A 57,671-nucleotide genomic window follows, 5' to 3' on the forward strand; every position below is an offset into this window, starting at 1 on the left:
GACCCGCACCGTGGGCAACCCGGTGGCGAAGGCTGCGATCGACATGGCCGTCTGGGACGCGCTCGGCCGCACCCTCGACCTGTCCGTCACCGAGATGCTCGGCGGATACACCGACCGGATGCGGGTGAGCCATATGCTCGGATTCGACACTCCGGCAGCGATGGTCGACGAGGCGACTCGAATGCGCGAGACCTACGGAATCGAGGTGTTCAAGATCAAGGTCGGTCGCCGGCCCGTAGCCCTCGACACCGCCGTCGTGCGCGCGCTCAGGGAAGGTCTCGGCGAGGGCGTCGAACTGTACGTCGACGGCAATCGCGGCTGGACTGCTGCAGAATCGGCACGCGCCATGAAGGACATGGCCGATCTCGGGCTCACCCTCGCCGAGGAACTGTGCCCGGCCGACGATGTTCTCGGTCGCCGCTGGCTGGTGCAGCAACTCGATGTCCCCTTCGTCGCGGACGAATCGGCCACCACGCCTGCCGAAGTGACTCGCGAGATCCTCGGAGGATCGGCGACGGCGGTGAGCATCAAGACCGCCCGCACGGGGTTCACCGACTCGACGCGAATCCATCACCTGTGCGAGGGCCTCGGCCTGGATGTGGTGATGGGCAACCAGATCGACGGTCAACTCGGCTCGGCCTGCACCGTTGCCTTCGGTGCCGCCTTCGACCTGACGTCGCGTCGAGCCGGGGAACTCTCGAACTTCCTCGACATGAGCGACGACCTGGTGACCGAGCCGCTCGAGATCCGCGACGGAGAACTCACCGTCCCCACCGGTTCCGGTCACGGCATCGACATCGACCCCCACAAACTCTCCACCTACCGCATCGACACCTAGCCCCGAGAACGAGGAGTTTCACCATGAGTATCGACCACGCAGCATCGACAGATCTGTCCGCGGAGGTGGCCACCGCCGCCGCGTCCGGCGCGAACGCCACCCAGCGCTTCACCTCCGACAAGCAGGCCGCTGCCGACACCCCACCCGAGCGCGTGAGTCTGCTTGCTCGCCAGGTCATTTCGGCGATCCACGACACCGTCCGCGAACACAAGGTCACGTACGACGAGTACAACGCCCTCAAGGCATGGCTGATCAACGTCGGGCAGACCGGAGAGTGGCCGCTCTTCCTCGACGTATGGGTGGAACACGTCGTCGAGGAGGTGGCCGGAGAGTCCCGCGAGGGCAGCAAGGGCACCATCGAGGGCCCCTACTACGTTCCCGATGCACCCGAACTCGGTTCCGCAGCGATCCTGCCCACCCGCGACGGCGAGAAAGGCACCCCGCTGCTGTTCAAGGGGCAGGTCCGCGGCGTCGACGGTGCCGCGCTGCCCCATGCAGTCATCGAGATCTGGCATGCCGACGCCGACGGCTTCTACTCGCAGTTCGCACCCGGCATCCCGGAGTGGAACCTGCGCGGCACGGTCACTGCAGATGATCAGGGACAGTTCTGGATTCACACGATGAAGCCTGCGCCGTACCAGATTCCGACCGACGGAGCGTGTGGAAACCTGATCTCCGCTGCCGGTTGGCATCCGTGGCGTCCGGCGCACCTGCACCTCAAGGTCGCCGCAGCAGGCCACCAACAGATCACCACCCAGCTCTATTTCCCCGGTGACGCCCACAACGACGACGACGTCGCGAGTGCGGTCAAGCCCGAGCTCATTCTCGACCCGCACGACGTCGACGGCGGACAGGAAGTCACCTACGACTTCGTTCTCGACAAGGCCTGAGCGGCATGCTGTTTGCAGTGAAGATGGACGTCGCGCTCCCGCAGGATCTCGATGGGGACGTGCGAACCGACACTCTCGCCCGAGAGAAGGCGTACTCGCAGCAGTTGCAGCGCGACGGTGAATGGGTCAACATCTGGCGGCTCGTGGGCCAGTACTCGAATCTGAGCATCTTCGATGTGCGGGACAACGAGCGACTCCACGAGATTCTGTGGAATCTGCCGCTGTTTCCGTACATGAGCATCGACGTGACTCCGCTCGCCGGGCACCCCTCGGACATCGCCGCGGGGTGAATCGTGACGTGGCAGGGTGAGCAGTGGCGGGACGAGCTCGGCGACGTGTTCGCCGGGCTCGTACCCGAGCACATCGACGATCGTCCGTTGACCGGGTCTATCGAGGGCGTCACGCTCGGTGAGCTGGGTGCGTTCGAGGTCAACGGCTCACCCCAGACGGTCCGGCGCACCCGTGCGGCGGTCAAGAGGTTACCCACCGACGCCGTAAAAGTCTGTGTGCAGCTGCAGGGTCGAGCGGTGGTGCGTCAGGGCGAGCACGAATTGGTCATTCGGCCGGGGCAGCTGGGAATCTACGACACTCGGCGTGCCTACGATCTGCGGCTGGAAGGTCAGTGGCGCTGTGCGGTGATGGTGTTCCCGCCCAACGCTCTTCGCCTGCCGCAGAGGTGGATCGACGGCGCGATGCAGCGTGCGCACGACATCGGTTCCGGTCCCGGTGCCGTGCTCGATTCCTTCGTCCGGGCTGCGCTGACGCAGGCTGCCGTCGACTCGATCCATCCCGGCTCGGCTCTGCGCTTCGCCGATGCCGGGCTCAGCCTCATCAGCAGTGCCCTCACTGCGGACGCACAGATCGTTCTCGACGAACCGGGGGAGCAGGCGAGGAAACTGGCGGTCCTCACCTACATAGATCGACACCTCCTGGACCCCGCGCTGTGCCATCAGTCCGTAGCCACTGCTTTCGGTATGTCCGTGCGCAGTCTGGACAGGCTGTTCGGCGACGAGAGTTCAACTGTGACAGCAACTATTCGCGAGATGAGACTCGACGGTGCCAGGCGGGACCTGCTTGCGGATCGAACGCTGAGGTCCACTGTCGGTGCCGTTGCCGGGCGCTGGTGCTTCTCCGATGCGGCGCATTTCAGCCGGCTCTACAAGAGCAGGTTCGGTCGCAGCCCGTCTGCAGAACGTGTGGCGCTTCGCTGACCCTCTGGCCGCGAACGAGGTTGTTCGGCAACGGGTCCGCCGATATTCGACGTGAATCGGCAAGAACCAGGGCGGAAATCGTCAACTGCGACGCCTCCCCGCTCCGCACACTGGTGCTCTACCGGTGTGGTGCCGGTCACTTGCGAGAGGATCGAACGAGATGGACCAAGTATTCGACTACGTGATTGTCGGTGGCGGATCCGCCGGCTGTGTACTCGCGTCACGGCTCAGTGAAAACCCCGATGTGACAGTGCTACTGCTCGAGAGCGGTGGCCGCGACGATCATCCGGACCTCGCCGTCCCGCCGGCCTGGCCATCGCTCTGGGGCAGCAACGTGGACTACTCCTACGACACGGTTCCGCAGCACGCAGCAGGCGGCGGTGCCCACAACTGGCCGAGGGGCCACACTCTGGGCGGCAGCAGTTCCATCAACGCGATGGTTCACCTCCGCGGTCATCGCAACGATTTCGACACCTGGGCGCAGGTCGCAGGAGAATCGTGGTCGTACGACGCGGTGCTGCCGTACTTCATGAAGTCCGAGACCGTGATCGGCGGAGACGCCAAGGTTCGCGGCGACAAGGGCCCGCTGCGCCCGGCTCCGTCGTCCTCGCCGAATCCGGTGTCGCAGACATTTCTCGATGCGGCCGCCGAGGCCGGCCACCCGATCACCGACGATTTCAACGGCACCGAGCAGGAAGGTGCGGGGTGGCACGATCTGGCGATCTCGGACGGTGCCCGTCTCAGCGTGGCATCGGCGTACCTGGCACCGGTCGAAGCGCATCGCCCCAACCTGACCGTGTCGACCGGATCGAGGGCGCAGTCCCTCGTCGTCGAGGACGGCCGCTGCGTCGCGGTAAGGTACCGACGTGACGGCGAGCCGATGACCGCGTCGGCTCGGCACGAGATCGTTCTGAGCGCCGGAGCCGTGGACTCTCCACGATTGCTGCTGCTGTCCGGAATCGGACCGGCCGAGGAGCTCCGGGAGCTGGGCATTGCCGTCGTGCACGATCTTCCCGGTGTGGGACGGAACTTGCACGACCATCCTCTGTGCAGCGTCGTGTACGAAGCAGCGCAACCGGTTCCGCCTGCGACCACGAACCACGCCGAGGTGTCGATGCTGTGGCGCAGCACCGACGAGCTCGACGGTCCGGACATGCAACTGATGTTCATTCATGTGCCGTTCCATCAACCGTCGCTCCGTGCGCCGGAGAACAGCATCACGTTCGGTGTCACCACCGTGCCCGACAGTCGCGGCAGTGTTCGACTGGCATCGGCGGATCCGGACGATCTGCCTCTGATCGACCCGGCCTATCTGACTGCGGCGTCGGACGTGGATCGTCTGGTCGACGCCATTGCGGTGGCCCGCACCATCGCGGCGACCGATGCGTTCGCGGCGTGGGATCTGACCGAGGTACTTCCCGGTGCCGAGGTCGATTCCGATGCGGCACTGCGTGATTACGTCGCTCGGGGCACGGGGACCTACTACCACCCGGTGGGTACCTGTGCCATGGGAACAGGGCCGGATTCCGTCGTCGGGCCGGACCTTCGGGTGCACGGCATCGACGGCCTACGCGTGGTCGATGCATCCGTGATCCCACGGGTCGTGTGTGTCAACACCAATGCTGCGACGGTCATGGTCGCCGAGAAGGCCGCCGATCTCATCGGTTGAGCTGCAGGGCATTTCGAGACAACGAATACGAGAGAGAAGAGATTCGACGTGAGCAACACTCTGTTGGGTACCGAATGGCACGGCCAGATCTACAGTGGCGGTTGGCGTACGGGTGGTGGTGGGACCACGACCACTGTCGAGCCGGCGACCGGTGCGAGTTTGGGTGAGATCGGTCTGGCGAACGCCACCGACGTCGACGACGCCGTGGCCAGGGCGCGCGCCGCGCAACCGGCGTGGGCGGCCTTGCCCGGTCATGAGCGCGCGGCAGTGATCCGGGAGATCGCGAAGACGCTGGAGACGCGCCGGGGCGAGTTCGAGGAATGGCTCATCCGGGAAGGTGGGTCGGTTCCGGGGAAGGCCGCCTTCGAGGTCGGTCTCGTGCTCGGCGAACTGTGGGAAGCGGCGGCTCTGCCCACCCAGCCCTACGGGCATCTGTTGCCCACCAGCGAAGCCGGTCGTTCGAGCATCGGCCGTCGTGTGCCGATCGGCGTTGTCGGTGTCATCAGTCCGTGGAACTTTCCGCAGATCCTGTCGATTCGCGCCGTCGCTCCCGCATTGGCTCTCGGTAATGCCGTGGTGCTCAAGCCGGACGTGCAGACCGCGGTGTCCGGTGGGGTGCTGTTTGCCCGCCTGTTCGAGGAAGCCGGTGTGCCCGACGGTCTGTTCCACGTGTTGCCGGGTGACGCCGAGCCCGGAGCCGCGGTTGCCGAGCACCCGGGCATCGGCATGGTCTCGTTCACCGGATCCACCGCTGTCGGCCGGAAAGTCGGCGAGGCAGCAGGACGCACGCTCAAACGTGTGTCTCTCGAACTCGGAGGCAACAACGCTCTGATCGTGCTCGACGACGCCGATCTGGAGGCGGCCAGTTCTGCGGGCGCGTGGGGATCGTTCCTGCACCAGGGTCAGGTGTGCATGACGGCCGGTCGGCACATCGTGCTCGAGTCCGTGGCCGACGAGTATCTCGATCGGCTGGCCGCTCGGGCGAAGAACCTGCCGGTGGGGGACCCGTTCACCGAACAGGTTGCACTCGGACCGTTGATCAACGAGACGCAACTGAAGAACGTGGACCGGATCGTCTCCGAGACCGTGGCGGCCGGAGCGGAGGTTCGCGCCGGGGGCACACATCGTGAATTGTTCTATGCGCCGACAGTTCTCGCGGGGGTCACCTCGTCGATGGCGGCATTCCGCGAAGAGATCTTCGGCCCGGTGGCTCCTGTCGTCGTCGTGCGCGACGAGGACGAGGCCGTTGCCGTCGCCAACGACACCGAATACGGTCTGGTGGCAGCCATCCAGACCGGATCGGCCGATCGAGGCAGGCACCTGGCAGATCGACTCACCACCGGCATCGTGCACGTCAACGACCAGACGCTCAACAACGACGCGTACGCACCCTTCGGTGGCACCGGGGCGTCGGGCAACGGTGCGCGATTCGGTACCCAGAGCAGCTGGGACGAGTTCACACAGTGGCAATGGCTCACCGTGCGAGACCACGCGCATACGTTCCCGTTCTGACCCCCGCCTCGTCGAACTCGCAGTTGTGCACGATATCGGGCCGAAATCCCTGCACAACTGCGAGTTCGGCACTCCGGCGAGGGTGTCGGGACCTAGGCTGACGCCATGCGTATCGACGAGTATCGCGAGTACGACGGCCTCGGCCTGGCAAAACTGGTAGCGAACGGTGAGGTGACGCCGCGCGAGTTGCTCGATTGTGCTCTTGCGCAGACCACATCGATCGACCCGTCGCTCAATTCGATCGTGCGCCTCATGTCGGAGCAGGCGGACGAGCAATTGACAGGAACGCTCGACGGGCCGTTCGCCGGTGTGCCGTTTCTGATCAAGGATCTCTCGCAGGACTACGCCGGGTTGCCCACCGCGAGCGGATCCCGCTCGTTGACGAATCTGCCGATGCCCGAGCACGCAACGGTGGTGCAACGCTGGCTCGACGCAGGCCTGGTCATCTTCGGCAAGACCAACACCCCGGAGTTCGGTGCCAAGGGAATCACCGAGCCGACCGTGTTCGGCCCGGCTCGAAACCCGTGGGACCCCAGCAGAAGTCCCGGTGGCTCGTCGGGCGGATCTGCCGCTGCGGTCGCGGCCGGGATCGTCCCGGTGGCAGGGGCCAGCGACGGTGGCGGTTCGATTCGCATTCCGTCGTCGTGCTGCGGGCTCGTCGGCCTCAAGCCCGGCCGCGGGCTGGTGCCGTCGGGACCGACGTTCGGTGAGGCGATGCACGGAGCGGCAGTGCAGGGCGTCGTGTCGAGATCGGTACGCGACACCGCCGCGATGCTCGACGTGTTGGCCGGTGGCGAGGCGACGTCCGGTTACTCGCCCGCCCGGCCGGACGGGAGCTTCTTGTCACGGACGGAGCAGGACCCCAAGGCCTTAAAAATCGGCATGTACGCGACGACGTCGGTGAATCCGAGTCCGGATCCGCAGGCCGTCGCTGCGATGGAGTCTGCCGCCAAGACACTGACCGAACTCGGCCACACCGTCGAACTTCTCGACGCCCCGCCGTACGACGATGCCAGCCTCAATCGCGAGTTCCTGCTGGCCTGGTTCACCTACCTGGCCTACGAGATGGACGAGGTCAAGCGTCGAACCGGTTGCGGTGACGACTCTTTCGAGCGGGACACCCGGATCATGGCGGCGCTGGGAAGATCCGCCAGTGGCGTCGACTACCTCCAGGCGGTGGAAGGTCGCCACGTGCACGTGCGCGCTCTGGCCACGTACTTCGAGACCTACGATCTGCTGCTGACCCCGACGATTGCCGAGCTACCGCCCAAGATCGGTGCATTCGATCTCGCGAAGCCACTGGAAATGGCGTCGGACTTGTTGTTGCGCAGTAGAACCGCCGGTCTGCTTCGGCACACCGGCATCGTCGACCAGATGATCGACGACAACATCTCGTGGATTCCGTACACCCAACTGGCCAACGTCACCGGCCGCCCGGCGCTGTCGCTTCCGCTGCACTGGACGCCGAGCGGACTCCCGATGGGTGCGCACTTCACCGCTCCGCTGGGCGGCGAAGCATTGCTCGTCCAACTGGCTGGACAGTTGGAACGAGCCGTGCCGTGGGCTCACCACTACGCCGATATCGGTCAGCGGGTAGCCCCCAGCTGAGCCTTTCCGAGGATGCCCGACGGCCGTTGCCGCACCTGGCCGTCGACGATGTCGACGACCCCTCCTGCCCACTCGGGATCGGTGTCGGCGGCAGCCTGAGGATCGGCGTGGGCATCGGTGCCCTCCTCGGCGGTCACGGTGATCGAACGCTCCAGTGCTTCCGCGACGCTCATCAGCGAGGTACCGGGCTCGGCGAACACCTCCGTTGCCGCGTTCCCGCGGCGCACCACCATGTCGTGGGTGAGGCTGTCGACCAGCGAGATCACCGTGCCGGGAGGCATGCCGGTGATGATGGCGACGGCGCGCCCCACCAATCCCGTCGGCAACAGCGGCACCGGAATCTGTGCGCGACGCAGACCGGCAACGCTGCCGTACGCCTGCAGCAGCTCCGGGTAGCTCATCGTTTCGGTTCCGCCGATGTCGAACGTTCCTGGGCGTGCGGTGTCGCCGAGGGCGCGGGCGATGATGGCGACCACGTCGACGACGGCGATGGGCTGCACCTGCCTGCGCATCCACGTCGGAATCGGTGTCAGCGGTAGACGCTCGGTCATCCGACGCACCAACTCGAACGAGGTCGATCCCGAGCCCAGGATGATCGCCGCGCGCAGCACGGTGGCATCGACCGAACTGTCGAGGAACACCTCCTCGACCTGCAGGCGAGAGCGCAGATGATCCGAGAGCGGGGTGCCGTCGTCGGGGATGAGGCCGGAGAGGTAGACGATCCGGCGCAGGCCGTTGCGCTCGGCGGCGGCGGCCATGGACTGCGCGGCGTGGCGATCCTTCTCGACGAAGTCGCCCTCGTCCATCGAGTGCACCAGGTAGACGACGGCGTCGACATTCTCGGTTGCGGTGTCGAAGGTCTCGTGATCGTCGAGGTCGAAGTGCACCGCGGTGACGTGCGCGCCCCAGGCGAAGCGAGATTTCTTGCTCGGATCGCGCATGGCCGCATGCACCTCGTGGCCCTGCTCGAGAAGGACCGGGATCAGCCGGGATCCGATGTATCCGGTTGCACCGGTGACCAGTACTCGCATGAGATTTCTCGTTTCTGTAGGTACAGGCCATACCCGGTCGGGGCAGTCTCACTCCCCGCTGTCGTAGCCAGGTGACAGACTGTGCGGGTGAGTGCGCGCATCAGGAACAACGTCAAGGTCGTGGGGGCTGCCGACGGTCCCGTGGTGATGTTGGCTCACGGCTTCGGATGCGACCAGACGCTGTGGCGCTCGGTGACCGACATCCTGGCCCCGAATTTTTCGGTCGTGCTCTTCGATCACGTCGGGTCAGGAGCGTCGGACCCGGCGGCCTGGGATGCCGACAAGTACGCGCCGTTGGACGCCTACGCCGACGACATCATCGACATCGCCCGGGAACTCGACCTCCGTGACGTCACGTTCGTCGGGCATTCGGTGGCGTCGATGATGGGCGTTCTCGCGGTCCAGGCGGCTCCCGAGCGATTCTCCAAGCTCTTTCTCCTGACGCCGTCTCCGCGATACATCGACGACGGTGACTATCGCGGGGGTTTCAGCCGCGAGGACATCGACGAGCTGCTCGAGTCGTTGGACAGCAATTATCTGGGCTGGTCCGCATCGATGGCACCGATCGTGGTCAATGCGCCGGATCGGCCGGATCTCGAGAACATGTGGTCCGCGAGCTTCTGCCGAACCGACCCCGAGTGCGCACGGGTGTTCGCGCGCACCACCTTTCTGTCCGACAATCGCGCCGATCTGGCCGGGGTCACCCTGCCCACGATGATCGTCGACTGCGCACGGGATTCGTTGGCTCCGCCTCAGGTCGGCAGATATGTGCACGAACACATCGCCGGCAGCACTCTGAGGACGCTCGACGCCAGCGGGCACTGCCCGCACGTCACCCAACCCGAACAGACCGCCGAGGCGATTGCGGCCTTCGTGAGACCGGCGTAATGCACGAGCTGGACATCGAGGATCTGTACGAGAACGCGCCGTGCGGTTACCTGTCGGTCTATCCCGACATGCGGATCGCGAGGCTGAACGCGACGCTGGCGGGCTGGCTCGGCTTCGAGGTCGACGCCCTGATCGGGACCGACTTCACCCAACTTCTCACCGCCGGTGGCCGCATCCACTACGAGACCCATTTCGGTCCGATTCTGCGGATGTACGGTCAGCTCGACGGCATCGCGCTCGATTTCGTGACGTCCGATCGACGTCGGCTGCCGGTGTTCATGACCGCGAACGTCAAGACCGACGAGTCGGATACGCCGGTGCTCATTCGCATCACCGCGCTCGACGCCAGGGACCGTCGCACCTACGAACGCGAGTTGCTCGAGTCCCGGACGCGAGCAGAGCTGCTGGCCAAGACACTGCAGCGATCGCTGCTGCCGCCCGCCCTGCTGCCGCCGTCGGGAATGACCGCTGCCGCGCACTATCACGCGGCATCGAGCGACGAGGTGGGTGGAGATTTCTACGATCTGTTCCCGCTGTCGGACGATCGCTGGGGATTCTTTCTCGGCGACGTGTGCGGCAAGGGTGCGTCGGCTGCAGCCGTGACGTCGTTGACGCGGTACACCCTGCGCGCCGCCGCGGTGTACGACCACGACCCGGTCGCTGTTCTGCACAATCTGGATTCGGTTCTGCGACAGGAATTCCGCGAGAACAACGCGCAGTTCTGCACGGCGGTGTTCGGGGTGCTCAGTCGTTCGGCCGATGGGTTCGAGGTGTGCATGGCCAGTGGCGGTCATCCGCCTCCACTGGTGATGCGCGCCGACGGCAGCGCGCACTACGTCCACATGACGGGCGGGCAACTCGTCGGAATTCTGCGTCATGCGCGCTTCGTGCCTGCCACCGTGACGTTGAGCGCGGGCGACACCTTGATGCTCTACACCGACGGCCTCACCGAGGCCAAGGTGGGAACGGGTCGATACGACGACGAGGGCGCGCTGTTGGAATTCGCGACGGCCCACGCCCCGGCGTCGCCTGCAGTCATCGTCGAGGACCTACGGGTACTGCTGAACAGCTTCGGCGACGGCTTGGCCGACGACGCAGCAGTAATGGCGCTTGGAGTGGCGTCAGTCGAGGGCGGCGAGAGCTGACGCGAGATCGGCGTGCAGCGCGAATTCCTGATCGAGACCCATCAGCTTGATCGGACGGCTGGTGGTCGGCCCATCGGCGACGACCGAGAAGGCAACGGTGTCTCCGTGGTCCTTCTGCGTCGACGCCAGCACGGTCATGGCAGCCGAGGCCAGAAACGAGACCTTGCTCAGATCGACGATCAGGGCAGCCGGTGTGGTGGAAATCTGTGCTTCGATCGCGGACGACAGCGCGGGGGCCGTGGTGACGTCGAGTTCACCGGCGACCGCGATGACGGCTGCGCGCCCGTCGTTGCTGGACTGGATGGAAAATCCGGCGGTGTTCGTATCGGCTGGCATGTGTGTACTCCTGAATCGTTACCCGCCGCGCTCGTCGACGGGGTCTGCGGTCCATTCAATCAGTAGGTCCTACCTGAACGTGACCTGCGTTCCTCTGAGCGCGGGAGCGCCGACCGTCGTGGTCCAGGACGGCACTGCGTCGGGCTCGATTCCAGTGGCCCCGCCGTAGACGACGGCCAAGGTCTGTTGCTCGGTGACCGAGTTCGCGTACGACGCTGGCACGGGGGAGAGCTGAGGAACCGGAAGTGACGGAATGTCCTGTTCGCCGGGGTTTCTCGTCGGCACCTGGTACGAGCCGTCGTTGGGGGAGCCGCCCGGGTACTGCGGGAAGTATTCGCCCGCCGAGCGGTCGAGCGAGGAGTAGCAGGTGGGCCCGCGGTCCTGCTCGAACAGTCGAGGCTCGTCCTGGTTCGGTAGGTACCGACCCTTCGGGTTGACGAACGGCATCGAGACGTTGATGCCGGGATACTCGTCACCTTCGCCCAGCAGGATCTTGCCGCGCCTGGCGCCCTCGGCGAACTGACCGACGGTGCACCCGAGAGCGGGGGAGAACTCGGCGAACACCTCGAGCGCCTCGCGTGAGTTCGCGGCCAGTCCGATGATGTCGGCGGCATTGGCGTCGAGGAAGTCAGCAGTCGTGCCCGAGGCCGACGTGACCGAGGAGTACAACGTTTCGAGTGCCGGGCGCTTCTCGACGACGGTGTTGCCGGTGGTCCGCAGGTTGTCGAGCGCGTTGATCAGTGCGGGTGCCGCGTCGGCGTAGGTCTGCGAGAAGTCGGCCAGTCCGCGCAGGTCCTCCTGAATGGCCGGAAGCTCGGTGTTGAGCCCGGCAAATATGTTCTCGAGTCGGTCGATCGTCAGGCCGAGTTCCTCACCGCGACCGCTCAGACCCTGCGCCAGCGCACCGAGAGTGTTCGAGAGGTCCTCCGGCGGCACGGCCTGGAGCAGCGGCAACAGGCCGTCGAGCACCTGTCCGACCTCGATGGCGTTGCCGCTACGATCCTGCTTCAACACCGTGCCCTCGGTGATCGGCGTCCCGGGCCTACCGTCCGGCAACTCCAACGCGACGTATCGCTCGCCGAACAGCGTCTTCGGCAGCAGTCGCGCGGTGGCGTTCGACGGAATCATCTCGGCCATGTCCGGTTCGATGGCCAACTCCGAGGTCACGACGCCACCGGACGTCGTCGCCGATCGCACTTCGCCGACGATCATGCCGCGAACCTTGACGTCTGCGTTGCGGGGAAGTGCGTTACCGACGGAATCGGTCTCGAGGGAGACCGTCACGACGTCCTTGAACGTCTTGTTGTACGAGGTGACGCTCCACCCGACGAACATGACGATGAGTACGACGAGACCGATTCCGAGGAGTCGGTTCTGGACCGGTGAGGGGGAGCCGGTCATGGATGAGTCGCAACGACGACAGCAGTCATGTCGCGAACCTTAGTGGTACACAACGTCACACTTACTACCGAAAATTGCTTTGTGAGATGGACCTAGCACTTCGGCAACAATGTGATGCGAGCCACTGGTTCTCAGTCGGCGATCAACTGAGGCGCATGGAACCAGCCGCCCTGTCCGCCTTCACGCTGACGGCCGATGACATATCGACCCGGAGCGATCCCGGTGGCTCCGTGTTCGGGGTGAATGAGGTACGCCGTCTGCGAGTTGGCCAGAATTCCCAGGGCGAGACCTCGGACGTCGTGGACGGGACTGAGCCACGTGCAGATGCCGCCGTCGGCGACCAGGCTGTGCGGGTTGCCGCCCGCAGCGCTGCGCAGCAGTTCGATTCCCGTCAAGGGCACGTCCTCGCGACGGGTCTGCTCGGTCGGGACGACTATGCCGTCGAGCAGTACGTACGGTACGACGATCAGATCGCCCTGGGCTTGCAGGCCGTCGATGACGGGCACGGAGATCTCCTTGTCGAGATAGTCGAATACGTCGAGGCCGGTGAGGTCGGTCAGTGCGGACAGCGTGATGTTCGAGTTCATGTTTGTCACCTTGGGTGTGTTGTAAGGGTGTGTGGTCGGGGTGTGCGGTCAGGTTCTGCGGAGTAGTCGGCCGTAATCGGCTCCGGCCAGACCGTAGGTCCAGCCCGCGGCATCGACCGCGGACGAGAACGCCCCGGGGACGCGAAGCCCGTAGCGTCGGCGCTCCCCGTCTCGTTCGCGAGAGCCGTTGACGGCAAGCAGTATTCGACCCTCGTCTCCCCAGCCTGCGGGGGTGGCGAACAGTTGCAGGGTGCAGCCGGGGTTACCCGGGTCGTCGTCGGTGTCGACCAGTCGTAAACCGGCCTGGTCCAGATAGGAATCCCAGCCGATCCGTTCGATGGCGCTTCGCCGAATCTCGACGTTGCGTTCGACGGTGATGCGTTCGACCGTCGGATCATGGATCACCCAAGCGGGAATCACCGTCCCGTTCAGGACATGGACACCGCTGCCGTCGCCGAACTCGACCGCGGGGGAGGTCGAATGATGCAGTCGCACTTCGCCGTGCACCGGATCGGGAATCGGTTCGGTGTGCAGAGCCGTCGGCCGTTCGGACATCACTGCGATGTCGTCGAACGCCCACCACCATCCCGTCGACTCGATGAGGGCGGATTGAATGTCGAGAATCTCGTTGTCCTCGCGGCCGAACGTCATGAGGCCGAAAGAGCGATAGATGTCGTAGTAGGCGACGCGATGGGCTTCTTGTTGTCCGTACCAGCTGACGGTGCCGAAGGGGCGCGGAGCAAGGGTTCGGACAGCCGTGGCCACTCCGTCGAAGAGGCTGGTGTGCAGGGACTTTCGTACGGTTCGGCGAATGATCGGATCGGGACTGATGCCGGCGCGGGCCGCGTCTGTCGGTGAGCGGCGTGCGACATCGATACGCGCCTGCAGATCGCGCTGTGCATTGTTGTCGGAGTAATGGTACTGCTGTGGCCATTCGATCTGTCGTCGATCGATTCGCTGGTCCATCCGTCGGCGTGAACTCGACAGCAGTGTTGCGATGAGGGAGCCTGCACCTGCGTTGTCCGCTATCGGTCGAGATGTCATGAATTCGGCGGCGGCTGCAGGCGATGCCACCCACACGAATTGCGGCTCAGGACGACCCAATTTTCGATACAGCTGTGCCACAGCAGATTCCGCGGCTGTTCTGTCGGAGGGACCGGCCTTCAGGCCGTAGGCGAGCCATCGATCGCGTTGCGCGCAGATTGCGCGAATGCTCTCGGCATAATCTTCGGGATTGTCACTGAATGTGCCGCGACGGGGAAATGTCGACGGCATCGGCACGGCGCTCACGTGAGGGAGGCGGTGTCCGCCTTTCCGGTTGTCATGAAGAAAAGAGTGACACGAGAATCCAGTGAGCGCAAGGCGCACGTGCACGAAACTTCGTAGCAGGGGTCGAGGTGTCTTTTGGTCGTTCCTGCAGGCTCCACTCCTACCCACTCACGTGGGTCAGCCGCGCGAGCGGAGAATCAACTGGGCCGCGCTGATGTCGTCGATGACGAGGTCGGTGATCAATCCGCCGCGCAGCGCGGCGGTGAGGGCATCGAGTTTGGACGCCCCGGCGACGATGCAGACTCGGCGTGGCACCACCTTGAGTCGGTCGAGGCTCGGTCCACTCGATCTGTCGTTCAACGCAATTCGATCGTGGCTGCCGTCGGAACGCAGAAACACGGTGGCAATGTCTCCGACGACGCCGTCGCGCTGTAGCTCGGCTCGATCCTCGCGCTCGAGATAGCCGGCACTGTAGACGTGACTCGGAACGGCACTGCTCATGACGCCGATGCTGAACACGGCGAGGTTCATCCGGTCCTGCAGTTCCAGTACTCGCTTGATGCTCCGCTCACGCCACAGGTGTCGACGGGTTTCGGGGTAGTCGAAGAATGCGGGAACCGGAAATCCCTGCGCCACAGCACCGTAGGCGTCGGCGAAGGTTCGGACGATGTCGGTGGCGTAGGAGACCCCGGTGGTTCGGGTGTTCGCTGCGCCGTTGAGCTGCACGACGGTCGAGTTGTGGGTTCGTTTGGGTGCGAGCTTGCGACTGACGGCGCTGACGGTGGTTCCCCAGGCGACGCCCATCACCATGTCGGACTCGAAGAACGACGTCAGCAATCGGCCTGCGAAGGTGGCGACGCGGTCGAGGCGCTGCAATTCGTCGACGGTTTCCGACACGGGGACGACATGTGCACGAATGTCGTACAGATCGGCGAAAGCCCGCTCGATTCGTGGTGCCTGACCGAGAGGGGTGGAGATCTTGATTTCCACCAGTCCCGATGCCCGCGCGAACGTGATGAGCCGGGAGACCGTCGAACGAGATACGCCCAGCTCACGGCCGATCGCCGCCATCGTCATGTCCTGGAAGTAGTAGAGGCGGGCTGCCTGGGTGGCATGGCCGGTCCGCAGATCCGATTCGGGTGCGATGCGTTGGTCCGTCACCATCGCCAGTGTACGACCGCTTTGCACATATGTGCATCAGCTGTGCAACGCAGTGCAGGCCGTCTACCGTGGCAAACAGCACGCAATGTGGCGTGCATCACCAACTTTGCGGAGGCTACACAATGGCTCGTAAGGAACCGGAATGGGGACTACCGGCGCACATGGCTGCCGAGTTCGCCGGAACCATGATTCTCATTCTGTTCGGCGTCGGCGTCGTCGCGCAGGTCGTCTCGGGCGGTGAATCGGGAAGTCTCGGAGACCACGACTCGATCGCCTGGGCCTGGGGGCTCGGCGTGATGTTCGGCATCTACGTCGCGGGTCGGATCACCGGCGCGCACCTCAACCCCGCGGTCACGATCACGTTCGCACTCTTCCGCGGATTCAGCTGGAAGATGGTTGCGCCGTACATCCTCGCGCAGACCGCAGGTGCCTTCGTGGCCGCTCTGCTGGTGCGCTGGAACTACAACGACATGATCAACGCAGTGGACCCCGGGCACACCACCGCCACCCAGACGATCTTCTCGACGCTTCCCGGTAACGGAACTCTGCCGGTCAGCGTGTCCTCGGCACTGATCGACCAGATCATCGGTACCGCGATCCTGCTGTTCCTCATTGTGGCCGTGACCGATTCGCTCGGCACCGCGCCGATGGCCAACATGGCACCGCTGATCGTCGGCCTCATCGTCGTCGCCATCGGTTTCGCGTGGGCCACCAACGCCGGCTACGCGATCAATCCGGCCCGAGATTTCGGACCTCGCCTGGCGTCGTACATCACCGGATACGGTGGAGCCTGGCGAGATCAATACGGCGGCCTGTACTTCTGGGTCCCGATCGTCGGACCTCTCGTAGGCGGACCGATAGGAGTGTTCCTGTACGACCTGCTCATCGGAAAGAACCTACGCAAACAAGAAGGTTCGACGCCCGAGCCGCCATCACGACTCCCAGCAGACACCCAGACCACAGGAGAGAAGCCATGACCGAGTTCGCAGGAAAGTACGTCGCCGCGATCGATCAGGGAACCACGTCTTCACGCTGCATGATCTTCGATCACGCGGGCACCGTCGTCGCGGTCGATCAGAAGGAACACCAGCAGATCTTTCCGCAGGCCGGTTGGGTCGAGCACGACGCGTCGGAGATCTGGGACAACGTGCGCGCTGTTGCGGCCGGTGCCATGGCCGCAGCGGATCTGACGCGCGAGGACATCGCCGCCGTGGGTATCACCAACCAGCGCGAGACGGCGCTGGTGTGGGATCGCGCAACGGGCAAGCCGATCTACAACGCCATCGTCTGGCAGGACACCCGTACCGATCGCATCGCCACCGCGCTGGGCGGGGGCGATGCCAACAAGTACACCGCCAAGACCGGTCTGCCCCTGGCCACCTACTTCTCCGGCCCCAAGATCAAGTGGATCCTCGACAACGTCGACGGTGCACGGGCGAAAGCCGAAGCGGGAGAACTGTGTTTCGGGAACATGGACACCTGGGTGCTGTGGAACATGACCGGCGGTGTCGACGGCGGGTTGCATTACACCGATCCGACCAACGCCTCACGCACCCTTCTGATGGATCTCGACTCCCTGCAGTGGGACGAGAGCATCTGTGCAGACATGGGCATTCCGATGTCGATGCTGCCCGAGATCCGCTCGAGCTCCGAGGTGTACGGAACCGGCCGTGAGCGTGGACCGTTCAGTGGCGTGCCGATCGCCGGCATCCTCGGCGATCAGCAGGCGGCGACCTTCGGGCAGGCCTGCCTGTCTCCCGGTGAAGCCAAGAACACCTACGGCACAGGCAATTTCGTGCTTCTCAACACCGGTACCGAAAAGGTGATGAGCAAGAACGGTCTGTTGACCACGGTCTGCTACAAGATCGGCGACCAGCCGACGGTGTACGCGCTCGAAGGTTCCATCGCCGTGACGGGCTCGTTGGTGCAGTGGCTGCGCGACAACCTGGGCATGATCTCCTCGGCCGCGGACATCGAGACCGACGCACGGTCGGTGGACGACAACGGCGGTGCCTACTTCGTCCCCGCCTTCTCCGGTCTGTTCGCACCGCACTGGCGATCGGACGCCCGCGGTGCCATCGTGGGATTGACGCGCTTCGTCAACAAGGGCCACCTGGCGCGCGCCGTCCTCGAAGCCACCGCGTATCAGACGCGTGAGGTGATCGAGGCCATGAACGCCGACTCCGGCGTCGATCTCGAGGTGCTCAAGGTCGACGGCGGCATGGTGGTCAACGAACTGCTGATGCAGTTCCAGTCCGACATCCTGAACGTCGACGTGGTCCGTCCCGTCGTGGCCGAAACCACTGCTCTCGGAGCGGCTTACGCCGCCGGACTGGCCGTAGGCTATTGGGAGAGCGAAGACGACATTCGCCAGAACTGGGCCGAGGACAAGACATGGACCCCGTCCATGGACGAAGACCAGCGGGCGAAGTTGTACGCCGGCTGGAAGAAGGCAGTAACACGAACTCTCGATTGGGTTGATGAAGAATGAGTTCCACCACAACGGCCATGAGTCCTCAGGCACGCGCAGATGCGCTGGCGAGGATGGAAGCCGAAGAGCTCGACATTCTGGTGATCGGCGGCGGCGTCGTCGGTGCCGGAACTGCACTGGACGCCGTGACCCGCGGATTGAAAGTGGGTCTGCTGGAAGCGCGTGACTACGCGGCCGGCACGTCCAGCCGCTCGAGCAAGCTCTTTCACGGCGGTCTGCGCTACCTCGAGCAGTTCAACTTCGCGTTGGTGTTCGAGGCGCTCAAGGAGCGTTCGCTGGTACTGAACAAGCTGTGCCCGCACCTCGCTCGCCCGGTGCCGTTCATCTATCCGCTCGAGAAGGTGATCGACCGTCCGTACGTCGGGCTCGGCATCGGCGTGTACGACGTCATGGGTGCCGGACGCGGCGTCCCGAGTCATCACAAGCACCTCGGCAAGAAGAAGACGCTCGAGTCCTTCCCGTCGGGCAAGCGCTCGGCGATCCGCGGTGCGGTGAAATTCTACGAGGGCCAGGTCGACGACGCCCGGCACACGATGATGCTCGCTCGTACCGCGGCCGCCTACGGCGCATTGTGTGCCAACAGCACTCGCGTCACGGGCTTCCTTCGGGAGGACGACAAGGTCGTCGGCGTCGTGGCGAGCGACCTGGAAACGGGCCGTTCCTTCGAGGTGCGGGCCAAGCAGGTCATCAACGCCGCCGGGGTGTGGACCGACGAGGTGCAGCAGATGGTCGGTGGCCGTGGACAATTCCAGGTTCGCGCCTCCAAGGGGGTGCACCTGGTGGTGCCGCGCAACCGCATCAACAGTGCCACCGGCATCATCACGCGGACCGAGAAGAGTCTGCTGTTCGTCATCCCGTGGGGTAGTCATTGGATCATCGGGACCACCGATACCGACTGGAAGCTCGACCTGGCTCACCCGGCCGCGAGCCAGAGCGACATCGACTACATCCTGGGCCACGTGAACAAATTGCTCGCCGATCCGTTGGACCGCACCGACGTCGTCGGCGTGTACGCCGGACTGCGCCCGTTGCTGTTCGGCGAATCCGATTCCACCAGCACCCTGTCCCGGGAACATGCGGTGTCCAGCCCGGTCCGCGGACTGACGGTCATCGCCGGTGGCAAGTACACCACCTATCGCGTGATGGCCAAGGACGCAGTCGATTCCGCGGTGCACGGACTCGAACGCACGGTACCGAAGTGCGTCACCGAGGACATTCCGCTCGTCGGTGCGGACGGCTACCTCGGCGCGTTCAACTCCCGCGCTCTGACGGCCGAACGCACCGGTATGCGCGTCTCACGCGTCGAGCATCTGCTCGGCCGGTACGGCACTCTGATGGGTGAGCTGCTGGACTTGATCGACGCCGATCCAGAGCTCGGAAAGCCTCTCGAGAGTGCGCCGGAGTACTTGAAGGCAGAGGTGGTCTATGCGGCCAGTCACGAAGGCGCGCAGCATCTCGACGACATTCTGACCCGTCGGACCCGAATCTCGATCGAGGTTCCCGATCGTGGTGAAGCGGCGGCCATCGAGGTGGCTCGTCTGGTTGCACCCATCCTCGGGTGGGACGATCAGCATGTTGCCGAGGAAATCGAGCACTACCGGCTTCGCGTTCTGGCAGAACGCGATTCGCAGGAGCAGCCCGACGACGACACCGCCGATGCAGCTCGACTCGGAGCACCGGACGTGCGCGCCGGGGTGAGCTGAAACGAACAATGGCGGCAGTCCTCGTGACGAGGACTGCCGCCATTGTCGGCTGTTGCGGGGTCAGCCCTGCAGCAACGTGAACGAGTGTTCGCGAATCAGAATCGACGGCCCGCCTGCCTCGTATGCCTGATCGGGGTCGCTCGAGGTCGACTGAGTCCAATGTCCCTTCGGCAGAGTGAATTCCACGGTGCCGGGCGAGGCGTTGACCATCCACGCGAACGACGCATCGGACTCACCAGCGCGCATGAGGACCAGAATGCTGTGCGCATTGCCGTCCGACCAATCCTCGTCGGAGAGCTTCTCGCCGTCGGCGCGGTAGAAGTCGACGGTGTCCGGTCCGGCTCCTTCCTCGTCGGAATCGCTGTCGTGGCGGAACCACGTGGGGCGCAGAGCCGGGTGTTCGTCGCGTAGAGCGATCAAGTGGGTGGTGAAGTCGATGAGGTCCTGATCGGCTGTGCTCCAGTCGAACCAGGAGACCTCGTTGTCCTGGCAGTAGGCATTGTTGTTGCCGTTCTGTGTCCGGCCGAGCTCGTCGCCGCCGAGGATCATCGGCACGCCGGCCGAGAGCAACAGCGTCGCAAGGTGATTGCGCTGCTGGCGGGCCCGGAGTGCGTTGACGCCCTCGTCGTCGGTCGGGCCCTCGGCTCCGCAACCCCACGAACGGTTGTCGGACTCGCCGTCCTGACTGTCCTCGCCGTTCTCCTCGTTGTGCTTGTCGTCGTAGGAGTTCAAGTCGGCCAATGTGAAGCCGTCGTGTGCGGTGATGAAGTTGACGCTGGCCAACGTGGGACGACGAGTGCTCTCGTAGACGTCCGGGCTGCCGGTGACGCGCTGCGCCAGGGCCGGAAGCGCGCCGCTTTCGCCGCGCCAGAAGTCACGAACGTCGTCGCGGAACTTGCCGTTCCACTCCGACCAGCGGGCCGGGAAGCCGCCCACCTGGTAGCCCTGGGTGTCCCACGGTTCGGCGATGAGTTTGACAGGTGCGAGCGTCGGGTCCTGGTGTACCAGGCTCAGGAATGCGCTGTGCACGTTCAGGTCCGAGTCCTGACGCGTCAGCGTGCTGGCGAGGTCGAAGCGGAACCCGTCGACGTGCATCTCGGTCACCCAGTAGCGCAGCGAGTCCAGGATCAGTGCCAGGGCAGCGGGGTGGCCGACGTTGAGACTGTTGCCGGTGCCGGTGGTGTCGTAGTACGCGCTGCGGTCCTCGTCGACCAGACGGTAGTGCGAGCCGTTGTCGATTCCCTTGAGCGAGAGCGTCGGTCCGAGGTGATTGCCCTCGGCGGTGTGGTTGTAGACGACGTCGAGAATGACCTCGATGCCGTTCTCGTGCATGGCCTTGACCAATGTCTTGAACTCGTCCACCTGGCCGCCGGTGTCGCCGCTGCTGCTGTACTCGTTGTGCGGTGCGAAGAAGCCGATGGAGTTGTAGCCCCAGTAGTTCCGCCGCCCCTCCTCGAGCAGATGCGAGTCCTGAACGAACTGGTGGATGGGCAGCAACTCCACCGCGGTGACGCCGATGCGCTTGAGATGTGAGATCGCGGCGGGATGCGCCAGACCGGCGTAGGTACCCCGAATATCCTCGGGCACATCGGGATTGGTGGCAGTGAAGCCCTTGACGTGCACCTCGTAGACGACCGTGCGATCGAGTGGTGTGCGCGGTGACTCGTCGCCGGACCAATCGAAGTTCGACTCCACGGCAACGGAATACGGCATGTGGGGGGCCGAGTCCTCGTCGTTGCGGGTCTCCGGCTCGGCGTGGAGGTGGCTGAACACCGATTCGTTCCAGTCGACCTGACCGGTGATGGCGGTGGCATACGGGTCGAGGAGCAACTTCGCGGAGTTGTGCCGCAGCCCCGACGCGGGATCCCATGGACCGTCGACGCGCAGTCCGTAGCGTGTACCCGGCGTGACGTCGGGAACCAGATCGTGGAAGACGTGGCCGGTACGCAGCGTCAACGGTGTTGTACTGCGCTCTGTTCCGTCGTCGTTCAGCACGACCACGGACACCGAGTCCGCGGTTTCGGAGTAGACGGCAAGGTTGGCACCGTCGTTCGACAGACGCGAGACGCCCAAGGGATACGGGAGACTTGATGAGAGGGGCATGCTCGCGGCAGTACCCCCGTGGGGGATCAGCGAAACGCCTGCATACCGGTCGTTCGGCTAGTATCGATGCCGAGATCGCGCCCGCCGGACTGGAGCGGAACGACAGTACGAAGGACGAGGCGATGAATTCCCCACAACCCGATGGCAGTTCGGCCCAGCTGGACGAGCTGTTCCCGGGTGACAACGCCACCGACGCGCGATTCCGGGAACTGGACTGGGCGGCGACCGATCTGGGGCCGGTGGAGAGTTGGCCGCAGGAGTTGGTGACGGCCGTCCGCACCGTCATGCCGTCGACGATCCCGATGCTGATCTGGTGGGGCCCGCATCTGGTGCAGATCTTCAACCACACGTACACCGATTTTCTCGGGGACAAGTTTCCGCAGGCCGCAGGTCAGCGGGCCAGCGAGAGCTGGCCCGAGATATGGGACGACGTCGGCGTTCTCTGCGCCCACGTGGTCGAGGACCGCAAGCCCGTGCACGGCGTTCGGCAGCTGTTCGTCATGAATCGGTTCGGCTACCCCGAGGAGACGTACTGGACCTTCTCGTACAGCCCGATCTTCGGGGCCGGACGGACGGTACTCGGCGTGTTCGTCGCCACGACCGAGGTCACGATGCAGGTACTCGGCGAACGCCGCATGCACGCGCTGCTCGCCCTGGGCTCACTGACGGGTGACGGCGCCGAGGGGCCGGTAGGCATCTGCCGCGCCGCGGTCGAGACGCTGGGTGACGAGGCCCGCGAGTTTCCCCTCGTGGTGGCCTACCTGCGCCGCGACCTCGCCGAAGACGGGCAGCTCGATCACATCGCGACCTCGGGCGCACTCGGCTGCGACGACGCGACCTGGGACCTTGCCGACGTTCTCGACGTGTGCGACGGACGCGTTCCCTGTTCGACGGTCGAGATTGCCGGATCCGTCGCGCAGGCGGTCATCGTTCCGCTGACGCTCGCGGGACATGCTCAGCCCATCGGAGCCCTGTTGGTCGGAGTCGACGAATTTCGCGCCCGCGACGACTCCGTCGTGTCCTTCTCGATCGCGGTGGCCGAGCGGGTGTCCACGGCCCTGACCGCCTCGCATGCTTTCGAGATGGAAAGGCGACGCGTCGCGGCACTCGCCGAAGCGGACGAGGCGAAGACACGGCTGCTCGAGAACGTCGGACACGAGTTCCGCACGCCGCTGACCTTGCTCGCCGGCCCGTTGGATTCGGTGCGTGAGAGTGTCGACTCGACGCTGACCGACGTCGATCGTGAGTCCTTGGACGTCGTTCACCGCGCCTCGACTCGACTGCGTCGACTGGTCGACGATCTCCTGGACGTGGTCAGTGCCGATGCCGGTCAGCTGCGTCCCCGTCTCGAACCCACCGACCTCGGAGCGGTGACGCGCGACTGCGCGTCGCTGTTCGAGGCGGTGGCGTCGGGCAAGGGTCTCGAGCTCGTGGTCGACGTAGCCGACGATGTCGTCGTCCTCACCGACGGTGAGATGTGGACGAAGATCGTGTTCAACCTCGTCGCGAACGCCGTCAAATACACGCCGGTCGGTCGGATCTCCGTGCGCCTGCGTACCGACAGCGACGTGGTCCGCCTGGTCGTGGCCGATACCGGCCTCGGGATCCCCGCAGAGGACCTGCCGCTGATCTTCGATCGATTCCATCGAGTCGAACGATCGGGTGCCCACAGCATCGAAGGATCCGGTATCGGACTGGCGCTGGTATCGGACCTGCTCACCGTCTTGCGCGGCCGCATCGACGTCGAGAGCGAGGCGGGCCGTGGCAGTACCTTCACGGTCGTGGTTCCGCGCCTGCCCGCCGAGGCGGCTGCAGCCGTCGAACGGCCGGCCGCCCCCGCCGATTCGGTGTCGGCGATTTTCGCCGCGAGCGACTCGATGACGGTGACCACCGAGCGTGCGGACATTCTTCTCGTCGAGGACAACGTCGACATGCGTAACTACCTGGTGCGCCTGCTGACCGGCGAGGGCTGGTCCGTCACCACCGCGGGCGACATCGAGACCGCACTCGGCAGCGCTCGATCGACGATGCCTGGCCTCGTGCTCTCCGACGTTCTGCTGCCCGGACGCAGCGGTCTGGAACTCGTGGACGAGATCCGTCGCGACGACGCCTTGCAGCGGGTGCCGGTGATCCTGCTGACCGCGCGAGCGGGAACCGACTTCGTGCTCGACGGGCTCGGGCGCGGGGCCGACGACTACATCGTCAAACCGTTCCACGACCGAGAATTGGTGGCTCGAATTCGAGTGCACCTCGAACTCTCGCGCATGCGCGAACAACTGATCCAGGAAAGCGGCAACGAGGCCGCGACACTACGGACTGCACTCGACACCCGCGGATCCATCGGCCGAGCCGTCGGAATCCTGATGTCGGTGTACCGCATCGACGCAGACGCTGCCTTCACGCAGCTGACCGAGCTCTCGCAGAACACCAACCGCAAGACCCGCGACTTGGCGGCGATGATCGCCGACGATTTCACCGCCGGGCTCGACCGAGAGCGTCAGTGATTGCGGCGGTAGTTCTCTCGCTCGCGTTCCATCTCGGCCATCTTCTTCGGGCTCTTCAGATCGGCCGGTAGCCCGTGGATCTCGAGGCGTCGAGCGCGGTTCTGGTCCATGTAGGCGGCGGTGTAGAACAGCGCGAGCAGCAAACTGAGCAACACCATCGACGCGCGTAGCCAGATCGCTCCCGGAAACAGAACGAAGAATCCGATGAAGATCGGCAGGAACGGGATCATCGACCGCAGGATGTGACGTGGTGTCGCTCCTGGGCCGACGAGGTCGCGTCGAACCCAATCCTGCATGGAGTCAGGCAGTTTGCGGCCGAGGACGGCGTAGCCCAGCCACTGACCGAAGCGCGGGCGGGTGCGGGTAGAACGAGTGTTCACGACAGTGCTCCTGCTGCGATGGCCGCGTCGTTGACGCGGGTGAGGACGCGTCGTAGTTCGTCGAGTTCGGCGAGTGACGCTCCGAGTTTCGAAACGACGGTGGGTGGAATTTTCTCCGCTTTCTTGCGAAGCGCGGCCCCGGCCGGGGTGAGCGCGACGAGTAGAACGCGCTCGTCCTCGGCGCTTCGATTGCGGGTGAGCAACCCCATCGACTCCAGACGCTTGAGAAGCGGCGAGAGGGTGGGGGAGTCGAGTTGCAGGGCCGATCCGATGGATTTGACCGACATCGGCGATTCGCCCCACAGCGCCAGCATCACCAGATACTGCGGATGCGTCAGTCCCATCGGCTCGAGCAGTGGCCGATACACCGACAGCACGGCGCGGTTGGCGACGGCGAGCGCGAAGCAGACCTGGCGGTCGAGCGCGAGTGGATCTTCGGTGGTCGTCACGATGCCCAGGCTACCAGTATTGGTTAGTGCACTAACTATTAGTGAACGAAGCGATGCGGTGAAATTGGAACTGGATGCCCGAAAAGCGTTGCAAAGAAGGGTGAATGCTCGTGCAGTGATGTGTTGCCAGAGTCCCGGTCGGTCCGAATCGGGTGGATGTTCGTAGGGCGTTCCATCCGGTCGGTTGCTGTGCAATGCTCCATGCAATTCGCCGTTCCCCTGTGACAAATCCCGAGAGGATCGCCATGCGTCGTCGACGCATCTTCACCACGTTCGCCGTCGCCGCCGCGCTGTGCGTGTCCTCGGTCGGCATTGTCTCCGCCGATCCTGCCGTCTCGGCCGCCCGCATCGTCGATACCGTGATCGCGTCCGACACCCTGCGCACGCTGAGTGTGGAATCGCCTGCGATGGGGGCCGTTGTCGAGGTGCAGGTGCTGACTCCGGCAGCGAAGACCGGATCGCGGCCGACGTTGTACATGCTCAGCGGAATCGGCGAAGAGGATCCGAACAACAGCATGTGGCTCCGCAAGGGCGGAGCGGCCGAATTCTTCGCCGACAAGAACGTCAACGTCGTGCTACCGCTGGCCGGACCGGGCAGCTTCTACACCGACTGGCAACGGGACGATCCGAAACTCGGCCGCTATCAATGGGAAACGTTCCTGACCGAAGAGCTTCCTCCGCTGATCGACGCGTCTGTGGACGGCAACGGACGCAACGCGATTGCCGGACTGTCGATGGGGGCACAGTCGGCCATGATGCTGGCCGCACGTAATCCCGATGTCTACTCCGGGGTGGCGTCGTACAGCGGGTGTTTCGCCTCCTCGGAGCCCATGGGGCAGGCGAGTATCCGCGCGATCGTCGGAGCATTCGGCGGAAATGCCGACAACATGTGGGGCGGTCCTCTCGATCCTGCCTGGGCGCAACATGATTCGGTGGTCAATGCCGAAAGCCTGCGCGGCACCGACGTGTACGTGTCGGTGGGAACGGGAGCACCGGGTCGCCACGAAAGTTTCGACAGCGCGTCGGCGCTCGACGTGGTGGTGGTCGGTGGTCTCATCGAGGTGGGCGCGAACTACTGCACCCATCGACTTGCGGATCGACTGAGCCAGTTGAACATCCCCGCGACGTTCGACTTCACCGAGACCGGAACCCATTCGTGGCCTTACTGGGTGGAGCAACTGCCCAAGAGTTGGCCCACGCTGGCGGGATCGCTCGGGATCTGAGCTCACCCGCGGTTGGTGTCGCGAAAGTCCTTGGGGGTGCAGCCGAAGCGGGCCCGGAAGGCACGGCTGAAGTGCGCCGGGTCGGTGAATCCCCAGGACGCCGCCAGGGCTCCGATGGTGGTGCGGGAATTCTGGGGTTCGCACAGAGCGCGTTTGACGCCGTCGAGTCGCTGCATCCAGATCCATTCACTGGCGGTGCACGGTTCACCGGCGAACGCTCGATGCACCGTACTCAGCGACAAGTGCAGCGAGGCTGCCACTTCCGTCACGGTCAGATCCGGATCTCGCAGCCGCGCGGTCATCGCACGCTTGATTTCGCCCAGCCGTTCGGAGGCTGCGTAGGGTGCAGGCTTTTCGACACCGGTCAGCCCGACCAGGCCTGCGACCAGGATGTACTCGACGCTCTGCGACACGGCCTCGGCCGACGCGGTACTCATGTCGGCGTCGTCCATGATCGACGAGATCATGCTCACGAGCAGTTTCCCTGCGCCTTGCCGTCCGGACACCGCCCGCGCGGTCAGCGAACCCGTGTCCTGGACGAGCGTTCGCAGTGTTGCGCCGGGGAGCATCAGCACGTACTGGGCAAACGGGTCGTCGAAGCGAAGACTGTACGGCCGGGTGGTGTCGTAGAGCGCGAAGTCTCCCGGTTGCAGGACCGCCGTTCGGTCGTCCTGGACGACGAACCCGGTCCCCGACGTCTGGACGCTGACCAGGAAGTAGTCGTCACTGGTTCGGGAGATACCTGCGGGCGTTCGTAGGACGGTCTGAGCTGTCGCAGATACCCGCGACAATCCGAGGGTCGCAAGTCCGGTCGACTCGATATGCCCGGTGATGGCTGACGCGTTCTCTGGAATCGTGCACTCGAGATCGACGTACGTCCGACTCACCGCAGCGGTCCAGAAATCGACGCTGTCGGCCAGATCGACGGAGTCGGTGCGCAGCGGATCGGCCATGTCAGGTACCTCCCGTCTCCTCACAGGGTAGAACGCTCCGCAGCGGTACGCAGTAGACCCGTGCGGTCGTGGCAGCCGAAATACTCGAAGTACTGCTCGTCCGCCGCCGCGACGGTCACCTCGTGATAGAGCCGCAGCGACGCAGCGGGCCCCATCGTCGACAGATACTTCAGCGCGGCACCGAAGATGGCGACATGCGTCGGATGCGACTCGGCCCACGCTTCGAGGTCGCTCAGGCTGCGCCACCAACTCATGCCGAACGACTTGTCGGTATCGGTGCCGTTGTCGTCGACCACGGTCATGTACCGGTTGGCGAAGCAGCCGATGGCCAGTCCGTCGTCGCGAAGAAAGTCCATGCCGGCGCGCAACACCGGTTCGACGTCCCGCAGGTACATCTCTCGTTCGGACCCGGCCGTATCGGCCCAATCCTGCCCGGATCGGATGAGGCAGAGGTTCTCCTGCGGCACAATTGTGACTCTGTCGCCGTCGCTTACGACCTGAGGCTTCCCGCCGGGAGCAAGTGAGTCGTTCTGCGACAGGGGGATTCGATCCCGGACCCCACCCCAGTAGGCATGTTCCTCGATGGAACCACTGAGCGAATCCGTCAGAGTGGCAACACCTTCCATGCGGCCGATGGAGGAGAAGAGTGTCTCGTATCGGTCGACGGTCGGTCTGATGATTTCGACGAAGCGGCCTCCGACGCTGGTCCAGTGCCGACCGACGGTATCGAACCAGCGGTCGAACACTGCGACGTCGTCCCAGTAGCCGATGAACACCGTCGTGTCGATGCCCTCCTCGTCGGTGTAGCGGGCTCGGTCCCTTCGAGAGGGACCCTCGTCACCCCACGGGGAAGCGTCGGGCATGCCCTGTATTCCGAAGTAGCCCATCACGACTCGTTCGGTGGATACCGGAAAGCGGGCGACGTACGACGGGAAGGGTGGCTGGTAGCCCTCGGGTGTGCGACGCGGACACGACCGGGGAACGACGAGATGGGCGGGAATTGCCGACTCGAGTTCAGACACGAGCGGCGCCCTCGTCGAGAGCGAGCTGCTCGGTGATCTCCAGACGTAGCTCGGCCGCGACGTCCTCGGTGAAGTCGTAGCGCGTATTCGCATAGGGCTGCGTCCCCTGAACGACGCGGTCGCCCGGAGTCTTGTTGAGCCACAACCGTGTCACGTCGGGACGGGAGTAGTGGCCGGCCGGGTCGGCGGCGGCCTTGGCGATCGAAATGAGGCTGGTGTCGATGTCGGCGTAGACGATGCCTTCCGCGTCGGGTGCGAGCGGCTCGTGCATCAGTTGGCCGTCGGGCGCGAAGATGCGGGCATGACCGCCGCCTGCGGTGAGCATCGCGCGCTTGGCGTCGTCGGTGCACATGATGTCGATCATCTCGGGGGAGACGGTCGCGCAGGGGCTGATGACGAAGCAGCCGCCTTCGACGGCGTAGATGCGGCTGGCAGCGGTGTTGACCTCCGGCCCGAGGGCATAGGCCGCGCCGGTGTAGAGCGAGAAGCTGGGCCAGGCACCGATGTGCACCTGCTCGTTCTGGGCGTACATCGCGTACTTCGACAACGGTTGCAGGTGCTCCCAGCAGCACAGTGCGCCGACGCGTCCGAGGTCGGTGTCGTATACCGACAGGTCGGAGCCGTCACCTTCGCCGTACACGGTGCGTTCGACGTGAGTCGGCTTGAGCTTGCGGCGCATCGCGACGGTCTTGCCTTGGGCGTCGATGATCCACTGCGCGATGTAGAGGCTGGCCTTGTATCGCTCGCTCAGGCCCATCACGACCATGATGTGATTGTCCTTGGCGGCCTGCGCAACTCGAGCCGCCTGCGGTGTTCCGTACTCGAGTGAGTTGTCGAAGTAGCGCTGCGTGAACTGAAACCCCCAAGCCGGTGCGTCGAGCCAGATGTACCAGGGATAGCCGGGCAGGTAGGTCTCGGGAAATGCGATGAGCTCGGCTCCGGCGCGGGCCGCGTCCTCGATCAGGCCGATCGCCTTGTCGATAGACGCGTCGAGATCGAGAAATACCGGCGCGGCCTGGACTGCTGCGGCGCGAAACTGGTGGTGTGTCATTGCGGGCCTTTCGTATGGGAGGGCACCAGTTTTGCCTGCTGAGAGGCCGATGGATGGCCTCGAAGTGTCGGAATAGTTGACTCTCCGTCGCATGCCAGGGCGGTGAAACACGGCGGTAACCGGGGCCCGGTGTGTCGACACATATTCGTCATACCGACTCGTTGGCTCGGGGCTGAGAACGGTGCGCATCTGCCGCACAATGTGTGCGCGATCACACAAGACCTTCTCGCCTGTCCGGGCGCAGTCTGGACCGGACACGCCACAGGTGCCGCGATCGGCACCCGAGAAGGAGCCAACACACATGACTGCAGTCCAGGAATCGGCCGCACCGTCGTTGCCGACCGACACCGCCACCGAGCTCTACATCGCGGGGCAGTGGCACGGCGCTTCCGACGGAGGCACGTTCACCGATATCAACCCCACGACGGAACAGCCGTTGGCCGAGGTTGCTGCGGCCACGGCATCGGATGTGGACGCAGCGGTACGCGCAGCGCGTGCTCAGCTGGGTGGGGAGTGGGGCGCAACCCCCGGAGCAGTGCGCGGGAAGCTGCTCAACCGGATTGCCGACCTCATCGAACGTGACGGGGACCTACTGGCCCGGCTCGAGGCTCTCGACGTGGGCAAGCCCGTGGGTCAACCGGCCATGCTCGACATTCCCAATGCCGCAGCCACGTTCCGGCACTTCGCCGGCTGGGCCGACAAGATCACCGGCAGCTCCATCCCCACTGCGGGATACTTCGGCCAGCCGACGCACTCGTACACCGTCCGTGAGCCGGTGGGCGTCATCGGCATGATCGTTCCCTGGAACACCCCGCTGATGATCGCCGCGTGGAAGCTCGCGCCCGCGTTGGCCGCCGGAAACACCGTGGTCGTCAAGCCGCCGGAGGATGCGCCGTTGTCCATCCTGCATCTGGCTCGTCTGATCGACGAGGCGGGAGTACCTGCCGGAGTGGTCAATGTTGTTCCAGGGCTTGGAGAAGTGACCGGCGACGCGTTGGTCGGGCATCCGGACGTAGACAAGATCAGCTTCACCGGCAGCCCTCGGGTCGGCAAGCTCATCGCCAAGAAAGCTGCAGATACGTTCAAGCGAACCACGCTCGAACTCGGCGGCAAGTCCCCGCAGATCATTCTCGAGGACGCGGATCTCGAGGCGGCGATCAACGGAACCGCGATGGGATTGTTCTTCAACCAGGGCCAGGTGTGTGCGGCCGGTACGCGGGTTCTGGTGCATCGCTCGCTGTATTCGCAGGTGGTCGACGGTCTGGCCGCTGCGGCGTCGGCTCAGGTTCTGGGTGATCCGTTCGATCCGTCGACGACGATGGGTGCGCTGGTCAACGCGAAGCAGCGCGACAGCGTTCTGGGGTACATCCAGGCCGGACGCGACGGTGGAGCGCGAGTGGCGGCGGGTGGCGGACGGCCCGACGGCGCAGGGTATTTCGTCGAGCCGACGATCTTCACCGACGCGGACAACGACATGAAGATCGCGCAGGAGGAGATCTTCGGCCCCGTGGGCACGGTGATTCCGTTCGACACCGCCGACGAGGCCATCGCCATCGCCAACGGCACGGTGTACGGACTGGCCGCCTCGATCTGGACCCGCGACGTGTCGCGGGCGCACACCCTTGCTGCGCAGGTTCGATCCGGCGCGGTGTGGGTGAACGGTTGGGCCGCAATCGATCCCGCCCTCCCCTGGGGTGGCATGAAATCCAGTGGTACGGGCCGTGAACTCGGATGGGCCGGAATCGAGGCCAACACCGAGGAAAAAGTCGTCACGATCGTTCTGTAGAGCTGACGCAGGTGAGCGGGAGTGGAGCCTGCGGAACGACCCAGGTGAGCGGAACCTCGTAGCAGGGGTCGAGGTTCCGCTCACGTGGGGTAACGCGGTGTTTACCGAGGGAAGCGCGATTCGTAACGAGCAGGTCGGAAGATTTAGTTCAACGGACGTAGAACAACGTTCGAACGGATCGGAAGGCGATGATGACGATGCCCGAACCCTAGGTCCGAGCAGGGAGCCGCTACCGTAGGGCTGTGCCGAAGCTCGTGGATCACGACGAACGCCGCCGCGCGATCACTGCGGCAACCTGGCGTTTGATCGCTGCCAAGGGGATCGATGCCGCGAACATGCGGGACATCGCGACCGAGGCGGGATACACGAACGGTGCACTGAGCCACTACTTCGCGGGCAAGGACGAGATTCTCCGCACCGCATTCGAGCACGTCTTCGAGGCAACGAACCGCCGTATCGACGAAGCTCTCGGCGATGCAACGGGATTCGATGCCCTCCGCATCTTTTGCCGAGAAGTGATGCCGACGACCGAAGAGACTTTGCTCGAGGCGAGAATTGCAGTCTCGCTGTGGCAACGCGCGATGTACGACGAGCACATGGACGACACCAACCGTCGATCCTTGGTGTCGTGGCGGGCGCGGATGGCGGAGTTTCTCGAGCAGGCTCGCGCAGAAGGCGACGCCGGCGACTTCGACGTCGATCTCGCCGTCGAAACGTTGCTCAACATGATGATGGGTATGCAGATTCTCGGCGTGCTCACTCCCGATGACACCACTGCCGACCGGCAGTTCGAGATGCTCGACCGGTTCATAGCTCAGCTGTAGCCACCCTGCGGGCGGGCGATTCGGCCCTGCCTGCATGCCTTCGTTATTCAACGTCTGTAGAACCAACACCCGACCTCGAGGAACATCCATGCCAACCCTCACGCCCCACGCAATCGACCACGCCTTGTCGTTGCCCACCGAAGACGAGATCGCACAGGTTCGGAATGTCGTCGACGCCGCCGGATTCGTCACCGCCGCAACGCGGTTCGTCTATGTCGGACTGGACGAACCGGACAAGGCCGAGTTGTATGTCGCCGAACCGTCCACCCGACGCACCTTTCGGGTGCTGTTGCACGACATCTCGACACCCGATGCCGTCGACCTTCTCGTCTCCCTCGACGAGCGTCAGGTGATCGGCTCCACCCGGCTCGACGCGATTCGTGACGGCCAGATGCCGGTGCTCGACGAGGAATTCGAGCTCGTCGAGAGTGTGCTCTCCACCGACCCGGACTGGCTTGCCGCGTTGGCCGCCCGCGGATTGGACGTAGCCGATGTTCGAGTGGCGCCGCTGTCTGCCGGGGTGTTCGACTACCCGGGCGAGCATGGCCGACGCATCCTGCGCGGCTTGGCATTTCGTCAGGACTACCCCACCGATCACGCCTGGGCGCATCCCATCGACGGTCTGGTCGCGTTCGTCGACGTGATGAATCGGACGGTGGACAAGGTCGTCGACTTGGGTGCGGTTCCGATCCCGGAGGAGTCGGGAAACTTCGACGATCTGTCCGTCACCGGCCCGCTGCGTACCACGCAGAAGCCGATCGAGATCATCCAACCCGATGGTCCGAGCTTCACGGTTCGAGGCAATCGCGTCGACTGGGAGAAGTGGTCCTTCCGAGTCGGCTTCGATGTGCGTGAGGGTTTGGTACTGCACCAGATCGGGTTCGAGGACGGGGGTACCGTGCGCCCGATCGTTCACCGCGCTTCGATCGCCGAAATGGTTGTCCCCTATGGAGATCCGTCCCCGGTTCGGTCGTGGCAGAACTATTTCGACACCGGTGAGTATCTGGTGGGACGGTACGCGAATTCACTCGAACTCGGCTGCGACTGCGTCGGGGACATCACGTACTTCGATGCCGTGATCGCCGACGAATTCGGCAATCCGAAAACGCTGACGAATGCCGTGTGCATGCACGAGGAGGATTTCGGGGTGCTGTGGAAGCACACCGATCTGTGGTCGGGCTCGCAGGAGACCCGCCGCCAGCGCCGACTCGTGATCTCCTTCTTCACCACCATCGGTAACTACGACTACGGATTCTTCTGGTACCTGTACCTCGACGGCACCATCGAATTCGAGGTCAAGGCAACGGGAATCGTGTTCACGTCGGGGCATCCCGGTGGGGACTACCCCTACGCAACAGAGATCGCCCCTGGACTCGGAGCGCCGTGCCACCAGCACCTGTTCAGTGCCCGACTCGACATGATGCTCGACGGCATCGGCAACTCCGTCGAGGAGATCGAGACTCGCCGAGTGCCGATGGGGCCGGACAACCTGCACGGCAACGCCTTTGCTCTGCAACACACCCCACTGGCCACGGAATCCGACGCACAACGCATCGCCGACGGCACGGTGGGCCGCGCCTGGCATGTCACCAATCCGACCTCGCTGAGCCGGCTCGGAAAGCCCGTCGGATACACGCTGCATCCCGAAGGTCAGCCGCTGCTTCTCGCAGACGACAACTCGTCGATCGCACGACGCGCCACGTTCGCCACCAGGCATCTCTGGGTGACGCAGTTCGACCGGAGCGAACGTTATGCCGCAGGCGATTTCGTCAACCAGCATCACGGTGGTGCGGGTCTGCCGGCATTCGTCGCATCGAACCGTAGCCTCGTCGACGAGGACATCGTGCTGTGGCACACGTTCGGGCTCACCCACTTCCCGAGACCGGAGGACTGGCCGATCATGCCGGTGGACTACACCGGGTTCAAGCTCAAGCCCTCGGGGTTCTTCGACCGCAACCCCACCCTCGATGTGCCGCGCACGACCTCTGCGCACTGCGCCTCCTCGAGCTGCGCGGGCGGTGAGCAGAATGTCTGAAACGCAATCGAATTCGACGGCAGGTGCGCTACGCGGTTCCATCGGCGTGGTGGGGATCGTGTTCCTGGTCATCGCCGCTGCAGCGCCGCTGACGGCCATCGGTGGGGCCCTGCCGGTCATGATAGCCACAGGTAACGGAGCTGGCGCTCCGCTCGCCTACATCGTCGCGGCGGTCGTCCTGCTGATCTTCAGCGTCGGGTACGCGGCCATGAGCCGACACATGGTGGACACCGGTGCGTTCTACGCCTACGTGGAGAAGGGGCTCGGGAGAACCATGGGCGTCGGTGCCGCGGGTCTCGCGCTGCTGACGTACACCGCCATTCAGGCGGGTATCTACGGCCTCGCCGCATCGACCGTCGACAGCCTGGTCGTGAAGTACGGCGGACCCGACCTGCCGTGGTGGTTGTGGGCGCTCGGTCTCGTCGCGATCGTGGCGCTGCTCGGCTACCGCAGCATCGATCTCGGTGCCAAGGTGCTCGGGGTGCTGCTGGTGCTCGAGATCGGCATCATCGTGATCCTGTCGGTCGCCGTGTTCGCCAAGGGTGGCGCCGCGGGCATCGACGTCGAATCGTTCACTCCCTCGGCCTTCTTCAGCGGATCGCCGGGAATCGCCCTGATGTTCGCCATCGCGTCGTTCATCGGCTTCGAGGCGACCGCGATCTACGGCGAGGAGGCGCGTAACCCCACGCGGACCGTTCCGATCGCGACCTACGCCGCTGTCGTCACCATCGGACTGGTGTACGCGGTGTCGAGTTGGGCCGTCGTACTCGCTTTCGGCAGTGCATCCGTCGCGCAGGCCGCTGCCGACGACACGGCGGGATTGACTTTCGCCGCTGCCGCCCAGTACTTGGGCCCGATGTCGGCGGACATCATGGAAATCATGTTGGTCACCAGTCTCTTCGCCGCTCTGCTCGCGTTCCACAACGCAATCGGACGATACGTATTCGCACTGGCCCGAAAGGGCGTCGCCCCGTCGATGTTGGCACGCACCCACTCTCGGCACGGCTCCCCGCACATGGGGTCACTGTTCCAGACCGCCTCGGCAGGAGTGGTTCTCATGGTCTTCGCTGCAGCAGGCGCAGACCCGGTGCTGGAACTGTTCACCTGGATGTCCGGACTGGCCACCGTGAGCATCCTGGTTCTGATGATCCTCACGGGCGGCGCGATCATCGCGTTCTTCCGTCGATCGACCGTGGATACGCGCACCTGGCACACCGTCGTCGCCCCGGCACTGGGAACCGTGGGGCTGGTGGCGATTCTGGGTCTCGTGCTGGACAACTTCACGCTGCTGATCGGTGGTTCGGGAGTGCTCGCCGCCCTTCTGTTGATCGTCGTCGTGGCATTCTTCGTGGGAGGAACAATGACGGCGCGAGCGACTCGGAGTCGAACTCTCGAGACGACGGAGGTCTGACACCGATGGTCATGACGGTGCTGATGGCGCTCGGTGCAGTGGGTGCTGTTCTCCCGCTGCTCGGACGTGGCAAGCACACGGGGCGGGTCCGGTGGGCTCACCTCTGCATGGGCATCGTCATGGCAGCCATGGTGGCCTTCGGTACCGACCCATCCATGGCGCTGATTTCGATACTCGCTCTCGTCGCGGTTGCCGTACACGTCACCGCAGACGTGCCGAACAGAACCCGATCTATTCCATGCGCGGTGGACCTGACGTGCATGGCCGTGCTGCTGATGATGCTGCCGCCCATGCACTCCCACGCGGAATCGCAGTCGACGACGCGGCACCGGCACGGAGTCGAGGCAGATCCGAGGATCATCGCCGCGCTACTCCTGGTGGGGTGGATGGCCGTAACGATCCACCTGTTGCGCACCAACCCGCCCGGACGACGAGTGACGGCAGGTTCCGCATTGATGATCCTGGGAATGGCGCCGATGGCCTTCTGACCGAGCTCGCTCATGGTGGTGCGCATCTGACCCAGAATGTGTGCGCTCAGCGACATGTTTGTGTTCGCGGATTCGGCCACTGTTGTGTCGACGGTCACAACAGAAAGAGGCGGCGCATGTCGACGGACTACATCGTAGTGGGAGCAGGATCAGCAGGAAGCGTCATCGCCAGGAGGCTTCTCGACGCCGGGCATACCGTGCACGTGATCGAGGCCGGACCGGTGGATACCGACCCGGCGATCCACTCACCCCAGGGCTGGCCGACACTGCTCGGCGGATCGCAGGACTGGGGACTGTTCACCACCCCGCAGAAGCACGCCAACGATCGGCGGATCTTCTGGCCGCGTGGACGCGTACTCGGCGGCAGCTCGTCCCTCAACGGAATGATCTACGTCCGAGGACATTCCAGCGACTACGACGGGTGGGCGTCCGCCACCGGCGATGCCGGGTGGTCGTGGGAGAACGTACTGCCGCTGTTCAAGCGCTCGGAGTCACACGAGCTCGGAGCCAACGAGTTCCACGGCGGCGACGGGCCACTGCCGGTGTCCATCATGGGCACCCCGCATCCCCTGGCGGCTGCCTTCGTGGATGCGGCAGTCGAGCACGGGCACAAGCTCATCGACGACTTCAACGCCGACGAGATGGTCGGCGCGGGCTACAACCACACCACCACCCGTGACGGTGAGCGGATGAGCGCGTGGAAGAGCTTCGTCGGGCCGGTGCTGAACAATCCCGATCTGACCGTCACCACCGGTGCGCTCGTCCACAAGGTGGTGCTCGAGAACGGTCGAGCGGTGGGAATCGAGTTCAGTCGCGGCGACTCCGAAGTACAGCGTGCGTTCGCCGACCACGAGGTGGTCCTGTGCGGTGGAGCACTCGGCTCACCGAAGACGTTGATGCTCAGCGGAATCGGGCCATCGGATCACCTGTCTGCTATCGGGGTCGACACAGTCGTGGACTTGCCCGGCGTCGGCGAGAACCTGCACGACCATCTGCTACTGAGCAACATCTACGAGTCGCTCGAGCCGCTCGCGGCCGGCACCAACAACCTGCTCGAGGCGCAGCTGTACGCCCGCAGCACAGGATGGGTCGGCGCTGCACCGGATCTGCAGCCGTTGTTCATGCACATTCCCTATCCCGCAGACGGATACCCGGTGCCCGAGAACGGTTACACCATCGCACCCGGCATCGTCGCACCGCGCTCGCGCGGCACCCTCCGGTTGGCGTCCTCGGACCCGAGTGAACTACCGCTGGCGGATCCGAACATCCTGGCCGATCCGTACGACCTCGAAGCGATGGTCGACGCGGTGGAGATCTGCCGCGAGATCGGTGCCTCCGACGCGTTCGCACCGTGGCGCAAGGCCGAGGTGGTTCCGGGGCCGAGCGCGCGTACCCGCGACGACCTGCGAGCCTACGTTCGCCAGACCGCCGGTACGTACCACCACCAGGTCGGCACCTGCAAGATGGGTGCGGAATCGGACGCGAATGCGGTTGTTGGAGCTGACCTTCGAGTTCGAGGAGTCGACGGCCTACGGGTCGCGGACGCGTCGATCATGCCGACGGTGCCGTCGGGCAATACCAATGCACCGTCCATCATGGTGGGAGAGCGGGCCTCGGATCTGATCCTGGGAAGCTAGGGGATCGGACAGGCTTGTTGCACCCGCGAAACGTGGAGGTGACGTCACCGAAGTGCAGTGACGTCACCATGGATGGTGCATGCCTCGTGCGGAGGTCATCGGTAGTCGAGCGGAGTCGACATGGTCGTGCACGATTTGTCCACCCACCGTCGACGCGATCGATTCGAGGTGTGGCGGGAGGTGATCTGCCGCGAATTCACTCCGCTCACACCCGAGGTCGGGTCGATCGTCGACGGCGGTTTCGATGCCCGCGTCGAATTGAGGCCACTCGGATCGACCAATCGCGCCGTGCTCGAGTCCGTGGGGCAACGCATCGCGCACGGAGAGACAGAAGTAGCGCACACCGGTGACGGCGTCTACTTCGTGAACATCCAATTGTCCGGTATCTGTCGGGTTCGCACGGAATCTGCAGGTGCCGTCAATGTCGTGCCCGGTCAATTCACCGTTGTGGACACCACTCGCCCGTACTGGTTCGACTACGAGGGTCCTTGGCGCGTCATGTCCTATCAGGTCCCGCACAGTTGCCTGGCGCAGGCGGGCCTGTCGCAGGCACCGACGATCGGGCGTCCACTGGATACGGGTGCGGGTACCGGCCTGGCACTGACATCGATAATGAAGGCTCTGTGGGAGCTGGGCCCGGACGAGTCGACGTCGTCAGGCGTACATCTCGAGCGCGCCTTCCATGCCACCGTGGCGGCAGTTCTCGGTGAAACGTGGGGGACTGCCGCAGCTTCGTCGAGCGCGATCACAGCGGCGGCGACCGAATACATCCGCACGCATCTGGGTGACCCCGACTTGTCCGTTTCGGTTGTCGCGCGCGCGTTGTCCGTCTCGCCGCGGACCGTCCACTACGCCTTTTCCAAGGGAGCGTCGTTTGCCACGGTGTTGCGTGAGCACCGACTGGCTGCGATCGCCGCCGCTCTGCGAGATCCGAACAACTCGGCCGGTATCTCGCGTATTGCGTTGCACCACGGCATGATCGACGCGAGCGCGTTCAGTAGGGCCTTCCGACAGAAGTACTCGATGTCTGCACGCGACTATCGGGCCCAGGCGCGCTTCTCTGCGTGAGGACTCGCGGACGTTGCGCACACGGCACAGAGTCTTGCGCTGCACAGCAAGACCATCGGAGCGCTCCGGCGGTGAGATGGGAGTCTGCAACTCGCCGACTGGAAAAGGACGCCCCATGCCCATCAGTTTCGATCTCACGGACCAGCAGGAAGCACTGAAGAAGGGCGCGCGTCAGTTCGCCGACACCTATCTCCACGACCTGTCCGCACAGGTGCGATCCACGCCGGACCCACTCGAACGCGCTCTGTTGGCGCGACCGGTATTCGAGAAAGCGGTGGAAGCGGGATTTCTGAAAGGCTTGATTCCGATTCCCTTCGGTGGACTTGCCGCGAGCGGTGTGGACGCAGCGCTGTTCGTCGAGGAATTTGCCTCTGCCAGTCCGGATTTCACGATCAGTCTGGCGGGTCCCCTGATTGCTCTGGCTCCGGTGTACGAGGCCGGGACCCCGGAGCAGATCGCCCGTTTCGTCGCGCCGTTCCTGGTCGACTCCGGCAGCCCGGTGGCGGCCATGGCGTACAGCGAGCCCGGTGGCAGTGCCAATTTCGATGCGCCGCCGCCCGCCGAAGGGACCCGGACAACCGCAATCCTCGACGGCGATCACTGGGTTCTCAAGGGCGAGAAGGTCTGGGCGTCACATCTGGGAGGGTGGGACGGATTGGGACCCGACATCATGACGGTCGTGTGTCGGACTCCCAGTGGCGTCTCGATCATCGTCGTCGAGCGCGAACAGCTCTCGACCGGGTTCTCGGTGGAAGAGGTGTACGACCTACCCGGCCTCAAGGGGTGCCTGACCTCGCGCGTCAGATTCGACAACGTCCGCGTCCCGAAGTCCAACCTGATCGGGGAGGAAGGGCAGGGAGTGCAACTGACTCGCAACGCATTCTTGGCGAGCGGTGCATCGATCGGAACGTTCTCCGTCGCCGCCATGCGCCAGGCCTTCGCTGCGGCATTTGCGTTCGCCACGTCGGAGAAGAGGGGCGGGCCGGTGCCGATCATCGACCATCAAGCGGTCGCCGACGTGCTCACCGACGCGAAAGGCAAGATCGAAGCGGTTCGACTGCTGTCGTGGCGCGCGCTCGACGCAGTGATGTCACAACATCCGAGCGCACTCGAAATGGCCCTGCACGCCAAAATCTTCGGATCCGAGACCGCGGTCGCGGTCATCAACGACCTGGTCAAGATCGTCGGCGTCGAGGCGTACAACCCGAGCTTCCCGATACTGCGGTATCTGGCGGACGCCACTGCGTACCCGATCATCGAGGGCAGTAATACCGGTGTACGTCGTCGGCAGATGCACGACGTGATGCGGACTGCGGGATGGGACCCACTCGCTGCGTCCGGGATGGCGTGAGGGCTCCAGCTCAGCCGGCGCGATACGCGCGCGGTGACATGCCGTACGTCTCCTTGAACAGCTTCGAGAAGTTCGAGGAATCGATCAAACCGTGACGCGCACAGATGGTTCCGATACTGTCTGCGGCGAAACGGGGGTCGCGGAGATCGCGGTGACACCGATCGAGTCGTCTGGATCTGATCCAGCCGGCCACCGTGCGACCGTCGGACTCGAAGAGCTTCTGCAGGTATCGCACCGAGATGTGCATGCGCGCAGCGAGAGATGCAGTGGTCAGCGTGGGGTCGTCGAGATGCGCTTCGACGAGACTCTTGGCCTCGATCAGCAGCGTCGAACCCGGGGCGTCGTGGGGTGCGGCATCGTCGAGGGCGGCGCAGAGCAGATCGAGGACGGCGTTCTCCAGCATGGGAGTCGTCGGTAGCGTCCCATCGACGGTGGTGCGTCGCAGGCCGTGCAGAAACGGTGAGACCAGTGCGCCGACACCATTGTTTCCATCGATCCGGCGGGCGGCGACTGCCGTCAGCTCACGAGAATCGATGCGTAGTGCCTCCCGGGGAAACATCACCACGAACATCGCGAAGTCCCCGGCGAAATGCAGATCGTACGGGGCGCTGGTGTCGTACACCGCGAAGTCACCCGGGTTCAGCACGGCCTCGCGATCGTTCTGCACGATAGTGCCGCATCCGCTCAACTGCAGGCCCACCTTGATCAAGCCTGGATCGGACCGCTTGATGGTGGCACGAGTGCGCCGAACGTCGACCTCACGGCCCGCGACCTCACTCAGTTGCAGTGATCCCAAGGTCGACGACACCAGCGTGCCATCGAACGACGACGGCCCGGTGGACACAGCATCGAGCGGCACGAACGCCGTCGAGACGTTCTCGCGCCAATGCTCGAAATCCTGTGCCACCGGGCTCATCTCATACGGTCGGACGATTGTCGATCAGACGGCGGGCCTTACCGATGGACCGCTCGAGGGCAGCCGGAGCGACGACGTCGACCCCAACGCTGACGCCGATTCGATCCTTGACCAGTTTCTTCAGGGCCGCCGCGGCGATCGGATGCGCGTCGAGTGGGGCGTCGGGGCGGGCTTCGACGAGGACGGTCAGCGAATCCATGCGTCCGGCGCGTTCGAGCACGCACTGGAACTGCGGAGCGAGGGCGGGAACGGTGAGAATCAGCTCCTCGATCTGCGTCGGGAAGAGATTGACGCCGCGCAGAATGATCATGTCGTCGGTGCGGCCGGTGACCTTCTGCATCCGACGCATCGTGCGGGCCGTGCCCGGCAGCAGACGCGTCAGATCGCGGGTCCGGTAGCGGATGATCGGCATCGCTTCCTTGGACAAGGACGTGAACACCAATTCACCCTCCTCGCCGTCGGGCAGAACCTCGCCGGTCACCGGGTCGATGACCTCCGGGTAGAAATGATCCTCCCAGATGTGGAGTCCGTCTTTGGTTTCGACGCATTCCATCGCGACACCCGGTCCCATGACCTCGGACAGGCCGTAGATGTCGACGGCGTCCATGTCGAGAGTCTTCTCGATCTCCTTGCGCATCTCCTCGGTCCAGGGTTCCGCGCCGAAGACGCCGGTCCTCAGTGAGGTCTTGGCCGGATCGATACCCTTCTTGACCATCGCGTCCACGATCGTGAGCATGTACGACGGCGTGACCATGATGGCGTCGGGCTCGAAGTCCTCGATCAGCTGGATCTGACGATCGGTCATGCCACCGGACATCGGAATCACCGTGCAGCCCAGACGTTCTGCACCGTAGTGTGCGCCGAGGCCGCCGGTGAAGAGTCCGTAGCCGTAGGCGACGTGCACCTTGTCCGACGGCTTGACGCCACCGGCCCGGAGACTGCGAGCGATGAGATCGGCCCAGTTGCTGATGTCGTTCGCGGTATAGCCCACGACGGTCGGCCGACCAGTGGTGCCCGAGGACGCGTGAATGCGCGAAACCTGGTTCTGCGGCACCGCGAACATCCCGAACGGGTAGTTCTCGCGTAGATCCTTCTTGGCGGTGAAGGGGAACTTCGCGAGATCCGACAGATCCTTCAGATCGGTCGGGTGCACACCGGCGTCGTCGAAGGCCTTCTTGTAGTGCGCAACGTTGTCGTACGCATGCTGCAGCGACCACTGCAGGCGCTCCAGTTGAAGGGTGGATATCCGGTCCCGAGATGCGAACTCGATGTCGGGGGTGTCGGTGGGGGTGGACAGCACACTGGTCATGAGGGTTCTCTCGGTCTCAGGCGTCGAAGTCGACGGTCACGGTGTCGCTGACGGGGAAGGTTTGGCAGGTGAGTACGAAGCCGGCGTCGACCTCGTTGTCCTCGAGCGCATAGTTGCGACGCATGTCGACATCGCCGAAGGTCACCTTCGCGCGACACGTGCCGCACACTCCGCCCTTGCAGGCGAACGGAAGATCGGACCGCAGCTGCTCGCCCGCATCGAGAATCGACTCGTCCTGAGGCAGTGCGCCTTTCACCTCACGGCCGTCGAGGATGATGGTGACCTCGCTGCTGGGCCCGGTGACGCCGGGCTCACGGTGCTTCTCCTGCGGCGGCGGAATGTCGTCGACGTAGAACAGTTCGTGGTGAATGCTGCTCTTGGCGACGCCGAGTTCCTTCAGCACGTCCTGTGCGTCGTTGACCATCCCGAACGGACCGCAGAGCCAGAAGTGATCGATGTCCGGTGTCGCGACGACAGTGTCGAGTATCTCGCGCAAGCGCTCGGCATCGAGCCTGCCGCTGAACAACTCGACCTCACGCGGTTCGCGGGACAGGACATGAATGATGTCGAATCGACTGCCGTACTGGTCTTTGAGGTCGGCTATCTCCTCGGCGAACATCACGGTGCGTGTGCGCCGATTGCCGTACAGCAGAACCACTTCGGCATCGGGGTTGGCGAGGACGGAGGCCGCGATCGACAGCATCGGAGTGATGCCGGATCCGGCCGCGATGAGAACGTGCCTGCCCGCCACTGCCGGGTCTGCATGGAAATTTCCGGTCGGACCCTGAACGTCGACGCGGTCGCCGGCCTTGACCTCGCGGACGAGCCAGGATGAGAACAGGCCGTCGCTGACCTCGCGAACGCCGACGCGTGGACGCGAGCCCGCGGGTGCACAGATCGAGTAGGAGCGGCGATGCTCCACACCGTCGATCGTGCGGCTGAGCATCAGCGACTGACCCGGCTTGAAATCGAATTCCTCGCGCAGATCCTCCGGTACGTCGAAGGTGACGGCCACCGCATCGTCGCACAGTGATTCCACATCGGCGACGGTCAGGGTGTGAAACGGCTTGTTGCGTTGGGTCTTCTGTACGGGCTCGGCGGTGACGGTCATCAGATTTCCTTGACGTGGTCGAAGGGTTCGAGGCAGTCGTCGCACCGATACTGGGCCTTGCACAGCGTCGCGCCGAACTCGGACGTCAGACGGGTGTTGACGGAACTGCACTGCGGGCAGGCGATCTCACGGGGTTTGACCGTCAGGGTCAACGGAACCGGGCCGGAGGTTCGGGTCGGAGCAGGACCGGGCGTCGAGTAACCGGATTCGCGTAGCTTGCGCAGCCCCTCCTCGGAAATCCAGTCGGTACTCCACGCCGGGGTCAGGCTGGTGACGATCTCGACGTCGGAGTACCCGTGATCGGTCAGCTTGTGCGCGATGTCGTCGCGCATCGTCGCCATCGCCGGGCACCCCGAGTACGTCGGGGTGATGGTGACGAGAACACTTCCGTCTTCGCGGACTTCGACGTCACGAAGGACGCCGAGGTCGTCGAGGGTGAGCAGCGGCATCTCGGGATCCATGACGGTAGCGGCGATCTCACGCGCCGTTCGTTGAAGTGTGGTCACCAGACTCCCTCCGGATGTGCTCTGGCCACTACCTGCATCTCGGCGATCAACGGTCCGAATGCCTCGGTGTGGATTCCGCGTCGGCCACCGCGGCCGCCGATGGTGCCGACGGATTTACCCTCGGGTGCCTCGAGCTCTGCGGCGTGCAGAACCTGTGCGAGAACGGAATCGAACTCCTCGCGAACATCCCGGGGGTCGACGGCGACGCCGACCTTCGCCAGGGCGATTTCCTCGCCCGTGGGTACGAACAGTTCGGAGACGTACGGCCAGATTCCGGTCACGGCGTCGCGCACTCGTTGCTTGGATTCATCGGTTCCGCAACCCAGCGTCACGACCCAGCGCGCGGCGTAATCACGATGGTAGGTCAGCTCTTTGACGCCTTTGCTCGCGACAGCGGCCAGAACCGGATCGCGAGACTCCTGCAGACGAGTGAAGACGGCGAGCCGCCACGTCGCGAACACCAGCAGGCGGACCTGGGATTTCGCGAAGTCACCGTTGTCGAGTTCGGTGAGTCGCACGCACCGGAAATCTGCCTCGTCGCGGAAGAACGACAGTGCATCCTCGGCCGGTGCGGGAGAGGTGTCCGAAATGAACGGCACCACCGTCGGGTCTGCTTTGGCGGCGCGGGCCAGCAGCAGCCGAGCCTGGCCGAGGAGATCGAGGCCGACGTTGGCCAGGGCCACTTCCTCTTCGAGCTCCGGTGCGCGGGTGCTCCACTGCGCCAGTCGCTGCGAGCTGATCAGCGCGTCGTCGCCGAGCATGAGGCAGTATGCGGCAAGGGCTTTCAGGTCGACGTCGTCGGGGACGGTGGTGTCGACTCCGGCGAGCGGATCGTCGAAACTCGTTCCGAATGCCCACTGCCCGTGTGAATCCTCGTCGACGAGGCCCTCGTAGGCGCTGTCGTGATCAGTCATCAGTGCTTGTCCTCTTGAAGAATGGGTCTCACATGTGCGGGACGTTGTCGGGGATCTCGTAGAACGTCGGGTGGCGGTACACCTTGTCGCCACTCGGTGCGAAGAAGGGATCCTTCTCCGACGGGGACGACGCGACGATGGAGTTGGACGGAACCACCCAGATGCTGACGCCCTCGTTGCGACGGGTGTAGACGTCGCGGGCGTGCCGCAGTGCCATGTGGTCGTCGGCGGCGTGCAGCGATCCGACATGCACGTGGTTCAGGCCGCGCTTGCCGCGCAGGAACACCTCGTACAACGGCCAATCGGCCTTGACGGCTTCTCTTTTCGGCTCGACCGGAACGTTGTCGGTGGGAACTGCTCCGTGGCCGCCCTCGGCGGTGAACTCGTTCATGATGCTGCGTTCCTTGCTGCGAATGCGGTTGCGGCCTCACGGACCCAGGCACCGCCGTCGTGCGCTGCGCGACGGTTCGCGATGCGCTCGACGTTGGAGGCGCCGTTGCCCTTGATCACCTGCATGAACTCGGACCAGTCGGGCTCGCCGAAATCGTGCGACTTACGTTCTTCGTTCCACTTCAGATCCGGGTCCGGGAACGTGACACCCAGAGCCTTTGCCTGCGGGATCGACATGTCGACGAAGCGTTGGCGCAGTTCGTCGTTGGTGTGACGCTTGATGCCCCACTTCATCGACTGCTCGGTGTTGGGGGACTCGTCGTCCGGCGGACCGAACATCATCAGTGCCGGCCACCACCAGCGGTTCACCGACTCCTGGACCATGGCGCGCTGCTCCTCGGTGCCGCGCATCATCGTCGCCAGTAGTTCGTAGCCCTGGCGCTGATGGAAGGATTCTTCCTTGCAGACGCGGATCATCGCGCGTGCGTACGGTCCGAAACTGCTGCGGCACAGGGGAACCTGATTGCAGATAGCTGCGCCGTCGACGAGCCAGCCGATGGTGCCCACGTCGGCGTACGTCAGGGTGGGGTAGTTGAAGATCGAGGAGTACTTCTGCTTGCCCTCGATGAGCTTGACCGTCAGGTCGGCGCGGTCCGCTCCGAGCGTCTCCGCGGCGGAGTAGAGGTAGAGGCCGTGGCCGGCCTCGTCCTGCACCTTGGCCATCAGAATCGCTTTGCGGCGCAGCGACGGCGCGCGGGTGAGCCAATTGCCCTCCGGCTGCATTCCGATGATCTCGGAATGCGCGTGCTGGGCGATTTGCCGAATGAGTGACTTGCGATAGCCGTCGGGCATCCAGTCTCGCGGCTCGACGCGCTGCTCACGGGAAATGGTGTCGTCGAACCCGTCCTGAAGCGTTTCGGCGGACAGGGTGTTTGACGTGGTCATAAGTCCTACTTTCATTACCGAATGATCGGTTGGTAACCAGTATGCCTCGAAGTGACCCCGGGCACAAGAGCGGCTGCGCCGCACGTGCGCGAAACCTCGTAGCAGGGGTCGAGTTTCTGTTCACATGCCGACGAAGGAGGCTCTCGTCTTGTTCAGGAAGGCGTCGACGGCGGCCTTGTGGTCCTGCGTCTGTCCCAGAGCCGTTTGTGCCTGCGCCTCGCGGTCCAAGGCGTCGGACAGTCCGGATCGAGCGATCAGAGACTTGACCTGCCTGTAGGCCTGGGTGGGCCCGGCAGCGAGGGAGGTGGCCAACGTGCGTGCGGTCTCGAGTACGTCCCCGTCCTCGACGACGCGGTGCACCAGCCCCCAGTCGAGGGCCTGCGCGGCGGTGACCCTGTCGCCGAGCAGCATCAGACCCGCGGCCCGGCTCGATCCCAGCGCCTCGACCAACGTGTAGCTCAACCCCGAGTCGCTGGCCAGGCCGATTCCGGTGAAGGCCGTTGCGAACGAGGACTTGGTGCCCGCAACCCGAATATCCCCGGCCAAGGCAATCCCGAGACCCGCGCCGACGCACGCGCCGGGTATGGCTACGACGATCGGTACCTCGAGCGCAGCCAGTCCTCGGATCACCGGGTTGTAGTGCTCGCCGACGGTATCCATCGCCGTGGCCGGATCGGCCTTGAGCGCGGCGACGTGCTCGCCGAGATCCTGACCGACGCAGAAGTTCTTGCCCTCCGCGGTGATCAGCACGGCGCGCACCTCGGGTGCAGCGGCCTTCTGGACGGCCTCCGCCAACGCGAGTTTCGTCGCGACGTGGAGGGCGTTGTGTGCCTCGGAGCGCGCGAGGGTGATGGTCGCCAAGCCGTCGGTGATGTCGAACCGTACCGTCATGTGTTCGTCCAATCGTGAAAGCCGCGACCGGACTTGCGTCCGATGTCGCCGCGAGCAACCATGTCTCGCAACAACTGCGGGGGAGTGAACCTGTCGCCGAGGGTCGACGCCAGGTGTTCTGCGATGGCGAGCCGAACGTCCAACCCGACGAGGTCGGTCGACCGTAACGGTCCCATCGGATGCTTGTAACCGAGTTCCATGGCGCGATCGATGGATTCGGCATCGGCTACGCCCTCCTCCAACATTCGGATGGCTTCGAGCCCGAGGCAGACGCCGAGCCGCGAGGTCGCGAAGCCGGGGGAGTCGTTGACGAGAACCTCGGTCTTGCCCAGGAGTGACACCCACTGCTGCACTCGCTGCACCACGTCCGCGGAGGTGGCGGGCGCGCGCACGATCTCGACGAGAGTCGACGCCGGAACCGGGTTGAAGAAGTGCATCCCGATGAAGCGGCTCGGATCACTCAGTGCTGCGCCGAGTTCGGCGATGGAGATAGAGCTCGTGTTCGACGCGATGACCGTCTTTTCGGATGCGACTTTGTCTATCAGAGCCAACACCTCGACCTTGAGGGCCGGAATCTCGGGCACGGCTTCGACCACCAGGTCGAGGTCGGCGGGTAGGTCCGCGGGCCCGGCGACGGTGGAGACCCGCGCGAGAATCGCAGCGGGATCCTCACTGAGTTTGCCGCGCTCGTGTGCCCGATCCAACCCGGTCGAGACTCGACCGAGGGCTGCTTCTCGGTCGGCGGCCTCGGCAATGACGACGGTGGAACCGAGGGCGGCGAATACCTGCGCGATGCCTGCACCCATGCGGCCGCCACCGACCACTGCCACCTTTGATGGAGCTGTCATTTCTTCTTCTCCAGAAATGCCGTCATTCGGCGTTGTTTGTCTTCGGTCTCGAACAGAACAGCCTGCGCGATGTCGTCGGCCCACGGGTGTGAACCAGGCGCATCGAGAATTTTCTTGGTCAGCTTCAGTGCCAGAGGTGCTTGCTTGGCAATGCGATCCGCGAGGGAATGCGCCGCAGCCAACGGCTCGTCGACGACGTCCAGTACCAGTCCAGAGCGGAGCGCCACCTCGGCGTCGAGCGTCCGGCCACCGAGAAGTACCTGCTTGGCGACGGACACTCCCACCAAAGTCGGCAACCGGTAGCTGGCCCCGGCGGCCGCCATGATGCCCAGCCCCGGTTCGGGATTGCCGAACACCGCCGTCGGCGACGCGAGACGGATGTCGCAGGCGTAGGACAGTTCTGCGCCACCGCCGAGGGCGTAACCGCGGACCGCGGCGATCGTCGGCAGGGGCAGTGCGGCGATGCGGTCGAACAGGTTTCGGTTGATGCCGCGCAATGCGTCGTCGCGGGTACGGGCCCGCAGCTGGTTGATGTCGGCACCGCCGGCGAAGTGCTCGCCCTGCCCCGTCAGGATGACGATCTTGGGATCCTGCTCCACGAGCGCGCACACCTCGTGCAACTCGCCGATCATCTCGGCATCGATTGCGTTGCGCTGCTTCTCGCGATTCAGGGTGACGACAACCCGGTCGGTCAGCTCCTCGACGACGAGCGTGTTCACGGTGCCTCGATCAACATCGACACGCCTTGCCCGACGCCGACGCACAGCGTCGCGAGCCCACGGGACGCCTTCTCACGTTCCATCCGGCCCAACAGCGTCAACAGGATTCGAGCACCGGAGGAACCTAGGGGGTGGCCGAGGGCGATGGCCCCGCCGTCGGCGTTGACGATGTCCTCGTTCAGCTTCAGTTGACGGATGACGCCGAGGGACTGGGCCGCGAAGGCTTCGTTGAGTTCGACGGCACCGAGGTCCTCGACAGACCACCCGGCGCGAGCGAGGGCCTTCTGTGTGGACGGCACGGGCCCGAGCCCCATGATGTGCGGCGCGATGCCTGCACTCGCACTGGTGACGATGCGTCCGCGAACGTCGAGGCCGTACTTGTTCACGGCCTCCTCGGAGGCCACCACCAATGCCGACGCACCGTCGGTGAAGGGAGATGACGTTCCGGCAGTGACGATGCCGTCCTTGCGGAACACGGCCTTCAACGTCCCCAGCTTGTCCACTGTGGTTCCGCGTCGCGGTGTCTCGTCGCCGGTGACCTCGCCGTTCTTGGTCGTGACGGCCACGATCTCGTCGGCGAAGCGTCCGGCATCCTGGGCGGCGATGGCACGCTGCTGGCTGCGGAAGGCGAAGGCGTCGGACTCCTCGCGGGTGATGCCCTCGCTGAGCGCGACCTCCTCGGCGGTCTCGCCCATCGACAGGGTGATCTTGGGATCGGTCCCCGCGTCGTGGGAAGCGAAGGTCGGATTGGTGAATCGCCAGCCGAGGGAGGTATCGAAGATCTCCCCGGGCTTGGCCCATGCGGTTCCCGGCTTGGCCATGACCCAGGGCGCGCGCGTCATGGACTCGACGCCACCGGCCACGATGATCTCGGCCTCACCGCTGCGAATGGTGCTCGCGGCGTTGGCGACTGCGGTCAGTCCGCTCGCGCACAGACGGTTGACGGTGTATCCCGGCACGGTATGGGGGAGTCCTGCGAGCAGAACTGCCATTCTGGCCACATCGCGATTGTCCTCGCCGGCCTGGTTCGCGGCACCGAGAATCACCTCGTCGATTCGGTCGACGGGAACGCCCGAGCGCCGGACCGCCTCGGCGACGACGATCCCGGCCAGATCGTCGGGGCGCACGGTCGACAGCGCACCACCGTAGCGCCCGTGCGGGGTGCGTGCGCCGGCCACCAGAAATACTTCGCCCACTTCGAACTCCTTCGTACGGTTGCGTCATTGATAACCGAACATTCGGTCGTTTGGCAAGGCCTGCTGCCCGTGGTGCTGTGGAATCGGCCATCGGCTGAGAAGATGTGGCAATGACAACCGCACGCGCGCCGCGCAAGACCGGACAGCCAGGGCGGCCGGGATACGACCTCGATTCCCTCCTGGCAGTGGCGGTCAAGGTCTTCAACGACCGCGGATACGACGGCACCAGCATGGAAGTTCTGGCGAAGCGGCTCGGCATCACCAAGTCCTCGATCTATCACCACGTGTCCGGCAAGTCCGAGTTGCTCGAACTCGCGCTGTCGCGGGCTCTCAATGCACTGTTCGCCGTCACGACCGAGGATCGGGCCACGACCGGGCGATACATCGACCGCCTCGAATACCTGGTGCGACGCAGCGTGGACATCCTGTGCGCGGAACTGCCCTACGTCACGCTGCTGCTGCGAGTCCGCGGCAACACCGACGTCGAGCGACGCGCCCTCGCCCGTCGCCGCGAATTCGATTCCTTCGTCACCGGGCTCGTGGTCGCCGCCGCCGAGGAGGGCGACCTGCGTCCCGGTGTCGACCCGGCGCTGGCGTCGAAGCTGGTGTTCGGCACGGTCAACTCCCTCATCGAGTGGTACCGCCCGCGCACCGGCGGATCGGTCGAGGAATTGGCCGACGCGGTCGTGGCGCTGACCTTCGACGGGTTGCGTCGCACGTAGCCGGACAAGTCTTGACATCTCGGCGTTCGACGGCGATGGTAATTACCGACCGAACGTACGGTGAGATGGAGGCGTTGTGAGCAGACTTCTGGAAAGCTATGCCCAGGGAGCGTGGTATTCCGCGACCGACGAGGGAACGCCGCTGCTGAGCGCCGTCGACGGCAGCGAGATCGCTCGGGTGTCCTCCAGCGGTCTCGACGTTGCCGGCATGGTCGACTACGCCAGAACTGTCGGCGGCCCGGCCCTCGCCGCCTTGACGTTCCACGAGCGCGCGGCGCTGCTGAAGCAGTTGGGCCTGACGCTGATGGCCGGCAAGGAGGAGTTCTATCAACTCTCCCGACATACCGGAGCCACCGTCCGTGATTCCGGCGTCGACATCGACGGCGGCTTCGGCACCGTGTTGAGCTACGCGAGCAAGGCTCGACGCGAGCTGCCCAACGACACTGTCTATCTCGACGGTGCGATCGAACAGCTCGGCAAGAAGGGCACCTTCCTCGGTCAGCACATCTACACCTCGCGGCGCGGTGTCGCGGTGCAGATCAATGCGTTCAACTTCCCCGTCTGGGGATTCCTGGAGAAGCTGGCACCCGCGTTCATCGCCGGCGTGCCGTCGATCATCAAGCCCGCCAGCCAAACTGCGTACCTCACCGAGCTGGTGTTCCGCCGCATCATCGAATCGGGACTCTTGCCCGAGGGCTCGGTACAACTGCTGTGCGGTAGTGCCCGCGGCGTCCTCGATCACCTCGGCGGTCAGGACTCCGTAGCGTTCACCGGAAGTGCCGATACTGCAGCGACTCTGCGCTCGCACCCCAAGGTCGTCGGCGAGGGACTGCACTTCACGGCCGAGGCCGACTCTCTGAACGCGTCGATTCTGGCTTCCGATGTTGCGCAGGGCGATCCGGAGTTCGATCTGTTCGTCAAGGGCGTCTTCGCCGAGATGACATCCAAGGCGGGACAGAAGTGTACGGCCATCCGGCGCGTGTTGGTCCCGCAGGACTCGGTCGAGCCCGTCATCGAGGCGCTGAAGGCAAAGCTGGAGAAGGTCGTCGTCGGTGATCCGGCAGACGAGGGCGTCACCATGGGTGCGCTGGCGAGCATCGAACAACGCGACGAGGTACTCAAATCCATTCGTGGACTGACCAAGTCCGCTTCGGTGGTCTTCGGCGATCCGGAGACGGTGGATCAGCGGGCCGGCGCGTTCATGGCACCGGTGCTGCTGAAGGCCGGAGACAAGACCGCGACCGAACCGCATGACATCGAGGCCTTCGGGCCCGTCTCTACCGTCATCGGTTACGACAGCACCACAGACCTCATCGATCTCGTCTCCCGCGGCAAGGGCTCGCTGGTCGCCTCTGTCGTGACCAAAGATTCGGCCATCGCACGCGAGCTCGTACTCGGGTGCGCTCCGTACCACGGGCGCATCCTGGTGTTGAACTCCGAGGATGCGAAGGAATCGACCGGCCACGGATCTCCGCTGCCGGTCCTGGTGCACGGCGGTCCCGGACGGGCCGGCGGCGGTGAAGAACTCGGCGGTATCCGCGGCGTACTGCATCACATGCAGCGCACGGCAATTCAAGGAACCCCGGATGTGCTGACTGCGGTGGGCAACAAGTGGGTGGCCGGTTCTGCGCGCATCACCGGCGATGTGCATCCGTTCCGCAAGAATCTGGGCGAATTGAAGCTCGGCGACACCATCGTCGGTGGGCCCCGACAGGTCACGCGTGCAGACATCGATCACTTTGCCGAGTTCACCGGCGACACGTTCTATGCGCACACCGATCCGGAAGCGGCAGCGGCCAACCCGCTGTTCGGCGGTATCGTCGCGCACGGATACCTGGTGGTGTCGTTGGCAGCCGGGCTGTTCGTCGATCCGGCACCGGGCCCTGTACTGGCGAACTTCGGCGTCGACAGCCTTCGTTTTCTCACGCCCGTCAAGGCCGAGGATTCACTGACTGTCACGTTGACGGCCAAGCTCATCACACCGCGCCAGAGTGCCGACTACGGTGAGGTGCGTTGGGACGCAGTGGTTGTGAACCAGAACGACGAACCAGTCGCCACCTACGACGTGCTGACCCTGGTTGCGAAGCCCGAGGACGCATCATGAGTATTCGCGTTGCCGTCTGTTACGGAATGCCCGAGGACCCTGCCGCATTCGATCGGCACTACGCCGACGTGCACGTGCCCCTCGCTCGTGCAGTCCCCGGTCTGGTCGACTTCACCTGGGGCACCCTGGACTCGCTCGACGATTCACCGCCTCCCTACTACGCGATCGCCAGCCTGTACTTCGCGGACGAGTCATCGCTGAAGGCAGGACTGGCCTCGCCCGAGATGAAGGCGGCAGGCAAGGATCTGCGCAATTTCGCGACCGGAGGCGTCACGATGTTCACCCAGAATGAGCGATCGGTGTTGCAGCCGTGAACGATTCGATGATCGCGCGAGAGATGTTCGAGGTCGACGCCGCGTCCCGCAAGCTCGGCATCGAATTGATCGAGCTCTCACCCGGGCACGCGAGAATGTCCATGGTCGTCACCGAGGACATGGTCAACGGCTACGCCATCACGCACGGCGGCTATGTCTTTCTGTTGGCGGACACCACGTTCGCGATGGCCTGCAATTCACACGAGGACTCGGCCGTGGCGGCGCGATGCGACATTCGCTATCTCCGTCCGACGAAGGCCGGTGACGTCCTGGTCGCCGACGCCGTCGAGCGTGCGAGGTTCGGCCGCAACGGTCTGTACGACGTGTCGGTCACGTGCCGAGACGAGCTGATCGCCGAGTTCCGAGGTGACAGTCGCACCGTGGCCCGGTAGCGGCACCGCACATGGAAGTCACCGCACATGGAAGTACTGTGAATCGGTGAGTACTGCGGATCTCTCGGCGCTGGCGGACGCAACCGCCACCGCGGTGGGCGGCGCTGTGTCGGTGATGGATCCACTCGGCTTCGTCATCGCCTACTCGTCCGTACCTGGTCAGCCGATCGACGACGTCCGTCGAGACGGGATCCTCGGGAAGCAGGTTCCGGCCGAGTACATGGTGCATCACCTCGACCCCGACTTCCGGCAGAGCTCGACGGTGCACGTGGTCGACGTTCCCGGAGTGCTGCCCCGACTCGCGGTGGCCGTCTCGGTGGACGGGGAGTACCTCGGCTCCATCTGGAGTATTGCTACTGGGGTTTCCTTACGTCCCCCCGACACCGGCGTGGTGGCGGCCATGACGCGTGCGGCAGCAGCCGCGGTGCCCCTACTGCTGGCCCGGCGTCAACCGGCCGGTGCCGACAATCCGAGGGTGCGTGCGCTCCTGACCGACCCAGAGACCGTCACACCGCCCGGCAGCCTGTACGTCGTGCTGGCAGGGAGGGGCGAGTTTGCGCAATCGGAGGCTCAGCTGGTGCAGTTGGCCGATCTGTTGGAGCTGACGTTCGGCACTGCATCGGATTCGGGCTGTGTCATCGAGGATCACACCGTTTGGCTGGTCACGGCGGCCGAGGACGAACGCGGTGTCGCCGTTGCGGCCGAGGATGTTCGACGCAAGGCGGAGGCCGCGTTCGGTGTATCGGTCACCTTTGCGATCGGCGGTCCGGACTCCCGGCCGACAGTGGCACGCCGACATGCGCAGTGGGTACTCGACGCAGTCGGGGACGGTGTGACGACGACCTTTCGGCAGAGTCGGGTGTCGGTCACTCTACGTAGAGCGGCGGATGCACTGTATGACGTCCCGTTGGCCATACCGGCCGTCGAGAAGATGCTCGCCTGCGACGCCGCGGAAGGTACCGAGTACTCCGCGACGGTGCTGGCGCTGTTGGCGCACGAGTCCAATGTTGCTGCCGCGTCTGCATCGTTGTATTTGCACCCCAACACTTTTCGCTATCGACTGCGGCGTACCAAGGAGCTGTTCGGTCTCGATCTCGACGACGCGGACACCCGACTGCTGGTGTGGATGGCGCTCCGGCTCACTTCCGGGCGGTGAGCACCTTTCCTGGGTTGAGCAGGTAGTGCGGGTCGAGCAATTCCTTGATGCCGCGCTGCAGTTCTGCTGCAACCGAATCGAGTTCGGTCTCGAGTAGGTCTCGCTTGAGCAGCCCGACTCCGTGCTCGCCCGTGATGGTTCCGCCTAGCGAGAGGGCGAATGCGGCGATCTCGTCGAACGAGCGGTGAGCGTCCATCAACGACTGTGGGTCCGTCGGGTTGACGATGACCGTGGGATGGATGTTTCCGTCCCCCGCGTGGCCGACGACGCCGATGACGATCCCGATGCGCTCGGCGATGCGTCCGACCTCGTCGATCATCGCGGCGAGGTGCGAAATCGGAACGGACACATCGTCGACCAACGGAGAACCGAGACGCTCGAGTGCGGGGTACGCCAGCCGACGGGCCTGCACGAGCTGCTCCGACTCGACCTCGTCCTCGGCGACGGCCACATCGGTCGCACCGGATTCGGTGCACAGTGCGGCGATGGCCTCGAGCTCCTCCACCGCGCCTGCGCCGATGTCGGATTGGGCGATCAGCACGGCCGCGGCATCGGTACCGAAGTCCATCCGGGCGTAGGCGTCGATCGCGGCGATGGTGGTGCGGTCCAACAGCTCGAACAGGCTCGGGGTGATACCGGCGGCACGAATCCGCGTCACAGCCTCTCCGGCAGCGACGGTCGAGGGAAACGTCGCGGCCATCGTCAGCGGAGTGGCAGCCGGAAAGTCGAGGCCGACGGTGGCTTCGGTGATGATGCCGAGTGTGCCCTCGGAGCCGACGAACAGATCGGCGAGGGACAGCCCGGCCACGCCCTTGACGGTGCGTCGGCCGACGAAAGTCGCCCGGCCGTCGGCGAGAACGACACGCAGGCCGCGGACGAATCGTGCTGTGACGCCGTACTTCACGCAGCACAGGCCGCCGGCGTTGGTAGCGATGTTGCCGCCGATCGTCGACGCCTCCCAGCTGGACGGGTCGGGTAGATACGTCAAACCTTGCTGCAGGGCAGCATCTTTGAGTTCCTTGTTCGTCACGCCGGGTTGCACGACGGCGGTGCGGTTGACGACGTCGAGCTCGATGATCTTGTTCATGCGGCGGGTGTTGAGTGCGATGGCTCCGACGCTGGCGTTCGCGGCTCCGGCCAGGCCGGTCAACGCTCCCTGTGGGACAACGGGAATGCGGTGTGCCGACGCAATGCTCATTATCGCCTGGACGTCCGATTCCGTGGTCGGCAGCACCGCGGCCAGCGGAAGCGCGGATTCACACAGAGCGGCTGCGTCGTGACGGTAGCTCTCGAGGATATCGGGGTCGGTGATCACCGCGTCGGAACCCAGCGCACGCATCAGTTCGTCGATGATCGGAGAGCGCTGAACGAGAGTCGACGTCGGTGCAGACATGAGTTCGAGTATGACCTTCCGTCACTTCGGATGTCTGCGTCGTTTCGAACGAACCCGAGGGCTCGGATCGGTAGTTTCCGACGAACTGCGTCCACCGCCTTGTTATGTCCGCTACCACCTTGACAAACTGTGGTGGCGCCGGTCACAGTAATTACCGACCGAATGGACGGTGAGTTTCATCCGCTTCTGCGGTTGCAGTAATCGCCGACCTTCACCCATCACAACCCCGCCCCACATCACTCCGAACTGCCGCTCGATGCCCGAGTGCCGGAGCCCGAACGAAACGAGACAAGTCGATGTCAACCCAGGTCGAGACGCCCACCGGGGTGTCGCGTGAGCATCGCCGCGCCGCCATGGCCAGCATGGTCGGCACCACCGTCGAGTGGTACGACTTCTTCATCTACGCGCAGGCGGCGTCGCTGATCTTCGCGCAACTGTTCTTCGCGCCCATGGGCTCGTCCGGACAGCTCGTCGCCTATGTCACGATCGGCATCAGCTTCATCTTCCGTCCACTCGGGGCCATCGTCGCCGGCTACTTCGGTGACAAGATCGGCCGCAAGAAAGTCCTCATCGCGACCCTGACATTGATGGGTGCGGCCACCGTGGGCATGGGTCTGCTCCCCACCTACGCGACCATCGGCATCTGGGCCCCGATCATTCTGATCGTGCTGCGCATCCTGCAGGGATTCTCCACCGGTGGCGAATGGGGCGGCGCGGCACTGATGGCCGTCGAGCATGCACCGAAGGGCAAGCGCGGAATCTACGGCGCGGCAACCCAGATGGGCGTTCCGCTCGGCATGCTCATCGCAGTGGGAACGTTGGCGCTGTGCACCGGCCTGCTCAGCGAAGAGCAGTTCGAGGCCTGGGGCTGGCGCATCCCGTTCCTGATCAGCTTCGTGCTCATCCTCGTCGGCTTCTACATCCGACGTCGTGTCGAGGAGACTCCGGTGTTCAAGGAGCTCGCAGAACGCAAGGAGCGCAACCACACTCCCGTCCGCGCACTGTGGCGCACCAACAAGAAGCAGGTCATGCTGGCCGCGCTGTCTTTCATCGGCACCAACGGCAACGGCTACATCATCGTCGGTGGCTTCATCGTGGCCTACTCGACGCGTGAACACGGACTCGCTCGCGTGGATGTGTTGGTGGCCAGCTTGTTCGCAGCCATCGTCTGGGGAGTGTTCACTCTGCTCGGCGCGCACCTGTCCGATCGCTACGCCCGGACCACGATCATGAACGTCGGAAACGCGGCAATGGTGTTGTGCGCCATCCCGTTCTTCCTGCTCGTCGACACCGGTGAATTGCACTGGATCTACGTGGCCCTCGGGCTCTTCGCCGTCGGACTCGGCCTCTCCTACGGACCACAGCCGGCTCTGTACGCCGAGATGTTCCCCGCTGCAGTCCGATTCAGTGGCGCATCCATCGGATATGCCATCGGAACCGTGCTCGGTGGAGCATTCGTCCCGACCATCTCCGAGGCACTGTTCAACGGAACCGGCACCTCGATGTCGATCTCGATCTACCTGATGATCCTGGCGGCAATCTCCTTCGTGGCGACCTCGCGCATCAAGAACCGTAAAGACGAGGATCTGAACGTCTGACGTCGCATAGACGAAGGCCCCGAGACCGATGCGGTTTCGGGGCCTTCTTTGTTTACTGGGCGGTCCACCGTGGTGCAGAACTGCTCTGATGCGATTCCTGATGAAGTAGCGACGTCGAATAATCGAGACAGCGGGACTTCGTGTCAGCTGTCGATGGTTGCGCCGACGTAACTCGCCCCGGTACTTTGAAGCTCTTGCCGCCCCATCGAGGTGGGGCTGGAA

Annotated in this window: 53 protein-coding genes (2 of these 53 running past the window's edge); 28 read left to right on the forward strand and 25 right to left on the reverse strand. The window is 64.5% G+C overall.

Annotated elements, in window-relative coordinates:
- The 7 genes from AB0362_RS16525 to AB0362_RS16555 all read left to right on the forward strand — a co-directional run.
- A protein-coding gene (locus AB0362_RS16525) for an enolase C-terminal domain-like protein (protein ID WP_269594718.1) crosses the window boundary here: on the forward strand, positions 1-838 show its 3' portion. Its footprint begins 266 nt before the window's first position; only the last 838 of its 1,104 coding nucleotides appear in the window; its start codon lies beyond the left edge, outside the window; it ends in the stop codon at positions 836-838.
- 23 nt (positions 839-861) lie between these two features.
- On the forward strand, positions 862-1,728 hold the full coding sequence (gene catA, locus AB0362_RS16530; RefSeq protein ID WP_068054380.1) for a catechol 1,2-dioxygenase: 867 nt from the start codon (positions 862-864) through the stop codon (positions 1,726-1,728).
- A 5-nt stretch (positions 1,729-1,733) separates the two neighbouring features.
- Positions 1,734-2,018: a muconolactone Delta-isomerase gene (catC, locus tag AB0362_RS16535; RefSeq protein ID WP_094638852.1), complete on the forward strand. Its 285-nt coding sequence runs from the start codon at positions 1,734-1,736 to the stop codon at positions 2,016-2,018.
- Between the two features lie 3 nt (positions 2,019-2,021).
- On the forward strand, positions 2,022-2,939 hold the full coding sequence (locus AB0362_RS16540; protein ID WP_317810112.1) for a helix-turn-helix domain-containing protein: 918 nt from the start codon (positions 2,022-2,024) through the stop codon (positions 2,937-2,939).
- 160 nt (positions 2,940-3,099) lie between these two features.
- The gene (locus AB0362_RS16545; RefSeq protein ID WP_317810110.1) at positions 3,100-4,608 is read left to right on the forward strand and encodes a GMC family oxidoreductase N-terminal domain-containing protein; all 1,509 of its coding nucleotides are present in this window, start codon (positions 3,100-3,102) and stop codon (positions 4,606-4,608) included.
- A 48-nt stretch (positions 4,609-4,656) separates the two neighbouring features.
- The gene (locus tag AB0362_RS16550) at positions 4,657-6,120 is read left to right on the forward strand and encodes a benzaldehyde dehydrogenase (protein WP_317810108.1); all 1,464 of its coding nucleotides are present in this window, start codon (positions 4,657-4,659) and stop codon (positions 6,118-6,120) included.
- A 105-nt stretch (positions 6,121-6,225) separates the two neighbouring features.
- The gene (locus AB0362_RS16555) at positions 6,226-7,728 is read left to right on the forward strand and encodes an amidase (RefSeq protein WP_366235911.1); all 1,503 of its coding nucleotides are present in this window, start codon (positions 6,226-6,228) and stop codon (positions 7,726-7,728) included.
- Here AB0362_RS16555 and AB0362_RS16560 read toward each other — a convergent pair.
- The gene (locus AB0362_RS16560) at positions 7,707-8,759 is read right to left on the reverse strand and encodes an NAD(P)H-binding protein (RefSeq protein WP_366235912.1); all 1,053 of its coding nucleotides are present in this window, start codon (positions 8,757-8,759) and stop codon (positions 7,707-7,709) included. The two genes, AB0362_RS16555 and AB0362_RS16560, sit on opposite strands and share 22 nt — an antisense overlap.
- A gap of 87 nt (positions 8,760-8,846) precedes the next feature.
- On the opposite strand from AB0362_RS16560, the gene AB0362_RS16565 reads away from it, so the two are divergent.
- Both AB0362_RS16565 and AB0362_RS16570 read left to right on the forward strand, forming a co-directional pair.
- Positions 8,847-9,647 (forward strand): alpha/beta hydrolase, encoded by an 801-nt coding sequence (locus AB0362_RS16565; RefSeq protein WP_317810102.1) that lies wholly within the window; start codon positions 8,847-8,849, stop codon positions 9,645-9,647.
- Positions 9,647-10,792 (forward strand): SpoIIE family protein phosphatase, encoded by a 1,146-nt coding sequence (locus AB0362_RS16570; protein WP_366235913.1) that lies wholly within the window; start codon positions 9,647-9,649, stop codon positions 10,790-10,792. The genes AB0362_RS16565 and AB0362_RS16570 overlap by 1 nt, the downstream gene beginning before the upstream one ends.
- Here the strand turns inward: AB0362_RS16570 and AB0362_RS16575 are convergent.
- The 5 genes from AB0362_RS16575 to AB0362_RS16595 all read right to left on the reverse strand — a co-directional run bounded on the left by AB0362_RS16575 (position 10,769) and on the right by AB0362_RS16595 (position 15,546).
- A complete protein-coding gene (locus AB0362_RS16575; protein WP_068054398.1) occupies positions 10,769-11,128 on the reverse strand; it encodes an STAS domain-containing protein in 360 nt (119 codons plus the stop codon). The two genes, AB0362_RS16570 and AB0362_RS16575, sit on opposite strands and share 24 nt — an antisense overlap.
- A 69-nt stretch (positions 11,129-11,197) precedes the next feature.
- Positions 11,198-12,529 carry an MCE family protein gene (locus AB0362_RS16580; RefSeq protein ID WP_317810097.1) on the reverse strand — a complete coding sequence of 444 codons (1,332 nt, stop codon included), beginning with the start codon at positions 12,527-12,529 and terminating at the stop codon, positions 11,198-11,200.
- A 131-nt stretch (positions 12,530-12,660) separates the two neighbouring features.
- Positions 12,661-13,116, reverse strand: a complete 456-nt coding sequence (locus AB0362_RS16585) for a hypothetical protein (RefSeq protein ID WP_068054403.1) — start codon at positions 13,114-13,116, stop codon at positions 12,661-12,663.
- Between the two features lie 48 nt (positions 13,117-13,164).
- Complete coding sequence (locus tag AB0362_RS16590) at positions 13,165-14,397, reverse strand: DUF6745 domain-containing protein (RefSeq protein ID WP_317810225.1); 1,233 nt, start codon at positions 14,395-14,397, stop codon at positions 13,165-13,167.
- Between the two features lie 165 nt (positions 14,398-14,562).
- A complete protein-coding gene (locus tag AB0362_RS16595; protein ID WP_094638970.1) occupies positions 14,563-15,546 on the reverse strand; it encodes a sugar-binding domain-containing protein in 984 nt (327 codons plus the stop codon).
- A 122-nt stretch (positions 15,547-15,668) separates the two neighbouring features.
- Here AB0362_RS16595 and AB0362_RS16600 point away from each other — a divergent pair, with 122 nt between their 5' ends.
- Genes AB0362_RS16600 through AB0362_RS16610 form a run of 3 tightly spaced genes read left to right on the forward strand, consistent with a single transcriptional unit; the run spans position 15,669 to position 19,740 of the window.
- Positions 15,669-16,523, forward strand: coding sequence for an MIP/aquaporin family protein (locus tag AB0362_RS16600; RefSeq protein ID WP_032379865.1), 855 nt, complete (start codon positions 15,669-15,671; stop codon positions 16,521-16,523).
- Positions 16,520-18,037: a glycerol kinase GlpK gene (gene glpK, locus AB0362_RS16605; RefSeq protein ID WP_094687540.1), complete on the forward strand. Its 1,518-nt coding sequence runs from the start codon at positions 16,520-16,522 to the stop codon at positions 18,035-18,037. Before AB0362_RS16600 ends, glpK begins: the two co-directional genes overlap by 4 nt.
- On the forward strand, positions 18,034-19,740 hold the full coding sequence (locus tag AB0362_RS16610; protein WP_094638844.1) for a glycerol-3-phosphate dehydrogenase/oxidase: 1,707 nt from the start codon (positions 18,034-18,036) through the stop codon (positions 19,738-19,740). The genes glpK and AB0362_RS16610 overlap by 4 nt, the downstream gene beginning before the upstream one ends.
- Positions 19,741-19,800: 60 nt before the next feature.
- Here AB0362_RS16610 and glgX read toward each other — a convergent pair whose 3' ends face one another.
- Positions 19,801-21,843 (reverse strand): glycogen debranching protein GlgX, encoded by a 2,043-nt coding sequence (gene glgX, locus AB0362_RS16615; RefSeq protein WP_366235914.1) that lies wholly within the window; start codon positions 21,841-21,843, stop codon positions 19,801-19,803.
- Positions 21,844-21,965: 122 nt separating this feature from the next.
- On the opposite strand from glgX, the gene AB0362_RS16620 reads away from it, so the two are divergent.
- Positions 21,966-24,347, forward strand: a complete 2,382-nt coding sequence (locus tag AB0362_RS16620) for an ATP-binding protein (RefSeq protein WP_366235915.1) — start codon at positions 21,966-21,968, stop codon at positions 24,345-24,347.
- Here the strand turns inward: AB0362_RS16620 and AB0362_RS16625 are convergent.
- Positions 24,341-24,727, reverse strand: a complete 387-nt coding sequence (locus AB0362_RS16625; RefSeq protein WP_149407169.1) for a DUF5313 family protein — start codon at positions 24,725-24,727, stop codon at positions 24,341-24,343. The two genes, AB0362_RS16620 and AB0362_RS16625, sit on opposite strands and share 7 nt — an antisense overlap.
- A complete protein-coding gene (locus AB0362_RS16630; protein WP_317784904.1) occupies positions 24,724-25,176 on the reverse strand; it encodes a MarR family transcriptional regulator in 453 nt (150 codons plus the stop codon). Before AB0362_RS16630 ends, AB0362_RS16625 begins: the two co-directional genes overlap by 4 nt.
- A 245-nt stretch (positions 25,177-25,421) precedes the next feature.
- Here AB0362_RS16630 and AB0362_RS16635 point away from each other — a divergent pair, with 245 nt between their 5' ends.
- Positions 25,422-26,399, forward strand: a complete 978-nt coding sequence (locus tag AB0362_RS16635; RefSeq protein WP_317784932.1) for an alpha/beta hydrolase family protein — start codon at positions 25,422-25,424, stop codon at positions 26,397-26,399.
- A 2-nt stretch (positions 26,400-26,401) separates the two neighbouring features.
- On the opposite strand, the gene AB0362_RS16640 is transcribed toward AB0362_RS16635, so the two are convergent.
- From AB0362_RS16640 to AB0362_RS16650, 3 genes are read right to left on the reverse strand one after another with little or no spacing between them, the layout of a single operon-like run.
- A complete protein-coding gene (locus AB0362_RS16640) occupies positions 26,402-27,352 on the reverse strand; it encodes a helix-turn-helix domain-containing protein (RefSeq protein WP_366235916.1) in 951 nt (316 codons plus the stop codon).
- A gap of 20 nt (positions 27,353-27,372) precedes the next feature.
- Positions 27,373-28,374, reverse strand: a complete 1,002-nt coding sequence (locus AB0362_RS16645) for a phenylacetaldoxime dehydratase family protein (RefSeq protein ID WP_366235917.1) — start codon at positions 28,372-28,374, stop codon at positions 27,373-27,375.
- On the reverse strand, positions 28,367-29,425 hold the full coding sequence (locus AB0362_RS16650) for a carbon-nitrogen hydrolase family protein (RefSeq protein ID WP_366235918.1): 1,059 nt from the start codon (positions 29,423-29,425) through the stop codon (positions 28,367-28,369). The genes AB0362_RS16645 and AB0362_RS16650 overlap by 8 nt, the downstream gene beginning before the upstream one ends.
- Before the next feature lie 301 nt (positions 29,426-29,726).
- On the opposite strand from AB0362_RS16650, the gene styD reads away from it, so the two are divergent.
- The 8 genes from styD to AB0362_RS16690 all read left to right on the forward strand — a co-directional run bounded on the left by styD (position 29,727) and on the right by AB0362_RS16690 (position 40,025).
- Positions 29,727-31,211 (forward strand): phenylacetaldehyde dehydrogenase StyD, encoded by a 1,485-nt coding sequence (gene styD, locus AB0362_RS16655; RefSeq protein WP_068054454.1) that lies wholly within the window; start codon positions 29,727-29,729, stop codon positions 31,209-31,211.
- A 254-nt stretch (positions 31,212-31,465) separates the two neighbouring features.
- Positions 31,466-32,035, forward strand: coding sequence for a TetR/AcrR family transcriptional regulator (locus AB0362_RS16660; RefSeq protein ID WP_082899042.1), 570 nt, complete (start codon positions 31,466-31,468; stop codon positions 32,033-32,035).
- An 88-nt stretch (positions 32,036-32,123) separates the two neighbouring features.
- Complete coding sequence (locus AB0362_RS16665) at positions 32,124-34,070, forward strand: primary-amine oxidase (protein WP_366235919.1); 1,947 nt, start codon at positions 32,124-32,126, stop codon at positions 34,068-34,070.
- Positions 34,063-35,481: an APC family permease gene (locus AB0362_RS16670; RefSeq protein WP_366235920.1), complete on the forward strand. Its 1,419-nt coding sequence runs from the start codon at positions 34,063-34,065 to the stop codon at positions 35,479-35,481. Before AB0362_RS16665 ends, AB0362_RS16670 begins: the two co-directional genes overlap by 8 nt.
- 5 nt (positions 35,482-35,486) lie before the next feature.
- The gene (locus tag AB0362_RS16675; protein ID WP_366235921.1) at positions 35,487-35,969 is read left to right on the forward strand and encodes a DUF5134 domain-containing protein; all 483 of its coding nucleotides are present in this window, start codon (positions 35,487-35,489) and stop codon (positions 35,967-35,969) included.
- Between the two features lie 116 nt (positions 35,970-36,085).
- Positions 36,086-37,606 carry a GMC family oxidoreductase N-terminal domain-containing protein gene (locus AB0362_RS16680; RefSeq protein WP_366235922.1) on the forward strand — a complete coding sequence of 507 codons (1,521 nt, stop codon included), beginning with the start codon at positions 36,086-36,088 and terminating at the stop codon, positions 37,604-37,606.
- A 120-nt stretch (positions 37,607-37,726) separates the two neighbouring features.
- Positions 37,727-38,674: a helix-turn-helix domain-containing protein gene (locus tag AB0362_RS16685; RefSeq protein WP_366235923.1), complete on the forward strand. Its 948-nt coding sequence runs from the start codon at positions 37,727-37,729 to the stop codon at positions 38,672-38,674.
- 115 nt (positions 38,675-38,789) lie between these two features.
- Positions 38,790-40,025: an acyl-CoA dehydrogenase family protein gene (locus AB0362_RS16690; protein WP_317810083.1), complete on the forward strand. Its 1,236-nt coding sequence runs from the start codon at positions 38,790-38,792 to the stop codon at positions 40,023-40,025.
- Positions 40,026-40,035: 10 nt separating this feature from the next.
- On the opposite strand, the gene AB0362_RS16695 is transcribed toward AB0362_RS16690, so the two are convergent.
- The 11 genes from AB0362_RS16695 to AB0362_RS16745 form a co-directional block, all read right to left on the reverse strand.
- Positions 40,036-40,941 (reverse strand): helix-turn-helix domain-containing protein, encoded by a 906-nt coding sequence (locus tag AB0362_RS16695; protein ID WP_317810081.1) that lies wholly within the window; start codon positions 40,939-40,941, stop codon positions 40,036-40,038.
- Between the two features lies 1 nt (position 40,942).
- Positions 40,943-42,250, reverse strand: a complete 1,308-nt coding sequence (paaK, locus tag AB0362_RS16700) for a phenylacetate--CoA ligase PaaK (protein WP_317810080.1) — start codon at positions 42,248-42,250, stop codon at positions 40,943-40,945.
- Between the two features lie 16 nt (positions 42,251-42,266).
- Positions 42,267-43,361: a 1,2-phenylacetyl-CoA epoxidase subunit PaaE gene (paaE, locus tag AB0362_RS16705; RefSeq protein ID WP_317810079.1), complete on the reverse strand. Its 1,095-nt coding sequence runs from the start codon at positions 43,359-43,361 to the stop codon at positions 42,267-42,269.
- Entirely contained in the window at positions 43,361-43,870 is a 510-nt protein-coding gene (gene paaD, locus AB0362_RS16710) for a 1,2-phenylacetyl-CoA epoxidase subunit PaaD (protein ID WP_094638828.1), read from the reverse strand. The genes paaE and paaD overlap by 1 nt, the downstream gene beginning before the upstream one ends.
- The gene (gene paaC / locus AB0362_RS16715) at positions 43,864-44,781 is read right to left on the reverse strand and encodes a 1,2-phenylacetyl-CoA epoxidase subunit PaaC (RefSeq protein ID WP_366235924.1); all 918 of its coding nucleotides are present in this window, start codon (positions 44,779-44,781) and stop codon (positions 43,864-43,866) included. The genes paaD and paaC overlap by 7 nt, the downstream gene beginning before the upstream one ends.
- A 28-nt stretch (positions 44,782-44,809) precedes the next feature.
- Positions 44,810-45,172 carry a 1,2-phenylacetyl-CoA epoxidase subunit PaaB gene (paaB, locus tag AB0362_RS16720; protein WP_149407179.1) on the reverse strand — a complete coding sequence of 121 codons (363 nt, stop codon included), beginning with the start codon at positions 45,170-45,172 and terminating at the stop codon, positions 44,810-44,812.
- A complete protein-coding gene (gene paaA, locus AB0362_RS16725) occupies positions 45,169-46,116 on the reverse strand; it encodes a 1,2-phenylacetyl-CoA epoxidase subunit PaaA (RefSeq protein WP_149407180.1) in 948 nt (315 codons plus the stop codon). Before paaA ends, paaB begins: the two co-directional genes overlap by 4 nt.
- A gap of 120 nt (positions 46,117-46,236) precedes the next feature.
- Positions 46,237-47,007: an enoyl-CoA hydratase-related protein gene (locus tag AB0362_RS16730; RefSeq protein WP_366235925.1), complete on the reverse strand. Its 771-nt coding sequence runs from the start codon at positions 47,005-47,007 to the stop codon at positions 46,237-46,239.
- The gene (locus AB0362_RS16735) at positions 47,004-47,855 is read right to left on the reverse strand and encodes a 3-hydroxyacyl-CoA dehydrogenase family protein (RefSeq protein ID WP_366235926.1); all 852 of its coding nucleotides are present in this window, start codon (positions 47,853-47,855) and stop codon (positions 47,004-47,006) included. Before AB0362_RS16735 ends, AB0362_RS16730 begins: the two co-directional genes overlap by 4 nt.
- Complete coding sequence (locus AB0362_RS16740) at positions 47,852-48,574, reverse strand: enoyl-CoA hydratase/isomerase family protein (protein WP_317784918.1); 723 nt, start codon at positions 48,572-48,574, stop codon at positions 47,852-47,854. Before AB0362_RS16740 ends, AB0362_RS16735 begins: the two co-directional genes overlap by 4 nt.
- The gene (locus AB0362_RS16745; RefSeq protein WP_366235927.1) at positions 48,571-49,770 is read right to left on the reverse strand and encodes a thiolase family protein; all 1,200 of its coding nucleotides are present in this window, start codon (positions 49,768-49,770) and stop codon (positions 48,571-48,573) included. The genes AB0362_RS16740 and AB0362_RS16745 overlap by 4 nt, the downstream gene beginning before the upstream one ends.
- Before the next feature lie 110 nt (positions 49,771-49,880).
- On the opposite strand from AB0362_RS16745, the gene AB0362_RS16750 reads away from it, so the two are divergent.
- From AB0362_RS16750 to AB0362_RS16770, 5 genes are all read left to right on the forward strand, one after another.
- Entirely contained in the window at positions 49,881-50,492 is a 612-nt protein-coding gene (locus AB0362_RS16750) for a TetR/AcrR family transcriptional regulator (RefSeq protein WP_032380646.1), read from the forward strand.
- Between the two features lie 76 nt (positions 50,493-50,568).
- The gene (paaZ, locus tag AB0362_RS16755; protein ID WP_366235928.1) at positions 50,569-52,596 is read left to right on the forward strand and encodes a phenylacetic acid degradation bifunctional protein PaaZ; all 2,028 of its coding nucleotides are present in this window, start codon (positions 50,569-50,571) and stop codon (positions 52,594-52,596) included.
- Positions 52,593-52,910, forward strand: coding sequence for an EthD family reductase (locus tag AB0362_RS16760; protein ID WP_366235929.1), 318 nt, complete (start codon positions 52,593-52,595; stop codon positions 52,908-52,910). The genes paaZ and AB0362_RS16760 overlap by 4 nt, the downstream gene beginning before the upstream one ends.
- Before the next feature lie 8 nt (positions 52,911-52,918).
- Complete coding sequence (gene paaI, locus AB0362_RS16765; protein ID WP_269594770.1) at positions 52,919-53,302, forward strand: hydroxyphenylacetyl-CoA thioesterase PaaI; 384 nt, start codon at positions 52,919-52,921, stop codon at positions 53,300-53,302.
- Between the two features lie 46 nt (positions 53,303-53,348).
- A complete protein-coding gene (locus AB0362_RS16770) occupies positions 53,349-54,458 on the forward strand; it encodes a helix-turn-helix domain-containing protein (protein WP_366235931.1) in 1,110 nt (369 codons plus the stop codon).
- Here the strand turns inward: AB0362_RS16770 and AB0362_RS16775 are convergent.
- Positions 54,442-55,851 (reverse strand): FAD-linked oxidase C-terminal domain-containing protein, encoded by a 1,410-nt coding sequence (locus AB0362_RS16775; protein ID WP_366235932.1) that lies wholly within the window; start codon positions 55,849-55,851, stop codon positions 54,442-54,444. The genes AB0362_RS16770 and AB0362_RS16775 overlap by 17 nt on opposite strands.
- A gap of 296 nt (positions 55,852-56,147) precedes the next feature.
- Here AB0362_RS16775 and AB0362_RS16780 point away from each other — a divergent pair, with 296 nt between their 5' ends.
- Positions 56,148-57,449, forward strand: coding sequence for an MFS transporter (locus tag AB0362_RS16780; RefSeq protein ID WP_149407189.1), 1,302 nt, complete (start codon positions 56,148-56,150; stop codon positions 57,447-57,449).
- A gap of 143 nt (positions 57,450-57,592) precedes the next feature.
- Here the strand turns inward: AB0362_RS16780 and AB0362_RS16785 are convergent, their stop codons facing one another.
- Positions 57,593-57,671 carry the end of a hypothetical protein gene (locus AB0362_RS16785; RefSeq protein ID WP_366235933.1) on the reverse strand. It continues 545 nt past the right edge of the window, so the window shows 79 of its 624 coding nt (coding positions 546-624); the start codon falls outside the window, past its right edge; the stop codon is at positions 57,593-57,595.

Origin of the sequence: Rhodococcus sp. NPDC079359, from assembly GCF_040702585.1 — a bacterium.
Lineage (GTDB): Bacteria > Actinomycetota > Actinomycetes > Mycobacteriales > Mycobacteriaceae > Rhodococcoides.

Bases quoted from the DNA above. Each gene is read 5' to 3' on its own strand.
- AB0362_RS16665 (WP_366235919.1), top strand. From the start codon at position 32,124: ATGCCAACCCTCACGCCCCACGCAATCGACCACGCCTTGTCGTTGCCC.
- AB0362_RS16680 (WP_366235922.1), top strand. From the start codon at position 36,086: ATGTCGACGGACTACATCGTAGTGGGAGCAGGATCAGCAGGAAGCGTC.
- catC (WP_094638852.1), top strand. From the start codon at position 1,734: ATGCTGTTTGCAGTGAAGATGGACGTCGCGCTCCCGCAGGATCTCGAT.
- paaK (WP_317810080.1), bottom strand. From the start codon at position 42,250: ATGACCAGTGTGCTGTCCACCCCCACCGACACCCCCGACATCGAGTTC.
- glgX (WP_366235914.1), bottom strand. From the start codon at position 21,843: ATGCCCCTCTCATCAAGTCTCCCGTATCCCTTGGGCGTCTCGCGTCTG.
- catA (WP_068054380.1), top strand. From the start codon at position 862: ATGAGTATCGACCACGCAGCATCGACAGATCTGTCCGCGGAGGTGGCC.
- AB0362_RS16775 (WP_366235932.1), bottom strand. From the start codon at position 55,851: ATGTCTGCACCGACGTCGACTCTCGTTCAGCGCTCTCCGATCATCGAC.
- AB0362_RS16600 (WP_032379865.1), top strand. From the start codon at position 15,669: ATGGCTCGTAAGGAACCGGAATGGGGACTACCGGCGCACATGGCTGCC.
- AB0362_RS16675 (WP_366235921.1), top strand. From the start codon at position 35,487: ATGGTCATGACGGTGCTGATGGCGCTCGGTGCAGTGGGTGCTGTTCTC.
- AB0362_RS16735 (WP_366235926.1), bottom strand. From the start codon at position 47,855: ATGACAGCTCCATCAAAGGTGGCAGTGGTCGGTGGCGGCCGCATGGGT.
- glpK (WP_094687540.1), top strand. From the start codon at position 16,520: ATGACCGAGTTCGCAGGAAAGTACGTCGCCGCGATCGATCAGGGAACC.
- AB0362_RS16580 (WP_317810097.1), bottom strand. From the start codon at position 12,529: ATGACCGGCTCCCCCTCACCGGTCCAGAACCGACTCCTCGGAATCGGT.
- AB0362_RS16690 (WP_317810083.1), top strand. From the start codon at position 38,790: ATGCCCATCAGTTTCGATCTCACGGACCAGCAGGAAGCACTGAAGAAG.
- AB0362_RS16650 (WP_366235918.1), bottom strand. From the start codon at position 29,425: ATGACACACCACCAGTTTCGCGCCGCAGCAGTCCAGGCCGCGCCGGTA.
- AB0362_RS16560 (WP_366235912.1), bottom strand. From the start codon at position 8,759: ATGCGAGTACTGGTCACCGGTGCAACCGGATACATCGGATCCCGGCTG.
- AB0362_RS16635 (WP_317784932.1), top strand. From the start codon at position 25,422: ATGCGTCGTCGACGCATCTTCACCACGTTCGCCGTCGCCGCCGCGCTG.
- AB0362_RS16695 (WP_317810081.1), bottom strand. From the start codon at position 40,941: ATGAGCCCGGTGGCACAGGATTTCGAGCATTGGCGCGAGAACGTCTCG.
- AB0362_RS16585 (WP_068054403.1), bottom strand. From the start codon at position 13,116: ATGAACTCGAACATCACGCTGTCCGCACTGACCGACCTCACCGGCCTC.
- AB0362_RS16570 (WP_366235913.1), top strand. From the start codon at position 9,647: ATGCACGAGCTGGACATCGAGGATCTGTACGAGAACGCGCCGTGCGGT.
- styD (WP_068054454.1), top strand. From the start codon at position 29,727: ATGACTGCAGTCCAGGAATCGGCCGCACCGTCGTTGCCGACCGACACC.
- paaB (WP_149407179.1), bottom strand. From the start codon at position 45,172: ATGAACGAGTTCACCGCCGAGGGCGGCCACGGAGCAGTTCCCACCGAC.
- paaE (WP_317810079.1), bottom strand. From the start codon at position 43,361: ATGACCGTCACCGCCGAGCCCGTACAGAAGACCCAACGCAACAAGCCG.
- AB0362_RS16620 (WP_366235915.1), top strand. From the start codon at position 21,966: ATGAATTCCCCACAACCCGATGGCAGTTCGGCCCAGCTGGACGAGCTG.
- paaI (WP_269594770.1), top strand. From the start codon at position 52,919: ATGATCGCGCGAGAGATGTTCGAGGTCGACGCCGCGTCCCGCAAGCTC.
- AB0362_RS16610 (WP_094638844.1), top strand. From the start codon at position 18,034: ATGAGTTCCACCACAACGGCCATGAGTCCTCAGGCACGCGCAGATGCG.
- AB0362_RS16685 (WP_366235923.1), top strand. From the start codon at position 37,727: ATGGTCGTGCACGATTTGTCCACCCACCGTCGACGCGATCGATTCGAG.
- paaA (WP_149407180.1), bottom strand. From the start codon at position 46,116: ATGACCACGTCAAACACCCTGTCCGCCGAAACGCTTCAGGACGGGTTC.
- AB0362_RS16750 (WP_032380646.1), top strand. From the start codon at position 49,881: ATGACAACCGCACGCGCGCCGCGCAAGACCGGACAGCCAGGGCGGCCG.
- AB0362_RS16730 (WP_366235925.1), bottom strand. From the start codon at position 47,007: ATGACGGTACGGTTCGACATCACCGACGGCTTGGCGACCATCACCCTC.
- AB0362_RS16555 (WP_366235911.1), top strand. From the start codon at position 6,226: ATGCGTATCGACGAGTATCGCGAGTACGACGGCCTCGGCCTGGCAAAA.
- AB0362_RS16760 (WP_366235929.1), top strand. From the start codon at position 52,593: ATGAGTATTCGCGTTGCCGTCTGTTACGGAATGCCCGAGGACCCTGCC.
- AB0362_RS16780 (WP_149407189.1), top strand. From the start codon at position 56,148: ATGTCAACCCAGGTCGAGACGCCCACCGGGGTGTCGCGTGAGCATCGC.
- AB0362_RS16670 (WP_366235920.1), top strand. From the start codon at position 34,063: ATGTCTGAAACGCAATCGAATTCGACGGCAGGTGCGCTACGCGGTTCC.
- AB0362_RS16640 (WP_366235916.1), bottom strand. From the start codon at position 27,352: ATGGCCGATCCGCTGCGCACCGACTCCGTCGATCTGGCCGACAGCGTC.
- AB0362_RS16575 (WP_068054398.1), bottom strand. From the start codon at position 11,128: ATGCCAGCCGATACGAACACCGCCGGATTTTCCATCCAGTCCAGCAAC.
- paaC (WP_366235924.1), bottom strand. From the start codon at position 44,781: ATGACTGATCACGACAGCGCCTACGAGGGCCTCGTCGACGAGGATTCA.
- AB0362_RS16545 (WP_317810110.1), top strand. From the start codon at position 3,100: ATGGACCAAGTATTCGACTACGTGATTGTCGGTGGCGGATCCGCCGGC.